Annotated in this window: 53 protein-coding genes; 11 read left to right on the top strand and 42 right to left on the bottom strand. The window is 72.9% G+C overall.

The annotated features are described in order from the left end of the window. Nucleotides 1–13: 13 nt before the first annotated feature. Nucleotides 14–2,671 carry an ATP-binding protein gene (locus tag QP089_RS44400; RefSeq protein ID WP_285920609.1) on the top strand — a complete coding sequence of 886 codons (2,658 nt, stop codon included), beginning with the start codon at nucleotides 14–16 and terminating at the stop codon, nucleotides 2,669–2,671. A gap of 178 nt (nucleotides 2,672–2,849) precedes the next feature. Here QP089_RS44400 and QP089_RS44395 read toward each other — a convergent pair whose 3' ends face one another. The 5 genes from QP089_RS44395 to QP089_RS44375 form a co-directional block, all read right to left on the bottom strand. Further along, entirely contained in the window at nucleotides 2,850–3,023 is a 174-nt protein-coding gene (locus QP089_RS44395; RefSeq protein WP_285920608.1) for a hydrophobic protein, read from the bottom strand. A gap of 142 nt (nucleotides 3,024–3,165) precedes the next feature. Continuing rightward, nucleotides 3,166–4,092, bottom strand: a complete 927-nt coding sequence (locus QP089_RS44390; RefSeq protein ID WP_285920607.1) for an ABC transporter substrate-binding protein — start codon at nucleotides 4,090–4,092, stop codon at nucleotides 3,166–3,168. Between the two features lie 25 nt (nucleotides 4,093–4,117). Next, entirely contained in the window at nucleotides 4,118–4,804 is a 687-nt protein-coding gene (locus QP089_RS44385; protein ID WP_285920606.1) for an ABC transporter permease, read from the bottom strand. Next, entirely contained in the window at nucleotides 4,801–5,451 is a 651-nt protein-coding gene (locus QP089_RS44380; RefSeq protein WP_285920605.1) for an ABC transporter permease, read from the bottom strand. The genes QP089_RS44385 and QP089_RS44380 overlap by 4 nt, the downstream gene beginning before the upstream one ends. Then, nucleotides 5,451–6,635 (bottom strand): ABC transporter ATP-binding protein, encoded by a 1,185-nt coding sequence (locus QP089_RS44375; RefSeq protein ID WP_285920604.1) that lies wholly within the window; start codon nucleotides 6,633–6,635, stop codon nucleotides 5,451–5,453. The genes QP089_RS44380 and QP089_RS44375 overlap by 1 nt, the downstream gene beginning before the upstream one ends. 159 nt (nucleotides 6,636–6,794) lie before the next feature. Between QP089_RS44375 and QP089_RS44370 the strand changes: the two genes are divergently transcribed. Continuing rightward, the gene (locus QP089_RS44370) at nucleotides 6,795–8,258 is read left to right on the top strand and encodes an aromatic amino acid ammonia-lyase (protein ID WP_285920603.1); all 1,464 of its coding nucleotides are present in this window, start codon (nucleotides 6,795–6,797) and stop codon (nucleotides 8,256–8,258) included. Here the strand turns inward: QP089_RS44370 and QP089_RS44365 are convergent. After that, complete coding sequence (locus tag QP089_RS44365; RefSeq protein WP_285920602.1) at nucleotides 8,255–9,226, bottom strand: LacI family DNA-binding transcriptional regulator; 972 nt, start codon at nucleotides 9,224–9,226, stop codon at nucleotides 8,255–8,257. The two genes, QP089_RS44370 and QP089_RS44365, sit on opposite strands and share 4 nt — an antisense overlap. A gap of 195 nt (nucleotides 9,227–9,421) precedes the next feature. On the opposite strand from QP089_RS44365, the gene QP089_RS44360 reads away from it, so the two are divergent. Beyond that, complete coding sequence (locus QP089_RS44360) at nucleotides 9,422–9,946, top strand: cysteine dioxygenase (protein WP_285920601.1); 525 nt, start codon at nucleotides 9,422–9,424, stop codon at nucleotides 9,944–9,946. A gap of 139 nt (nucleotides 9,947–10,085) precedes the next feature. Here the strand turns inward: QP089_RS44360 and QP089_RS44355 are convergent, their stop codons facing one another. Then, nucleotides 10,086–11,300, bottom strand: coding sequence for a hypothetical protein (locus QP089_RS44355; protein ID WP_285920600.1), 1,215 nt, complete (start codon nucleotides 11,298–11,300; stop codon nucleotides 10,086–10,088). 34 nt (nucleotides 11,301–11,334) lie between these two features. Then, nucleotides 11,335–12,447 (bottom strand): acyltransferase family protein, encoded by a 1,113-nt coding sequence (locus QP089_RS44350; protein WP_285920599.1) that lies wholly within the window; start codon nucleotides 12,445–12,447, stop codon nucleotides 11,335–11,337. A 159-nt stretch (nucleotides 12,448–12,606) separates the two neighbouring features. Between QP089_RS44350 and QP089_RS44345 the strand changes: the two genes are divergently transcribed. After that, nucleotides 12,607–13,395, top strand: coding sequence for an SGNH/GDSL hydrolase family protein (locus QP089_RS44345; protein WP_285920598.1), 789 nt, complete (start codon nucleotides 12,607–12,609; stop codon nucleotides 13,393–13,395). Between the two features lie 82 nt (nucleotides 13,396–13,477). Here the strand turns inward: QP089_RS44345 and egtD are convergent, their stop codons facing one another. The 4 genes from egtD to egtA are packed head-to-tail and all read right to left on the bottom strand — an operon-like array spanning nucleotide 13,478 to nucleotide 17,830. Then, the gene (gene egtD / locus QP089_RS44340; protein ID WP_285920597.1) at nucleotides 13,478–14,434 is read right to left on the bottom strand and encodes an L-histidine N(alpha)-methyltransferase; all 957 of its coding nucleotides are present in this window, start codon (nucleotides 14,432–14,434) and stop codon (nucleotides 13,478–13,480) included. Nucleotides 14,435–14,459: 25 nt separating this feature from the next. Then, nucleotides 14,460–15,194 carry an ergothioneine biosynthesis protein EgtC gene (gene egtC / locus QP089_RS44335; protein ID WP_285920596.1) on the bottom strand — a complete coding sequence of 245 codons (735 nt, stop codon included), beginning with the start codon at nucleotides 15,192–15,194 and terminating at the stop codon, nucleotides 14,460–14,462. Next, the gene (gene egtB, locus QP089_RS44330; RefSeq protein WP_285920595.1) at nucleotides 15,195–16,592 is read right to left on the bottom strand and encodes an ergothioneine biosynthesis protein EgtB; all 1,398 of its coding nucleotides are present in this window, start codon (nucleotides 16,590–16,592) and stop codon (nucleotides 15,195–15,197) included. Beyond that, nucleotides 16,580–17,830 carry an ergothioneine biosynthesis glutamate--cysteine ligase EgtA gene (gene egtA / locus QP089_RS44325; protein ID WP_285920594.1) on the bottom strand — a complete coding sequence of 417 codons (1,251 nt, stop codon included), beginning with the start codon at nucleotides 17,828–17,830 and terminating at the stop codon, nucleotides 16,580–16,582. Before egtA ends, egtB begins: the two co-directional genes overlap by 13 nt. A gap of 262 nt (nucleotides 17,831–18,092) precedes the next feature. On the opposite strand from egtA, the gene QP089_RS44320 reads away from it, so the two are divergent. Next, a complete protein-coding gene (locus QP089_RS44320; protein ID WP_285920593.1) occupies nucleotides 18,093–19,352 on the top strand; it encodes a hypothetical protein in 1,260 nt (419 codons plus the stop codon). 42 nt (nucleotides 19,353–19,394) lie between these two features. Here QP089_RS44320 and QP089_RS44315 read toward each other — a convergent pair whose 3' ends face one another. After that, nucleotides 19,395–20,114 carry a rhomboid-like protein gene (locus tag QP089_RS44315; RefSeq protein ID WP_285920592.1) on the bottom strand — a complete coding sequence of 240 codons (720 nt, stop codon included), beginning with the start codon at nucleotides 20,112–20,114 and terminating at the stop codon, nucleotides 19,395–19,397. A 238-nt stretch (nucleotides 20,115–20,352) separates the two neighbouring features. Continuing rightward, nucleotides 20,353–21,975: an MFS transporter gene (locus tag QP089_RS44310; RefSeq protein WP_285920591.1), complete on the bottom strand. Its 1,623-nt coding sequence runs from the start codon at nucleotides 21,973–21,975 to the stop codon at nucleotides 20,353–20,355. Between the two features lie 154 nt (nucleotides 21,976–22,129). On the opposite strand from QP089_RS44310, the gene QP089_RS44305 reads away from it, so the two are divergent. The 3 genes from QP089_RS44305 to QP089_RS44295 all read left to right on the top strand — a co-directional run bounded on the left by QP089_RS44305 (nucleotide 22,130) and on the right by QP089_RS44295 (nucleotide 24,734). After that, the gene (locus QP089_RS44305; RefSeq protein WP_285920590.1) at nucleotides 22,130–22,795 is read left to right on the top strand and encodes a TetR family transcriptional regulator; all 666 of its coding nucleotides are present in this window, start codon (nucleotides 22,130–22,132) and stop codon (nucleotides 22,793–22,795) included. Between the two features lie 85 nt (nucleotides 22,796–22,880). Further along, nucleotides 22,881–24,293, top strand: coding sequence for a glutamate decarboxylase (gad, locus tag QP089_RS44300; protein ID WP_285920589.1), 1,413 nt, complete (start codon nucleotides 22,881–22,883; stop codon nucleotides 24,291–24,293). Between the two features lie 75 nt (nucleotides 24,294–24,368). Beyond that, on the top strand, nucleotides 24,369–24,734 hold the full coding sequence (locus QP089_RS44295) for a helix-turn-helix domain-containing protein (RefSeq protein ID WP_285920588.1): 366 nt from the start codon (nucleotides 24,369–24,371) through the stop codon (nucleotides 24,732–24,734). Here QP089_RS44295 and QP089_RS44290 read toward each other — a convergent pair. The 7 genes from QP089_RS44290 to QP089_RS44260 form a co-directional block, all read right to left on the bottom strand. After that, nucleotides 24,723–25,340 (bottom strand): ClpP family protease, encoded by a 618-nt coding sequence (locus QP089_RS44290; RefSeq protein WP_285920587.1) that lies wholly within the window; start codon nucleotides 25,338–25,340, stop codon nucleotides 24,723–24,725. The genes QP089_RS44295 and QP089_RS44290 overlap by 12 nt on opposite strands. Continuing rightward, nucleotides 25,337–25,963, bottom strand: a complete 627-nt coding sequence (locus QP089_RS44285; RefSeq protein ID WP_285920586.1) for a ClpP family protease — start codon at nucleotides 25,961–25,963, stop codon at nucleotides 25,337–25,339. The genes QP089_RS44290 and QP089_RS44285 overlap by 4 nt, the downstream gene beginning before the upstream one ends. A 96-nt stretch (nucleotides 25,964–26,059) precedes the next feature. After that, the gene (locus QP089_RS44280) at nucleotides 26,060–26,347 is read right to left on the bottom strand and encodes a DUF3303 family protein (RefSeq protein WP_285920585.1); all 288 of its coding nucleotides are present in this window, start codon (nucleotides 26,345–26,347) and stop codon (nucleotides 26,060–26,062) included. Nucleotides 26,348–26,465: 118 nt separating this feature from the next. After that, nucleotides 26,466–27,632, bottom strand: coding sequence for a lipid-transfer protein (locus QP089_RS44275; RefSeq protein WP_285920583.1), 1,167 nt, complete (start codon nucleotides 27,630–27,632; stop codon nucleotides 26,466–26,468). Further along, on the bottom strand, nucleotides 27,629–28,924 hold the full coding sequence (locus QP089_RS44270; RefSeq protein ID WP_285920582.1) for an OB-fold domain-containing protein: 1,296 nt from the start codon (nucleotides 28,922–28,924) through the stop codon (nucleotides 27,629–27,631). The genes QP089_RS44275 and QP089_RS44270 overlap by 4 nt, the downstream gene beginning before the upstream one ends. A gap of 18 nt (nucleotides 28,925–28,942) precedes the next feature. Next, nucleotides 28,943–30,115 (bottom strand): acyl-CoA dehydrogenase family protein, encoded by a 1,173-nt coding sequence (locus QP089_RS44265; RefSeq protein ID WP_285920581.1) that lies wholly within the window; start codon nucleotides 30,113–30,115, stop codon nucleotides 28,943–28,945. Further along, nucleotides 30,116–31,222, bottom strand: a complete 1,107-nt coding sequence (locus tag QP089_RS44260) for an acyl-CoA dehydrogenase family protein (RefSeq protein WP_285920580.1) — start codon at nucleotides 31,220–31,222, stop codon at nucleotides 30,116–30,118. A 260-nt stretch (nucleotides 31,223–31,482) separates the two neighbouring features. Here QP089_RS44260 and QP089_RS44255 point away from each other — a divergent pair, with 260 nt between their 5' ends. Further along, a complete protein-coding gene (locus QP089_RS44255) occupies nucleotides 31,483–32,127 on the top strand; it encodes a TetR family transcriptional regulator (protein ID WP_446474141.1) in 645 nt (214 codons plus the stop codon). A gap of 156 nt (nucleotides 32,128–32,283) precedes the next feature. On the opposite strand, the gene QP089_RS44250 is transcribed toward QP089_RS44255, so the two are convergent. Together QP089_RS44250 and QP089_RS44245 are read right to left on the bottom strand one after the other, a co-directional pair. Continuing rightward, entirely contained in the window at nucleotides 32,284–33,261 is a 978-nt protein-coding gene (locus QP089_RS44250; protein WP_285920579.1) for a CU044_5270 family protein, read from the bottom strand. Next, nucleotides 33,258–33,857 carry an RNA polymerase sigma factor gene (locus tag QP089_RS44245; RefSeq protein ID WP_285920578.1) on the bottom strand — a complete coding sequence of 200 codons (600 nt, stop codon included), beginning with the start codon at nucleotides 33,855–33,857 and terminating at the stop codon, nucleotides 33,258–33,260. Before QP089_RS44245 ends, QP089_RS44250 begins: the two co-directional genes overlap by 4 nt. Before the next feature lie 156 nt (nucleotides 33,858–34,013). On the opposite strand from QP089_RS44245, the gene QP089_RS44240 reads away from it, so the two are divergent. Continuing rightward, nucleotides 34,014–34,247 carry a DUF397 domain-containing protein gene (locus QP089_RS44240; protein WP_285920577.1) on the top strand — a complete coding sequence of 78 codons (234 nt, stop codon included), beginning with the start codon at nucleotides 34,014–34,016 and terminating at the stop codon, nucleotides 34,245–34,247. Between the two features lie 524 nt (nucleotides 34,248–34,771). Here the strand turns inward: QP089_RS44240 and QP089_RS44235 are convergent. The 17 genes from QP089_RS44235 to uraD form a co-directional block, all read right to left on the bottom strand. Further along, nucleotides 34,772–35,647, bottom strand: a complete 876-nt coding sequence (locus tag QP089_RS44235; RefSeq protein ID WP_285920576.1) for a hypothetical protein — start codon at nucleotides 35,645–35,647, stop codon at nucleotides 34,772–34,774. 129 nt (nucleotides 35,648–35,776) lie between these two features. Beyond that, entirely contained in the window at nucleotides 35,777–36,757 is a 981-nt protein-coding gene (gene alc, locus QP089_RS44230; RefSeq protein WP_285920575.1) for an allantoicase, read from the bottom strand. Beyond that, nucleotides 36,754–38,085: an allantoinase AllB gene (allB, locus tag QP089_RS44225; protein WP_285920574.1), complete on the bottom strand. Its 1,332-nt coding sequence runs from the start codon at nucleotides 38,083–38,085 to the stop codon at nucleotides 36,754–36,756. Before allB ends, alc begins: the two co-directional genes overlap by 4 nt. Next, complete coding sequence (locus tag QP089_RS44220; protein ID WP_285920573.1) at nucleotides 38,058–39,197, bottom strand: glycerate kinase; 1,140 nt, start codon at nucleotides 39,195–39,197, stop codon at nucleotides 38,058–38,060. The genes allB and QP089_RS44220 overlap by 28 nt, the downstream gene beginning before the upstream one ends. A gap of 23 nt (nucleotides 39,198–39,220) precedes the next feature. Continuing rightward, complete coding sequence (gene gcl / locus QP089_RS44215; RefSeq protein WP_285920572.1) at nucleotides 39,221–40,936, bottom strand: glyoxylate carboligase; 1,716 nt, start codon at nucleotides 40,934–40,936, stop codon at nucleotides 39,221–39,223. Between the two features lie 19 nt (nucleotides 40,937–40,955). Further along, a complete protein-coding gene (locus QP089_RS44210; protein WP_285920571.1) occupies nucleotides 40,956–41,864 on the bottom strand; it encodes a 2-hydroxy-3-oxopropionate reductase in 909 nt (302 codons plus the stop codon). After that, nucleotides 41,861–42,664 (bottom strand): hydroxypyruvate isomerase family protein, encoded by an 804-nt coding sequence (locus QP089_RS44205; protein WP_285920570.1) that lies wholly within the window; start codon nucleotides 42,662–42,664, stop codon nucleotides 41,861–41,863. Before QP089_RS44205 ends, QP089_RS44210 begins: the two co-directional genes overlap by 4 nt. After that, entirely contained in the window at nucleotides 42,664–43,050 is a 387-nt protein-coding gene (locus tag QP089_RS44200) for an allophanate hydrolase-related protein (protein ID WP_353070688.1), read from the bottom strand. The genes QP089_RS44205 and QP089_RS44200 overlap by 1 nt, the downstream gene beginning before the upstream one ends. 14 nt (nucleotides 43,051–43,064) lie before the next feature. After that, nucleotides 43,065–44,147, bottom strand: a complete 1,083-nt coding sequence (locus QP089_RS44195) for an XdhC family protein (protein WP_285920567.1) — start codon at nucleotides 44,145–44,147, stop codon at nucleotides 43,065–43,067. A gap of 13 nt (nucleotides 44,148–44,160) precedes the next feature. Further along, entirely contained in the window at nucleotides 44,161–45,603 is a 1,443-nt protein-coding gene (locus QP089_RS44190) for an NCS2 family permease (RefSeq protein ID WP_285920566.1), read from the bottom strand. A 178-nt stretch (nucleotides 45,604–45,781) separates the two neighbouring features. Further along, entirely contained in the window at nucleotides 45,782–48,100 is a 2,319-nt protein-coding gene (gene pucD / locus QP089_RS44185) for a xanthine dehydrogenase subunit D (RefSeq protein WP_285920565.1), read from the bottom strand. Further along, nucleotides 48,101–49,453, bottom strand: coding sequence for an 8-oxoguanine deaminase (locus QP089_RS44180; protein ID WP_285920564.1), 1,353 nt, complete (start codon nucleotides 49,451–49,453; stop codon nucleotides 48,101–48,103). It abuts the gene before it with no gap. Then, nucleotides 49,450–49,935: a (2Fe-2S)-binding protein gene (locus tag QP089_RS44175; protein WP_285920563.1), complete on the bottom strand. Its 486-nt coding sequence runs from the start codon at nucleotides 49,933–49,935 to the stop codon at nucleotides 49,450–49,452. The genes QP089_RS44180 and QP089_RS44175 overlap by 4 nt, the downstream gene beginning before the upstream one ends. Further along, nucleotides 49,935–50,807 carry an FAD binding domain-containing protein gene (locus tag QP089_RS44170; RefSeq protein WP_285920562.1) on the bottom strand — a complete coding sequence of 291 codons (873 nt, stop codon included), beginning with the start codon at nucleotides 50,805–50,807 and terminating at the stop codon, nucleotides 49,935–49,937. Before QP089_RS44170 ends, QP089_RS44175 begins: the two co-directional genes overlap by 1 nt. Nucleotides 50,808–50,820: 13 nt before the next feature. Continuing rightward, the gene (gene pucL / locus QP089_RS44165; RefSeq protein ID WP_285920560.1) at nucleotides 50,821–51,687 is read right to left on the bottom strand and encodes a factor-independent urate hydroxylase; all 867 of its coding nucleotides are present in this window, start codon (nucleotides 51,685–51,687) and stop codon (nucleotides 50,821–50,823) included. Between the two features lie 4 nt (nucleotides 51,688–51,691). Next, nucleotides 51,692–52,006: a hydroxyisourate hydrolase gene (gene uraH, locus QP089_RS44160; protein ID WP_285920559.1), complete on the bottom strand. Its 315-nt coding sequence runs from the start codon at nucleotides 52,004–52,006 to the stop codon at nucleotides 51,692–51,694. Continuing rightward, entirely contained in the window at nucleotides 52,003–52,500 is a 498-nt protein-coding gene (uraD, locus tag QP089_RS44155; RefSeq protein WP_285920558.1) for a 2-oxo-4-hydroxy-4-carboxy-5-ureidoimidazoline decarboxylase, read from the bottom strand. Before uraD ends, uraH begins: the two co-directional genes overlap by 4 nt. A 174-nt stretch (nucleotides 52,501–52,674) precedes the next feature. On the opposite strand from uraD, the gene QP089_RS44150 reads away from it, so the two are divergent. Beyond that, nucleotides 52,675–54,195: a PucR family transcriptional regulator gene (locus QP089_RS44150; RefSeq protein ID WP_285920557.1), complete on the top strand. Its 1,521-nt coding sequence runs from the start codon at nucleotides 52,675–52,677 to the stop codon at nucleotides 54,193–54,195. Here QP089_RS44150 and QP089_RS44145 read toward each other — a convergent pair. Together QP089_RS44145 and QP089_RS44140 are read right to left on the bottom strand one after the other, a co-directional pair. Then, a complete protein-coding gene (locus tag QP089_RS44145; RefSeq protein WP_285920556.1) occupies nucleotides 54,192–55,259 on the bottom strand; it encodes a DUF4037 domain-containing protein in 1,068 nt (355 codons plus the stop codon). The two genes, QP089_RS44150 and QP089_RS44145, sit on opposite strands and share 4 nt — an antisense overlap. A 48-nt stretch (nucleotides 55,260–55,307) precedes the next feature. After that, nucleotides 55,308–56,225, bottom strand: coding sequence for an alpha/beta fold hydrolase (locus tag QP089_RS44140; RefSeq protein WP_285920555.1), 918 nt, complete (start codon nucleotides 56,223–56,225; stop codon nucleotides 55,308–55,310). Nucleotides 56,226–56,480 lie beyond the last annotated feature (255 nt).

Raw genomic sequence — 56,480 nt, 5'->3', positions numbered from 1 at the left:
AAAGGGGCCCAGGGTGGCGGAGCGGATCTCTGAGCGGGAGGCCGAGGTGCTGGCCGCGCTGGGGGCGCGGCTGTCCAACGCGCAGATCGCGAACCGGCTGCACATCTCCGTGCGCACGGTGGAGAGCCACGTGTCGTCGCTGCTGCGCAAGTACGGCATGGCCGACCGGTGGGCGCTGGCCGAGCTGGCCCGCGCCGGGGAGCGGGAGCCGGGCCGGGTGGCCGGGCTGCCGGTGTCCGGGACGACGTTCGTGGGACGCGCGGCCGAGCGCGCCGCCGTCCTGGCCGCGGTCGAGCAGGCCCGGCTGGTGACGCTGCTGGGCCCGGGCGGGGTGGGCAAGACCCGGCTGGCCGCGGTGGCGGCCGAGGAGGCCGTGGCGCTGTTCCCGTCCGGCGGGGCGTTCGTGGACCTGGTGCCGGTGCGCGACGGGTTCGTGGCCCGCGCGGTCGCGACCGCGCTCGGGGTGACCGAGGGCTCGCACCAGCCGCTGGAGGAGGCGATCGCGGCGCGGCTGGGCACCGGGCGGTCGCTGCTGGTCCTGGACAACTGCGAGCACGTGATCGACGAGGCCGCCGGGTTCGCCGAGCGGATCCTGGCCGCCTGCCCGGGCACCCGCGTCCTGGTGACAAGCCGGGAACGCCTCGGCGTGCCGGGCGAGCGCAGCGTGCCGATCGCGCCGCTGCCGCTGGGCTCGGACGCCGAGCGGCTTTTCCGCGACCGGGCGCTGGCCGCGGACCCGGAGTTCGTGGCCGAGCCCGCGGTGGTCGCGGAGCTGTGCGCGCGGCTGGACGGCATGCCGCTCGCGATCGAGCTGGCCGCGGCCCGGGGCGCGTCGCTGGGCCCCACGGGACTGCTCGCGGCGCTCGACGACGCGCTGCGGCTGCTGTCCGGCGTGCGCGGCGGCGACGAGCGGCACCGTTCGCTGCGCGCGGTCCTGTCGTGGAGCTACGACCTGCTCGACGAGGAGGAGCAGACGCTGTTCCGGCGGCTCGGGGTGTTCGTCGGGGCCTTCGACATGGACGCCGCGGCCGCCGTCGGCGGGGACCGCGCGGGCGTCGCCGACCTGCTCGGCCGGCTGGTCGACAAGAGCCTCGTCGTGCACGTGCGCGGGCGGGCCAGCCGGTGGCGCCTGCTGGAGACCGTCCGCGCGTTCGCGCTGGCGCAGATGTCGGCCGCGGGCGAGGAGGACAAGACCCGGGCGCACCACCTCCGCTGGGCCGCCGGCGCGGCGTCGGCCACGGAGGGCAGGCTCGGCGATCCCGCCTGGCGCGAGGACTTCGACGCCATGGCCGCGGACCTGCGCGTCGCGCTCGCCGGGGCCGGCGGCCCGGGCGAGGTGACGCACCGGCTGGCGAGCGCGCTGGCGCACCTGACCTACGCCCGCCGCCACCTGCTGGAGTCCTTCGCCCACCACCGGACCGCCGCCGCGCTCGCGCCGAACGCGGCCTCGGCGGCCCGCGACCTGCGCGCCGGAGCCGGGTGCGCGCACGTCAGCACCACGTCCAACCAGCACGTGTACGACCTGCTGCTGGAGGCGGCCGAACAGGCGGCACGGGCCGGCGACGCCCGCGGCCGGGCGATCGACCTGGCCCTCGCGGTCGAGACGGCCTGCCGGTACCCCGAGGCGTTCGAGACCGGCGTCCCGTACGAGCGCCTGCGCGGCCTCCTCGACGGGGCGGTCGCGGCCGCACCCGGCGACGATCCGGAGGTCGCGGCGCACCTGGCGCTGGCCCGCGCGTGGCTGGCCGGCCCGGACAAGGGCGCACCCGACCCCGACCTCGCCGCCGACGCCCTCGCAGCCAGCCGGGCGACGACGGACCCGGTCCTGATCAGCTCCGGCCTCTGCGCCGCCGGGACCGCGGCCCTGCACGCCGGACGGCTGCGCGAGGCCGACCGCATCACCCGCGAACGCCTGGCGCTGCTGCCGTCCATGGACCGCGACGACCCGTACTGCGCACCGGAGATCTGCAACACCTACGGCCGCGCCTGCGTCTACGCGATCATGACCGGCGACCTGCCCGGCGCGATGGCCGCCGCCCGCGCCGGCATCGGCGACGACCTGCTGCGCGACACCCACATCACGGCCAGCCGCCTCGTCCAGCCCCTCGCGCTGACCGGCCGTTTCCACGACGCGATCGACCACGCCGAACGGATGATCGACCAGTGGGAACGCGCCGGACGCCCCGCCCCGCTCTGGATGCTGCCGGCCGTGAGCATGACGGTGCTGGCCGGCGCCATGCTCGATGAGCCGGGGTCGGTGGCGCTGTGGCGGGAGCGTGCCACGGAGGTGGGCGGCGGCACGCTCGACACGGCACCGGTCGCGGCGTTCGTCGACGCCCGCATCGCCCTCCACGACGAGCGGTACGACGCCGCCGAACCCCTTGTACGCAGGGCGTTCGCGGTCGACGCCCCGCTGGACAAATACCTCGCGTACGCGCGGGCGGCGGGCGCGGAACTGGCCGTGGCGGCACGCCTGCCCGACGCGGCGGAACTGCTGGCGACGGCCGCCCCGCTCGCCGAGGAGAACGCCTGGGCCGCGGCCTGCCTCGCCCGTGCCCGCGGGCGCCTCCACGACGACCGCGCCGAACTCGCCCGCGCCCTCGCGGCGTTCGACCGCCTCGACGCACAGGCCGAACGCGACCACACCCAAGCCCTACTGGAGCGGCTCTAGGCCTCGTTGATCATGGCGAGGACGTCGGACGTGGGCCGGACGTCGCCAAAGGGCCGGACCAACGGTGGGCGCCTCCGCGCAGGCAGCGGGACGCGGCGACCGCCCGCGCGGCCGTCCGCCTGCTGGAGGACGGCCGCGCGCACGGAGCGGGCGTCGTGCGGTGCTAGGTGCGGCCGGGTTACCAGCGGTACCAGCGGCCACGGCGGCCGGACGGGCCGGTGCTGCGGGCGACGAAGCCCACCAGCCACACGATCAGGACGACGGCGGCGACGATCCAGAGCACCTTCAGGGTGAAGCCGATCCCGAACAGGAGCAGCGCGAGAAGCAGGACGAGAATCATGAGCCAGGGCATCGGGGGGCCTCCTTGTTTGTCGTGTCGGCGCTGAGTGTCCCCAATGAAGAGCCTTTGACTCTTGGCAATCATCACGTTTTCATAGCGGCTGACGTGCGGAAGCCCGCCGCGGCGGCGCGGCGGGCTTCCGTAGGGCGGGCCGTCAGGCGAGGCCGCTCTTCTTGAGCCAGTCGCCGGCGACCTTCTCCTGGTCGTCCTTGTCGATGGCGATGCGCTTCATCATGTCCAGGAGGTCCTGGGTGGTGAGCTTGGCGGAGACGGCGTTCAGCGCCGCGACCGCGGTCGGGTTCACCGCGGACTTGTTGACCAGCGGCGTGACGTTCTGCGCGCTGAATACGTGCTTCGGGTCCTCCAGGACGACGAGCTTCTTCTCCACGATCGTCGGGTCGGTGGTGAACAGGTCGGCGGCCTGCACCTTGTTCTGGGTGAGCAGCTTGACCAGGGTGGCCTGGGCGCCGGCGTCGAACGGCTGGAACTTCTTGAAGTCCAGGCCGTAGACCTTCTTCAGGCCGACGAGGCCCTGCTGGCGGGTCTTGAACTCCGACGGGCCCGCGATGGTCAGCTGGTTCGCGACCGGCTTGAGGTCGGCGATGCTCTTCAGCTTGTACTTCGACGCCGTCTGCGGGTTGACGGTGACGGAGTCCTTGTCCTCGGCCTGCGCGGAGTTCAGGACCTCCACCGACGGCGGCAGCTTGGCCTTGAGGGCGGCGTTGACCTCCTCGGTGGTGGCCGCGGTGCTGGTCTTGTCGACCGAGGTGGTGAGCAGGGCGCCGTTGTACTCCGGCATCACGCCGATGCCGCCCTTGACGACCTGGTCGTAGTAGATCTCGCGGGCGCCGATGTTGAACTTCCGGTTGACCTTGAGGCCCTTGGCCTCCAGCGCCTGCGCGTAGACCTCGCCGAGCAGGCCGCTCTCGGGGAAGTTGGCGCCGCCGACGGTGATGGTGCCCTTGGAGGCGCCGCCGCCGGACAGGGGGTTCTTGTCGTTGTCGTCGCCCCCGCCGCCGCAGGCCGACAGCGTCAGGGCGGCCGCGAGGCCGACGGCCGCGCCACGGATGATGTTCTTCATGGTCGTTTCCTTAGGTTGAAAAGGGTCAGGAGGACCGGGCGGTGCCGAGCAGGCCCGGCGAGACGACGAGGCGGCGCAGCGCCGCGAACACCACCTGGACGATCAGTGCGAGCAGCACCACCAGGACGGTCCCCCCGACGACCAGCTGGTAGTCGTTGCGGGCCAGCCCGTCGATGATGTAGCGGCCGAGGCCCCCGAAGCCGGGGTAGGCGACGATGGTCGCGGTCGCCACCACCTGGATCGCGGACGTGCGCAGCCCGAGCAGGATCAGCGGCAGCGCCATCGGCACCTCGGCCCTCCACAGCACGCCCCAGCCGGTCATGCCCATGCCGCTGGCGGCGTCCTTGGTGTCGGCGTCGACGCCGCGCAGGCCCTCGTAGGTGTTGACGAGGATCGGCGGGACGGCGAGGGCGACGAGCGCGATCAGCGCGGCCGTGATGCTGTAGTGGACGAGGACGACGTACACCACCAGGCCGAACGTGGGGATCGCGCGGGCCAGGTTGGCGATGCTGACGACGGCGAAGCCGCCGCGCCCGGTGTGCCCGATGAGCAGGCCGAGGGCCAGCCCGATCACGGCGGCGCAGGCGAGCGACACGCCGCTGTAGACCACGTGCTGGAGGAGCCGGTGCGGGATGCCGTCCTCGCCGTGCCACTGCGCGGACGCGGTCAGCCACGTCCAGCACAGGTGGATCTGGTTCCAGACGTCGTTCACGATGCCCTCCTGCGCGCCCGCGCCCAGGGGGTGAACAGCCGCTGGACGATGACCAGGATCGCGTCGGTGGCGAGCGCCAGCAGGACGATCAGCACGGACGCGGCGAGGATCTGGGTCTGGAACTGCAGCTGGGAGCCGCGGATGATGTCGTAGCCGAGCCCGCCCTGGCCGATCAGCTGGCCGATCGCGACGAGGCTGATCGACGACACCGCGGCGACCCGGACGCCGGCGATGACGACGGGCACCGCGATCGGCAGCTCGACCTGGACGAGCCGGCGCAGCGTGCCGAACCCCATCGCGGTGGCGGCCTGCCGGACCGGTTCGGAGACCGAGCCGAGCCCGTCCACCACGTTCGGGATCAGCACCGACAGGCTGTAGAGGGTCAGCGGGATCATGACCGTGGACGCGCTCAGCCCGGTGTACTGGATGAACAGCATGAACAGCGCCAGCGACGGGATCGCGTACAGCACGTTCGACACGGTCAGGACCGGCGCGTACAGCCACCGCCAGCGGCGGCAGGCGACCCCGGCGGGCAGCGAGATGAGCAGCCCGAACAGCACCGGCAGCAGCGCGAGCCGGATGTGGATGAGGGCGTGGTCGCCGAGCGAGTCGGTGTGCTCGCCGATCCAGCCCCAGTCGATGTCCATCAGTCGCCGACACCGTCCTTGGACGGGGCCTTCGCCGCCTCGGCGGGCTCGCCCGCGCCTGCGCCCTCGGGCGCGTCGGCGGGGAGGCCGTCGTCGGCGCGGCCGTCGAAGCCGTGGGTGGGGACGGCGAGCAGGTCGGCGCCGCCCGCGGTGCCGACCACCCTGCCCGCCTCGTCGACCCCGACCGCCAGGCCCGCCGGGGACAGGACGGCCGCGTCCAGGGCGACGCGGACCGAGTCGGCGCCGGCGCGGAAGGTGGCGCCGACCGGGGCGAGCCGCGCCTCCGCCAGCGGGCCGGTCTCGTCGGCGGGCCGGACCCAGCCGAGGGGCCTGCGGTCCGCGTCGACGACGAGCGCCCAGTCCAGCCCGGCGGCCTCCCGGGCGTCGGCGGACGCCGCGAAGACCGCGTCGTCGCGCAGCCGCAGCCCGCCCGTCTCGGCGAAGGACAGGGTGCGGATGCCCCGGTTCTGGCCGATGAACCCGGCGACGAAGTCGTCGGCGGGGTGGGCGAGGAGGTCCTCGGGGGCGTCGACCTGGACGAGCTTCCCGCCCGTCTGGAACACCGCGACGCGGTCGCCGAGCTTGATCGCCTCGTCGATGTCGTGGGTGACGAACACGATGGTCTTGTGCAGCTCGGCCTGCAGGCGCAGGAACTCGTCCTGCAGCTCGGCGCGGACGACCGGGTCGACGGCGCTGAACGGCTCGTCCATCAGCATGATCGGCGGGTCGGCGGCGAGCGCGCGGGCGACCCCGACGCGCTGCTGCTGGCCGCCCGACAGCTGGAACGGGTAGCGCCGGGCCATCGACGGGTCGAGGCCGACGCGCTCCATCAGCTCGTGCGCGGTGGCGCGGGCCTTCTTCTTGTTCCAGCGCAGCAGGTACGGGACCGTGGCGATGTTGTCCTCGATGGTGCGGTGCGGGAACAGCCCGGCGTGCTGGATGACGTAGCCGATGCCGCGCCGCAGCTCGGCGGGCCTGCGCTCGCGGACGTCGCCGCCGTCGATGAGCACGCGCCCGGCGGTGGGCTCGACCATCCGGTTGATGGTGCGCAGCGCGGTGGTCTTGCCGCCGCCCGAGGTGCCGACGAACACGGTGATCCGGCCCGTGGGGCACTCGAGGCTGACGTCGTCGAGCGCGACGGTGCCGTCCGGGTAGCGCTTGGTCACGCCCTCAAAGGTGATCAAACGATTCACGTCCTCGTTGGGCGTCGCAACGCCGATGATCGACTCCGGCCTTCTCCCCAACCGTAACCAATGTGTACCGTCCCGTCAGAGTCCCGCCTTGTCAGGAACATCAGTTCTTGAGGATAACTATCTGAAATCTGGGGAAAGTAGCGTAGGCCCGTGGAGAACAGCCGAATCGTTATCGACGGCGCCTCGCTCACCTGCGCTCAGGTCGTGCTCGCGGCCCGCGAAGATGTGATGGTCGCCATAGCTCCCGAGGGGGTGGAGCGCGCCCGCGCGGCCTGGCGGGTGGCCCGCGAGGTCGCCGCGGCGCAGCCGGTCTACGGGCGGACGACCGGGGTCGGCGCGAACCGCGTGGTGGACGTCGAGTGGGAGGACGCCGACGCGCACGGGCTGCGGCTGCTGCGCAGCCACGCGGCCGGGGCGGGGCCGCTGGTGGCGCCGGAGATCGTCCGGGCGATGCTGGCCGTCCGGCTGAACCAGATCGCGGCGGGCGGCTCGGGCGTCGAACCTGGAGCGCTCCAAGCGCTGGCGGACGTGCTCAACCTGGGGCTTCTCCCGCCCGTCCCGGTGTACGGGGCGATCGGCACCGGCGACCTGACCGCGCTGGCGTCGACCGCGCTGTGCCTGCTCGGCGAGCGGTCCTGGCTGGCCGGGCCGGACGGGACGCCCGAGCGCGGCCCGCGGTACCGGCTCCAGTCCGCCGACGCGCTGGCCTTCATCAGCTCCAACGCCGCCACCCTCGGGGAGGCGGCGGTCGCGGTGGCCGACCTGCGGGAGACGCTGCGCGCCTCGACGGTGGTGGCCGCCCTGTCGCACTTCGCCGTCCGGGCGTCGGAGGAGCCGTACGCCCCGCCCGTGCAGGACGCCTGCCCGCACCCCGGCCAGCGCGAGGCCGCCGAGGCGATGCGCACCCTGCTCGCCTTCGACCGGCCCGCCCCGATGCGGATCCAGGACCCGTACGGCTACCGGGCGTTCCCGCAGGTCCACGGCCCGGCGCTGGAGGCGGCCGGGTACGCCGAGCAGGTGGTCGCGCGGGAGATCAACGCGGCGGCCGAGAACCCGCTGGTGGACGTCGCCGGGCGGACGGTCTGGCACAACGGCAACTTCCACACCGCCTACGTCGGCCTCGCGCTCGACGCGGCCCGCGCCGCGCTGTTCCAGACGATGGCGCTGGCCGCCGCGCGGCTCGGCACGCTCGCCGAGCCGTCGTTCACCGGCCTGTACCCGTTCCAGGGCGCTACCGAGGCGTCGTCGGGGATCATGATCCTTGAGTACGTGGCGCACTCCTGCCTCGCCGACGTGCGCCGGCTCGCCACGCCCGCCGCGCTCGGCAGCGCGGTGCTGTCGCGCGGCGTCGAGGAGCACGCGGGCTTCTCCACCCAGTCGGCGCGCGCGACCACCGACGCGGTGGCCGCCTACCGGCTCGGCCTCGGCTGCGAGCTGGTCGCGGCCGTCCGGGCGCTGCGGATGCAGGGGCGGGCCCCGTCGGGCGGCCCGCTGCGGTCGGCGTTCGATCTGGCCGGGGCCGTCCTGGACCCGCGTGTCGAGGACCGGCCGCTGGACGCCGACATCGCCGTCGCCGCCGACCTCCTCCCCCGCCTCGCGTTCCTGTACCCCTAGGCGGGCGGGCCGCCGGTGGAGGTGCGGATGCGCAGCGACGGCTCGCGCACCACGCGGCGCTTGCGCGGCTTGCCGTCGATGACGTCGACGACGAGCCGGACGGCGGCGTGCACGATGCCGTCGATGTCCCAGTCGACGGACGTCAGCGGCGGCGTGAGCAGCGCCGACATCGGATGGTTGTCGTAGCCGCAGACCGCGATGTCGCCGGGCACCTCCAGGCCCAGCTCGCGGGTGGCGGCGTAGACGCCGTAGGCGATGGAGTCGGCGAAGCAGAACACCGCCGTCGGCCGGTCGGGGCCGCCGAGCACGCGCAGCGCGACCTCGGTCGCCTCGGCGAGCGACTGCGGCACCACCACCACGTCGACGCGCAGCCCGAGCCGCTCGGCCTCGGCGTTGACGTGCACGTCGGCCGGGCGGTCGGGGGTGCTCGCGCCGGTGGGGGTGAACACGGTGACGCGCTGGTGGCCGAGGCCGCGCAGGTGCTCCAGCGCCAGCGTGACGCCGCGCCGGTTGTCGAACACCACCTCGCCCTGCGACCGGCCGCCGTGCAGGGCGTCGCCGATCGACACCACCGGGACCGTCTCCGACAGCTCGGCCCAGAAGGGCGCGGCCGGGTCGAGCGGCTGGACGATCAGCCCGTCGACCCGCTGGTCGCGCAGCCGGCGGGCGAGGGCCAGCTCGCGCTCGGGGTCGCCGCCGGCGTCGACGATCAGCGCGTAGCGGTCGCGCGCCAGCAGCGCGCGGCCGATGCCGGTCGCCAGGGACTGCTGCCAGTAGTCCTCCAGCGACCCGCACAGCAGCCCGACCTGGTCGGTGCGGCCGCTGGCGAGGGCGCGGGCGATGGGATGGGCCTCGTAGCCGAGCTCCTCGGCCGCCGCGCGGACCCGCTCCTGCGTCTCCTCCGAGGTCTGGATGCCGCGCAGCGCGTAGGAGACGGCGGCGGGCGACAGCCCCGTCGCCCGGGCCACTTCACGGATGGTCGCGCGTTTGCGCCTCTCCGACATCCCTCCAACGTTAGACGGCCCCGCTGACAGGAGGGGGGACCCCACTTGACGAGTCGGTTGCTGAACCGCTTCACTGAAACGGTTAACTGATGCGGTTCAGTAGCCGTCGCCCCTGCTCACCGCGTCAGCCGTCCCGTCATGAAAAGGAAGGAGCGCACCGTGTCGCACGATGTCCTGTCCCGCGCCCCCGGTTTCGCGGACCTGCCCGCCCGCCCCCTCGACAAGCGCGAGCTGCGCGCGCTGGTGGACGACCTGGCCGGGCGCCCGGAGCTGTGGCGGCGGCACGTCGAGTTCCCGGACGGGCGCCGGCACTACGCCTCCCTCCACCGGGACGAGCACGTCGACGTCTGGCTGCTGTGCTGGACGCCCGGCAACGACACCGGGTGGCACGACCACGACGTGTCCTCGGGCGCGGTGCGGGTCGTCAGCGGCGCCATCGAGGAGAACAACCCCCGCATCGGCGGCGCGCACGTCCGCACGGTCGTCGCGGAGGGCCGGTCGTTCTGCTTCGGGCCCGACCACATCCACCGGCTGACCGGGGTGGCCGACGCCAGCGTGTCCATCCACGCCTACTCGCCGCCGCTGTCGCGGATGGGCCAGTACACCATCGACGAGTCGGGCGTCATGCGCCGCCTGTCGGTCGGCTACGCCGACGAGCTCCGCCCCCAGGACGCGCCGGCCTGATCCGGTGACCCGGGTGACCCGGAAAGCCCCGGCGGGCCCGATCGGGGGAGACGGGCCCGCCAGGGAAGGTGGCCGGCCGATGCCCGCTCACATCGGACGGCCACCCACAATTCACTCAGCGCACCGCGTTCCGGAAACGTCACACCCCCGGCGCGACGGTCTTCCGGGGCACCGCGCGGCGGTCGATCCACCGGTCGGTCAGCGCGCACACCGCGACGGCGACGGCGAAGCACAGCGCGGCGGCACGGAGCACGCCGGCCTCGTAGTAGGTGTCGGTCACCAGCAGGACGGCGGCGACCCCGGCCGCTCCCCCGGCGAGCAGTGCCAAGGCGATCTGGGCGGCCCACAGCAGCGTGCGGCGCGTCCCGGCACCGGAGAGCCCTTCCCGCAGCGCGTACACCGCGCCCGCCGCGCAGATCAGCAGGCCCGCCGCGGCGGCGATGAGCGGCGTCCCGAAGTTCACGCCGTACCGGACGGCCAGCGCCGGAACGAAGAAGAGCCCGAGCGCCCAGCGCAGCCCGGTGCCGATGGACATCAGCGCCAGCCCGGACTCACCGCCCTGGGACGTCCGGGCTGCCCGCCAGCGGGCCGCCACCAGGATCACCGCCGAGACCACCGCGCCCGGCAGGCGTCCACCGAAATGCCCGAGGTTGTAGAGGAGGGCGGTGTCGTAGACGGTCAGCACCAGCTGGCCCAGCGCCCACACCGAGATGGCGAACAGCAGCATCTGCGGGAACGACGAAACCGTGGGCGCGTCGGTGTCCTGCCGGGCGAGCCACTGGATGAGCAACGGCGTCACCAGGCCGGTGCACGCGCGGATGATGATGTCGTCCACCGTGTAGGGGGTGTGCAGGATCCACTCCACGGCGCAGAAGCAGAACGTGTAGGAGAGGGACGCGGCCCACACCGTCCATGACGTGGCGACGCGCCTGTACAGCCCGCGATCCAGCCACCGCAGCACGGTGACATAGGAGAGCAAGCCGAACGGCAGCTCAAGGAACGCCGGTACGCGGAGCATGCACGGCGCCAGCAGCCCGGGGTGCGGGAAGTGCGCGGCCAGGGAACGCATGGACGACCCGTCCGCCAGCGCGAACCACCCCTCGGGCACGTACCGCGCTATGAAGGACGCGTCCCCGCCATGCACGCGCAGTATGTACACGGTGAAGAGCACCTGGTTGAGGTAGACGAGCGCCACCACCAGCGCGAGGAACGCTTCCGGACGGGCCCAGACGCGTCCGGCGCCTCCGCCGACACCTCCGCCTCCGCCGACACCCCCGCTCCGCACCAAACGCGGCACGAACGCAAGGCTCACCGCGGTCGACAGCACCACCGCGGCGTCCACCCCTATGGCCATGACCGACCAACATAAGGGCGTGCAAGCCGGACGGTCAGCGCGAGACCAGTTCCGGCTCCGGCTCGGGGGCGCGCGGGGCGGGCACCTCTTCGGCGGGGACGGGCTTGCGGCCCCGTATCGGCTCCAGGGAGGCCAGCAACTGCGCGCGCATCCATGCCGCGCCGGGCCGTTCCACCCAGCGATGCACGGCGTAGGCGAGCGCCAGCGACGCCGCGATCACGACCGCGAGGGCGGCCCACCGGTTCAGCCCCGGATACACGGCGTCCAGCAGCGGGAGCGCGAGCTGCGAATGGACGAGGTACAGCGGGTACGTCAGCGCCCCGAGGACGGTCAGCCCGCGCCACCGCACCCACCCCAGCCGGCCCGTCGCGACGAGGATCATCACCAGGAAGATCGCGGTGACGGCGACCTCGACGACCCGGTCGTCCGCGCCCTTGAAGGCGGTCCCGGCGCGCCAGGCGCCCCAGTGCAGCGCCAGCAGGTAGGAGACCGCGACGTAGCCCCACAGCAGCAGCGTCGGCCCGAACCGATGGATCAGGAACAGCGCCATTCCGGCGATGAAGTAGGGGCTCCACGTCGGCACCAGCATGATCTGGAGCAGGTCGCTGCCGGCCTCGTCGGCGAAGACGCCGCCGAAGGTCCACGCCGCCATGAAGATCAGGCAGGAGCGGTAGGTGATCCCGACCCCGGCGAGCACCGCCGCCAGCACGTAGAAGTGCATCTCCACCCAGAGCGTCCAGTAGACGGCGTCGACGTTCTCCACGCCCAGCCCGCCCTGGAGCATCGTCAGGTTCGGCACCACCAGCCCCGGGACGCCGTGGCCCTGCCGGAACACCGCGTACACGACCGCGCCGAGCAGCACGCTCGCCCAGTACGCGGGCATCAGCCGCACCAGCCGGGAGACGCCGAACTCGCCGGGCGAGCGCCCCCACGCGCTCATCAGGATCACGAACCCGCTGATCACGAAGAACAGGTCGACGCCGAGGTAGCCGTACCGGGTGACCACGCCGAGCCCGGGGAACATCTCGCGCGCGTGCTCCGGCCACGGTCCCGCTCCGCCGAACCCGGTGAAGTGGTACAGGACGACCGCCGTCGCCGCCAGGAAGCGGAGCAGGTCGAGTTCGCGCAGCCGCGGGTGTCGGGTCACCGCGGAACCCTCTCGGGGACGGGTTGCGCGGCGCCGGACGCGGCGTGAGGACGGGGTGAACGGCGAGTGTAGGCGGGGGATTGCGCTCAGATGGGCCCGTGCGGAAGGAGGGGATCAGTAAGATACCGATGCATCTTCCCCAACATTTGGTGGTCCTCCATGACATCTCGCCGCGCCCGACGCGGCGCGGCGACCCTCCTGCTGTGCCTGGGCCTGCTCGGCCTGCCCCTGCTGGCGGGCTGCGGCGGCGTCAGCGGAGCCGGGCACCGGACGGCCCGGGCGGACGGCCCCGCCCCGCAGCGGGCCCCCGGGAAGGCGGGCCCGGGGAAGGCGGCCCGCCCGCCGGTGGTGTTCTTCCTCGGCGACAGCTACACGGTCGGCGACCGGGGCGTCCAGCCCGAGGAGACCTACGCGTCGGCGACCGGGCGGCTGATGGGCTGGCAGGTCGTCGTGGAGGGACGCGCCGGGACCGGCTTCGTCAAGACGGTCGGCGGGCAGGCGTTCCTGCAGCTGTTCGAGAGCCAGCTCGGCTGGCGGCCCGCGCCCGACCTGCTGGTCGTCTCGGGCGGCCACAACGACTGGCGGGTGCCGGCGCCGCGCGTCGCCGCGGCGGCGCGGGCGCTGCTGGAGCGGGCGAGGCAGCGCTGGCCAGGCACGCACATCGTGCTGATGGGCCCGCTGTGGGGCAACGACACGCCGCCGCCCAACGAGCTGGCCGTCCGCAACGCGCTGCGGAACCTGGCCACGCAGATGTCGCTCCCGTTCGTCGACCCGCTCGCGGAGCGGTGGATCACCGGGAACCGGCTGACCCACCAGGGCAACGCCCCGCAGTACATCAAGCGGGACGGGACGCACCCCGACGAGGCGGGCCACCGCTATGTGGCGACCCGCCTCGCCGCCGACCTCAGGCGCCTCGGCCTGGCCCGCCCCCTCCGCAAGGCCCCCTGACCACCGCCCGCGTCGTCGAGTTGCGGCGAGTCGTCGTTATGGCGGCGCGCATAACGACGACTCGCCGCAAATGAACGTGCGTTCAGGCTGCGGCGGGGCGGGCTAGGGAGAGGGAGAAGTCGCCGGCCTCGTCGGTCCAGAACTCGGCGAGTTCCAGCCCGGCGGCGCCCAGTTCGGTCTCGAGGCGCTCGCGGCGGAACTTGGAGGAGATCTCGGTGCGCATCTCCTCGCCTGCGGCGAACGACACCTCCAGGTCGAGGCCGCCGACGCGGACGTCCTGGTCGCGGGTGGACCGCAGCCGCATCTCGATCCACTCGTCGGTGTCGTCCCAGGCCGCGACGTGCTCGAACGCGTCCGGGACGAAGTCGGCGTCCAGCTCCCGGTTGATGACGTGCAGGACGTTCCTGTTGAACTCGGCGGTCACGCCGGCCGCGTCGTCGTAGGCGCGGACGAGCCGTCCGGTGTCCTTGACGAGGTCGGCGCCGAGCAGCAGGTAGTCGCCCTCGGACATGGTGGCGCGCAGGCCGCCGAGGAACCCGATGCGGGCGGCGGGCGGCATGTTGCCGATCGTCCCGCCGAGGAAGGCGATCAGCCGCCGCTCCCCCGCCGGCAGCAGGTGCAGGTGCTGCTCGTAGTCGGCGACGACCGTCCGGACGGTCAGGCCGGGATGGTCGGCGGCGATCCCGGCCGCGGCCTCCTCCAGGAAGTCGCCGCTGACGTCCACCGGGACGTAGGAGCGCAGCGTCCCGGCGAGGGCGTCGAGCAGCAGCCGGGTCTTCTCCCCCGACCCGGCGCCCAGCTCCAGCAGCGTGCGGGCGCCGGTGATCGCGGCGATCTCGGGGGCGCGGGCGACGAGGATCTCGCGCTCGCGGCGGGTCGGGTAGTACTCCTCCAGCTTGGTGATCTCCTCGAAGAGCGCGCTGCCGCGCTCGTCGTAGAACCACTTGGGCGGCAGGGTCTTCGGCGTGCCGGTGAGCCCCTCCCGGACGTCCTGGCGGAGCGTCTTGGCGAGGTCGTCGGCGGTCAGGAACCGGTCCACGTGGTCCTCCTACAGCGGGTCCATGTCAAAGGGAGTCGATACGGACGCCGGAACCGGGTCCGGCGGTGACGAGCGAGCGGTCCGGGACGGGCCGCCAGCCGGGGCGCCCGTCCAGCGGTTCGGAGACGACCCGGATCGCGTCCCCGTCCTCGCGGACGAACAGGGAGTCGCCCCAGGTGGTGGCGGCCAGGGCCGTCCCGTCGGAGGCGAGCAGGTTGTAGCGGCCGCCGGTGAGGCCGGTGACGGCCGCGACGACGGCGGCCAGGCCCTCGCCGAGGGACGCGCCGTCGCGCCAGTGCCGCACGGCGATGGCGAACAGCGGCGCCGAGTCGAGCGGGGCGCGGGCGTCCGGGACGCCCGCGAGGTCCCCGGCGAGCTCGCGCAGCTTGGCCTCGACGCCGGCGAACCCCTCGACCTTGCCGTTGTGGCTGAACAGCCAGGGGCCCTCGCGGAACGGCTGCGCGCACGACTCGTCCACCGGGAACCCGACGGTCGCCGAGCGGATCGCCGCGACGGCGCAGGACGCGCGGACGGTCCCGGCGATCTCGCGGAACGACTGGTCGGTCCAGAGCGGCTGGGCCCGGCGGAACCGGACGGCGGCGCCGCCGGAGTACCAGCCGGCGCCGTACCCGTCGGCGTTCAGCAGGTTCCCCTGCGTCATGCGCGGCGCGTACGCCTGGTGCTCAAGGGAGTGCTCGCCCTCGTAGATGAGCGAATGCAGGGTCCGCTCGGTGCCGAGGTATCCGAGATGGCGGCACACTCAGGCCTCACCCACATGCGCCTTGTGGGGGGAGGACCCCCCACGCCCTCCGGCAACCGCGGAACGCGCGCAGCGGAAGCCGGAGAAGATCTGCCGCCGGATCGGGTAGTCCCAGTTGCGGAAGGAGCCGCGGATGGCGAGCGGGTGCGTCGCCCACGAACCGCCGCGCAGCACCTTGTAGTCGGGGCCGAAGAACACTTCGGAGTACTCCTTGTAGGGGAACGAGCGGAAGCCCGGGTAGCCGTGGAAGTCCGACGACGTCCACTCCCACACGTCGCCGATGAGCTGCCTGACTCCATAGGCGGACGCGCCGGACGGATAGGAGCCGGCCTCGGCCGGGCGTAGCGTCCGCTGCCCGAGGTTGGCGCGGCCCTCCTCGTAGACGTCGCCCCAGGGGAACTTGCGGGAGTGCTGCGTGGCCGGGTCCCAGCGCGCGGCCTTCTCCCATTCGGCTTCGGTGGGGAGGCGCTTGCCCGCCCATCGCGCGTAGGCGTCGGCCTCGTACCAGCACACGTGCTGGACGGGCTCGCTAGGCGGAACCGGCTCTGTGCGCCCGAACCTGCGCCGCACCCACTGTCCTGCTTCCTTCGACCAGAACGCGGGGGCGCGCTTACCGGAGGTGGTGCGCCATTCCCATCCGGCGGGCGTCCACAAGCGCGGGTCGTCGTATCCGCCCGCTTCCATGAAGGCGGTGTAGGCGGCGTTGGTGACCGGCTCCACGTCGATGTAGTACGCGGGCAGATCCACCCTGTGGACGGGACGCTCGTTGTCGTACGCCCAGGGGTCGTCCGATGTGCCCATTTCAAAGGACCCCGCAGGGATGAGCACCTCGTCGGACCCGGACGCGGCGGCGGGCTTCTGCAAGGGTTCCGCCAGCGGGTCGAGCAGTGCGGGAGCGCCTTTGCGGAGCTGATGCGTCGCCAGCATCGTCTCGTCGTGCATGTGCTCGTGCTGGACGACCATCCCGTACACGAATCCGCCCGAGGTGAGCGGATCCGCCGTGTCGAACCGCACGGACGGCAGCGCGTCCAGCACCTTGGCGCGCACCGTGCCGATGTAGGCGCGCGCCTCCTCCGGCGACAGCAGCGGCAGCGAGGGCCGTTCGGCGCGGGGATGCTCGAACGCGTCGTACAGCGTGTCGATCTCCGGGCGCATCGGCTCCGCGCCCGTGGCGGCCCGCAGCAGCCACAGTTCCTCGTAGTTGCCGACGTGCGCCAGGTCCCAGACCAGCGGCGACATCAGCGGCGACACCTGCGAGGTGAGGCCGTCCCCGTCCAGGACGTCGGTGGTGAGGCCGAAGCTGCGGTCGCGCACCCTGCCGAGTTCACCGGCGATCAGGTCCTTCAGGGCGTCCTCGTCGTGCTCGGCGATCGAGCCCGGGGAGCTCAGCGGTGCCATGTCAGGTCCTCCTCGGACATCGTGGTGGGAGCGTCGCCGGCGGAACCGGCGCGCGCGGGACGGGCCGGGCCGTCGTCGGCGGGGGTGCGGCCCCGCTCGACGTAGCGGCGCGCGTACTCCTCCACCAGCGGGACGAGCCCGGCCGCGCCCAGCCGGGGCAGCGCGTCCAGCGCGGCGGTGAAGCAGGTGCGCGCGGCGGCGGCGAGCGGCGCGTCGGCGAGCCCGGCGCGGGCCGCCTCCGCCCACCGGCGCGCCACCGGCTCCGCCGCCTCCTCGGCGACGCGCGAGGCGGCCGGATCGTCCAGCAGCGCGGTCGCGACGGCGACGGGCACCGGCCAGTACCGGTCCGGCAGCGCGTCGATCATCCGCAGTTCCAGCCAGCCGCGCGGCCGGACCGGCGGGAACAGCGTGGACAGGTGGTAGTCCAGGTCCCGGGCGCCCGGCTCGCCCTTGGCCACCCACTCCCGGAACGACATGCCGGGGTCGGACACCCAGGCGCCGGACGCGGTCTTGACCAGCATGACCCGCGCGTCCAGCGCGTACCGCGTCCACGCCTCGGCGGGGTCGCCGTCCGCGCCGTCGCGCAGCACCGGCAGGGTGCGGCACGGGTCCAGCTCGGTCCAGATGGCCTGCCGGGACGAGCGCAGCCCGGTGCGGCGGCCGGCGTGCAGCGGCGAGTTGGCGAACGCGGCGACCAGCAGCGGCCCGAGCGCGTGCGTCAGCCGCCAGCGGCGGGCCGCGTCGGCGCGGTCGGCGCCGATGTCCAGGCAGACCTGCACGGACGCGGTCGAGCACATCATCGCCATGCCCGCGTCGGCGAACCCGCCCGCGCTGAAGTAGTCGCGCATGCACCCGTAGCGGGGGTGCTCGGCCTGGAAGCGGGGCCTGCGGACCGGGTCGACGCCGTGCCCGACCAGGTCCAGCCCGGCCGGGGCGAGCGCGTCCCGCACATGCGCGATGTCCCCGGCGAGCGCCGAATGCAGGGCGGAGAGCCCCGGGTACGGCGCGGAGCTCAGTTCGAGCTGCCCGCCCGGCTCGTAGGTGACGGTGCTCCCGCCGGGCGGCGGCCCGGCCTCGTCGACGAGCATCCGCACCCGCCGCGCGGGCACGTGCGCGGTCGCGTCGCGGCCGTCGACGACGAACCACTCGGTCTCCGCGCCGACCGTCCCGGGCGGGCCGGTCTTGAAGCAGACGCCGTATATGTGCTGGTAGACGTCGTCCTCAGTGAGTCCTGGCACGCGGCCTCCCGAAAAACTCGATCACGAGTTCGAATCCTTCCCTGCTGAACCGGATCAGGAATCCGCGAATTTTCGTGAACTTCCTTAAATCTGGGTGAACATGACCGTCTGCCACCGAACCGATTACTTTCCGTACTATTCGACACGATGTTCACTCCCCGGCTTCTCACCGGTTGACCCCAGGCGCTAGAGTCCCGCTACCGACCGGTATGCGCCGATACGGGCAGGCCGGTGCCAGCAGCGGACACGACCGGGAGGTCATATGCGCGGCGACCTGAGCTCGCTCTACGACGCGCACGCCGCCCGCCTGTACGCCTACTGCTGGTCGCTCGTCGGCGACCAGCTCGCGGCGGCGGCGGTCGGCGACACCTTCGCCGCGGCGGTCCACCAGCCGCCGCGCGGCGACAGCGTGCTCTGGCTGTACTCGCTGTCCCGGACGGCCTGCGCCGAGCGCGGCGCCTTCGCCGCCCCGGCCGGAGGCCTGCTGTTCGCCGACCCCGACCCGCTGGTGCGCGCCGCCGGCGGCCTGCGCGCCGACCACCGCGAGGTCCTGCTGCTGTGGGCCGGCGAGTGGCTGGAGACCCACGAGATCGCCCGCGTCCTCGGCCTCGCGCCCGACACCGTCGGCCAGTTGCTGAACGCCGCCCGGACCCGGCTGGAGCGCGCCGTCCTCGACACGCTGATGCGCGGCACGACCGAGCCGCAGCTCGAGCTCATCGCCGCGTTCGAGAAGGGCCGGCTGCCGCAACTGCTCGCCAAGCGCGCCCCGGCGCACGCGCCGGACTGGCTGCGGGCGCAGGTCCTCGCCGCGTGCGAGGAGGAGGCGACGCGGCCGCTGCCGAGCGTCGTCGCCCCGACCCCGCTCGTCGTCATCGGCGAGCCCGACCGCACGTCGCGCGCCAAGCGCGGCGTCTGGTCCAAGGGCCTCGGCGCCGTCGCGGGCGTCGCCGCGTCCGCCGCCGCCGTCATCGGGCTGCTGACGTCCTGGCCGACCGCGAAGGGCGGCAACGCCGCCTCGCTGGTCCCCACGGCGGGCAGCGGACGCACCGACCCCGCGTCCGCCAAGACGACCAAGGTCGGCGAGACGCCGCCGCCGGCCGGCCTCACCGGCTCCGAGCGGTCAACCGGGGGGAAGCCCGACCCGTCCAAGAACCCGGTGACCGGCGCGTTCGACGGCCAGCCGCAGCCCGCGCCGGGCAGCCCCGGCTACGGCACCGCGCCGGGCACTCCCGGCGCGACGTCCGCGCCGGCGACGTCCCCGGAGCACTCCACGCCCGCGCGCGGCTCCGACCCGGGCACCGGCAGCCCGGCGAAGCCGGAGAAGCCGGCGCCGTCCACGCCGCCCGACTCCGACACGCCGACCACTCCCCCGGACACCGGAAACCCCGACCCGACGACCCCGCCCGACGACGGTTCGACCGAGCCCACGACGCCGCCGTCCACGCCTCCGGCGACCGACGACCCCGGCACCCCGGCGCCGAGCCCCACGTCCAACCCCGCTCCGGACCCCGGCCAGGGCTGACGCGCGTCGCGTCCACCGGGCACGTGACGGGCGGCCGGGCCGTCAGGCCTCGGAAGGGGACGGGCTGGGCTTGAAGGAGTCGTGCACTTCCTGCACCGCCTGGACGGCCCTGCTCTCCGCCGCCTCGATGGCGTCGGCGACGGGCGTGGCGCCGGTGGCGCGCCGCCGCTCCAACAGCAGCAGGAGGCCGCCGACGACGGCGCCGCTGACCATCGCCACCAGGTGCCCGACGGCGGCGATCTCGAGTGAGGACAGGCCCGCGAACAGGAAGGGCAGGAGCGCGGCCCAGGCGCCGAACGCCAGCAGCCGGCGGACGCGGCCGTGCCCGTACAGGACCGCGGCGACGAGCGCCGCGCACAGCACGTAGGACGGGCCGACGTCGGAGATCGTGCGGACCGAGTCCGACAGCAGGCCGGCCTCCAGCCGCACGAACGCGATGCCCTGGCTGATCAGCGTGCCGAGCACGTGCGAGGCCGCGACCAGCACGACCGCCCGCACGTTGCCGAACCGCCGCACGACGGGGAACAGCCCGAGCGCCGCGACGACCAGCAGCGCGCCCTGCGAGCCCTCGGCGACGAACGCCGAGGCGACCATCGTGCCGACCGGGTCGACCGCGAGGTTCGCCAGGTTGGTGCTGGCCCAGGCGACGAGCGCGCGCCGGGCCCCCGGCGGCAGCAGCAGGACCTGCACCAGCCACATCGTGCCGAACAGGCCCAGGAACGTCAGCGGCATCGGGTACCGCTTGATAAACCCGCCCATCATCCCGGCAAGCCTAGGTGCTCCAGAAGTGTCGGAGGCCCGATACCCCCAAGACTCACAGGAAAACGGAAGCTTCTCCAAGGCCCCTCCCTGGTCCCGGGTACGGGCGTCCCGGACGGACGGTTCGGCGCCGGGCGGTCGTTCGGTGTCGGGCGGTCGGTTCGGTGTCGAGCGGTCGGTTCGGCGCGGGGCGCGGTGCGCCGTCCCTCGGCGGCGGGCCGGGACGGCGCACCGCGGGCCGTCAGACCGCGGCGGCGGCGTCCACCGGGGTGCCGCCCCGCCGGACGAACAGCGCGGCGAGGACCGCGACCAGGGCGACCGCGCCGGCGACCGTCAGCGAGGTCTGGAACCCGTCCATGAACGCCAGGTGGCTGCCGTCGGTGATGGCCTTCGCGGCGGGCTGCGGCGTGCCGGGCGGGACGGGCGCGACGCCCTGCGCGACCAGCCCGCCGGTCCCCGACAGCTGGTGCGCCGCCCCCGCGGGCACTCCCGACTCGGTGAGCCGGCCGAACAGCACGTCCCCGACCTTGGTGGACAGCAGCACGCCCAGCACGGAGGTGCCGAGGACGCCGCCGAGCTGCGAGGCGGTCTGCTGGAGGCCGCCCGCGACGCCCGCCAGGTGCGCCGGCGCGTTGCCGACGATCGCCTCGGTGCCGGCGACGATGACCATGCCGAACGCCAGGCCGACGAGCACGAACCACGGCCACAGCTGCACGTACGGGGCGTCCACCCCGATCCGGGACAGGCCGAACATGGCGGCCGCGGTGAACGCCATGCCGAGCACGAGCGGCACCCGCGGCCCGAACCGGTTGGTGAGCGCGCCCGCGATCGGCGAGGCGACGATGAAGATCCCGGTCATCGGCAGCATCCGCACGCCCGCGTCCACCGGGCTCATGCCGTGCACCTGCTGCAGGTAGAGGGTGATGAAGAAGATCGTCCCGAACATCCCGAAGAAGCCGAGGACGATCAGCCCGGTCGCGGCCGACAGCGACACCGAGCGGAACAGCGACAGCGGCAGCAGTGGCCGCTCGACGCGCAGCTCGTTCCACACGAACGCGGCGAACAGCACGACGGCCGCGGCGAACGACACCAGCGGGGTGGCGTGCCCGAACCCGTGCTCGCCGGCCTTGATCAGGCCCCAGACCAGCGCGAACAGCGCACCGGTCAGCAGCGCGACGCCGGGCACGTCGAACGACCCGGCGGCCTCCTCGTCCTTGGACTCGCGGATCACCCACAGGCCGACCAGCAGCGCGACCAGGCCGAGCGGGGCGTTGAGGAAGAACACCGACTCCCAGTTGACGTTCTCCACCAGCAGGCCGGCGACGATCGGGCCGCCCGCGATGGAGATGCCGACGGTGGAGCCCCAGATGCCGATGGCGGCGTTGAGCTTGTCGGCGGGGAAGGTGTTGCGCAGGATCGCCAGGCTCGCGGGCTGCAGCAGCGCCCCCGCGAAGCCCTGCACGACCCGCCAGAAGATCACCATGCCGAGCCCGCCGGACAGCCCGATCGCCAATGAGGCGACGCCGAAGCCGATGACCCCGGCGAGGAAGGTGCGCTTGCGGCCGAACCGGTCGGCGATCTTGCCGGCCGGGATCAGCGTGACGGCGAGGGCCAGCAGGTAGGCGTTGGTGACCCACTGCAGGCCGGACAGGGACGCGCCGAGGTCCTTGGCGATCGCCGGGTTGGCGATGGAGACGACGGTCGCGTCCAGGCCGACCATCATCACGCCGAGCGCGACGGCGACGAGGGTGAGCCAGGGATGGCCGTGGCCGCGGCGGGCGGGTCGGCCGCGCGCCTGGTCGCGCGGCCGGGACGGGCGGGACGCGCCGGGGTCGAGCACCTCGGCGCCTCGGATCTGGGACATGGTCGAGCCTCCGTAGCGACGTTGAGGCTCCAAACTGTCATGCTCTGACACTTGTCGTCAAATGCCTCGCGTCATTGAAGGACATGATTCAGATCACGACAACAGTCTTCCGCCGCCACTTGGCGTCGGGTCCGCGCGTGGTTACACTTCGCACATGACCGCGACCGCCCCCGAGGCCCGCCCGGACGCCGCGTCCGCGGGTCCCTGTTCCCAGCCCCCGGGCCGGCGCGAACGCAAGAAGCAGCGCACCCGTGAGGCGCTCGTCGACGCCGCGTTCACCCTCTTCGCCGAGAAGGGGTTCGACGCGACCACCGTCGAGGAGATCGCCGACGCCGTGGACGTCTCGTCCCGCACGTTCTTCCGCTACTTCGCCTCGAAAGAGGACGTCGCGCTCACCTTCCAGGAGGAGCAGACCCGCGCCGTCATGACGGCGCTGGCCGAACGGCCCCCGGACGAGCCGATCATGACCGCGCTGCGGCGCACCGTGGTGGAGATCGCCCGCGCCTGCGAGCGCGGCGAGCTCGGCTTCGACCCCGAGCGCTTCGAGTGCATGTTCAGCATGATGAGCGACAGCCCCACCTTGATGGCGGGCAGCCTGGAGCACGCGCAGAAGAAGCAGCAGCTGCTCACCCAGATCATCGCCGAGCGGATGGGCCTGGACCCGGCGACCGAGCTGCGCCCGCACGTGATCGCCGCCGCCGCCACCTGCGGCTTCCAGTCCGCCGCCGACGTCGCCCGCCGGCACCGCGGCGCCTTCGGCTCGCTGTCGGAGACGGTCGACCAGGCCTTCGCCATCCTCGAGGACGGCCTCAACTCCTAGCGCCGGTGCTCCCGCCCCCGCCCCGGTGTGGCTCCGGGGCGGGCGGGTACCGCCTCCCCGGGACGGCTCGGAGAGGACGGCGACCATGGCGCTCAAGCATCCCCGGCACGACGGCCGCGGCGACCGCGACCTGCAGGTCAACCCGATCTTCAGCCGGGAGCCCGTCGAGGTGCCCCGGTACGCGCTGCCGCGCGGCGAGATGGAGCCCGGCACCGCCTACCAGATCGTGCACGACGAGCTGATGCTCGACGGCAACGCCCGGCTGAACCTCGCCACGTTCGTCTCCACCTGGGCCGAGCCCGAGGCGCTGCGGCTGATGGCCGAGTGCGCCGAGAAGAACATGATCGACAAGGACGAGTACCCGCAGACCGCGGAGCTGGAGCTGCGCTGCGTGCACATGCTCGCCCGGCTGTGGAACGCGCCCGACCCGCGCCGCGCCGTCGGCTGCTCCACGACCGGGTCCAGCGAGGCGGCGATGCTCGGCGGCCTCGCCCTCAAACGCCGCTGGCAGAAGAAGGGCCTGACGGGCAGGCCCAACATCGTGATGGGGATCAACGTCCAGATCTGCTGGGAGAAGTTCGCCGACTACTTCGAGGTCGAGCCCCGCTACGTCCCGATGGAGGGCGACCGCTACCACCTCGGCGCCCGCGAGGCCGTCGAGCTGTGCGACGAGAACACCATCGGCGTCGTCGCCGTCCTCGGCTCCACCTTCGACGGCAGCTACGAGCCGGTCGCCGACGTCTGCGCCGCCCTCGACGACCTGCAGCAGCGCACCGGCGTGGACGTCCCCGTGCACGTGGACGGCGCGTCCGGCGCGATGGTCGCCCCGTTCCTGGATCCCGACCTGCACTGGGACTTCCGGCTGCCGCGCGTCGCGTCGATCAACACCTCCGGGCACAAGTACGGCCTGGTCATGCCGGGCGTCGGCTGGGCTCTCTGGCGCGACCAGGACGCGCTCCCCGACGATCTGGTCTTCCACGTCAACTACCTCGGCGGCGACATGCCGACCTTCGCGCTGAACTTCTCCCGCCCCGGCGCGCAGGTCGTCGCGCAGTACTACACCTTCCTGCGGCTCGGCTTCGAGGGCTACCGGCGCGTCCAGCAGAACTGCCGCGACGTCGCCACCCGCCTCGCCGCCGAGGTCGCCAAGCTCGGCCCGTTCGAGCCGCTCACCGACGGCTCCGACATCCCCGTCTTCGCGTTCCGCGTGCACGACGGCACCGGGTTCAACGTCTTCGACGTCTCCGCCGCCCTGCGCGAGCACGGCTGGCTCGTCCCCGCCTACACCTTCCCGAAGAACCGCGAGGACCTCGCCGTGCTGCGCGTCGTCGTCCGCAACGGCTTCAGCCACGACCTCGCCGACCTGCTGCTGGACGACCTGCGCCGCGTCCTGCCCCGGCTGTCCGCGCAGGCCTCCCCGCAGCGCACCCCCGAGGACGCCGGCGGCTTCGCCCACGGCGCCGAGACCAAGAACCCCCGCACCCCCGGCCGCGGCTGACCGCGTCGTCCCCGGCCGTTCTGCGGTGGGCGGAACGCGTGGTGTCCGGCCGCGGCGCCGGGTTACCGTGAGCGCATGGCCGAGATCACCCGCCCGCTCATGCCCGCCGACGAGACGCCGCAGGAGCCGGACGCGACGCGCCGGACGGCGGAGCCGCTGTGGCGCGACGCGCTCGGCCGGTGCCTGCGGCGCCTGCGCAACGAGCGCGGGGAGATACTGACGGAGACCGCGCGCCGAGCCGGGGTGTCCCCGCAGTACCTCTCCGAGATGGAGCGCGGCGTCAAGGAGCCGTCGAGCGAGATGATCGCCGCGGTCGCCGGCGCCCTGGACGTGACGCTCGCCGATCTCACGCTCGCGGTCGCGACGAGCCTGCTGGCCGCGCCGGCCGGCACCGCACCGGCCGGCCCGACCTGCCAGGCCGCCTACGCGCTAGCCGCGTAGCACCGCACGGGGCGCCGGCTGCCGCTCCTCGATCACGTGGTCGATGAGGCCGTAGTCCAAGGCGGCCTTCGCGGTGAACACGCGGTCGCGGTCGGTGTCGGCGCGCAGCGTCGCGGTGTCCTGCCCGGTGTGCCGGGAGAGGATCTCCTCGATGTCCGCGCGGACGCGGACGACCTCGTCCGCCTGGAGGATGAGGTCCGGAATCGCGCCGCGTCCCTGCCCGATCGGCTGGTGCAGGACGACGCGGGTGTGCGGCAGCGCGGCCCGCTTGCCGGGAGCGCCCGCGGCGAGCAGCACCGCGCCGACCGCGACGGCCTGCCCGACGCACGTCGTCGCCACCTGCGGCCGGATGAAGCGCAACGTGTCGTACACCGCGAGCATCGCGCTCGGGTCTCCTCCTTCGCAGTTGATGTACAGCTGGATGTCGCTGTCGGGGCTGTCGGCCTCCAGGTGGAGCAGCTGCGCGACGAGGGCGTTGGCGACCCCGGCGTCGATGGCGGTGCCGAGGTAGATGATCCGCTCGGTGAGCAGGTGCGAGTAGACGTCCATGATCCGTTCACCGCGCGAGTCGCGCGCGATGACGTTCGGGATCGTGTAGGTGCTCATCGGGCGCCTCCGGTCGGGGCGCTGAGCCCGACGGAGCGGTGCCGGACCGGCACGACCTCGTCGTATTCGCTGACGATCGCGTCGATGAACCCGTACTCCAGCGCCTCCTGCGCCGTGTACCAGCGGTCGTGCAGCGAGTCCTCGAAGACGCGCTCCAGCGGCTGGCCGGTGTCCTCGGCGATGAGCCCGAGCACCGTGTCGCGGGTGTGGCGCAGGTCGTTGGCCTGCAGCTCGATGTCCACGGCGGCGCCGGCGATGCCGGCGGACCCCTGGTGCATCAGCACCCGGGCGTGCGGCATCGCGCGGCGCTTGCCGCGGGTCCCCGACGACAGCAGGAACTGCCCGGCGCTGTAGGCGATCCCGAGCACCACGGTGGCCACGTCGCACGGGACGAGCCGCATGACGTCGCGGATCGCGAGCATCGACGGCACCGACCCGCCCGGGGAATGGATCCACAGCGCGATGTCGGCCGACGGGTCCTCCCCCGCCAGGGTGATCAGCTGGGTCGCCAGCAGTGTGCCGTTGTCGTCGTCGAGCGCGCCGTCCAGCACGAGGACGCGTTGCGCGTAGAGCTCGCGCCGGACGCGCTCGTTGAACAATGGGCTCTTCTGTTCCTCGCTCATGCCCTTCACTCTGCGCGGGCGCGGGCACCGGTCACAGCCGTATCCGCCCACGGCGGATCCGCCCAGAGCAGCGCGGCCGGGCCGGGCCGAGCGAGGTCAGAGCGCGGAGAGGCCCTTCTGGAGGTCGTCGAGGTTCATCACCGGGACGATCTCGATCTCCGCGCCGAGGCTCTGGAAGAGCGGTTCGGCGATGGACGGGATCTGCGAGGTGTCCTGCATGTCGAACACCAGGGTGCAGGTCCGCCGGCCCTCCAGGGCGGTGAAGTAGGCCGCCTCGGGCTTGAGCCGCTCGATCAGCGACTGCACGGTCTTCGGCAGCGTGCCGTTCTTGATGGCCTCGTTGCCGAGCCGGGTGTCCATCCGCGCCCGCAGCATGACTCTCATCGCACTCGTCCCCCGTGTGCCGCCGGACCGGCGCGGACGGTCGCGCGCGCCTCATGGGAGCCCGGCGGCGTTCGGGGTGAGTCTGTCCCGCCGCCGCGCGGGCAAACGCGGGGCGGCGTCAGCCGGCGGCGGTGAGGACGAGCCCGCTCGTGGGAACGCCCGTACCGGCGGTGACCAGCACGTTGTGCACGTCCGGGACCTGGTTCACCGCGGTGCCGCGCACCTGCCGCACGGCCTCCGCGATGCCGTTCATGCCGTGGATGTACGCCTCACCCAGCTGACCCCCGTGGGGGTTGACCGGAAGCCTGCCGCCGAGCTCAATGCCACCGTCCCTGATGTAGTCCTTCGCCTGGCCGCGTCCGCAGAAGCCGAGCTCCTCCAGCTGAACCAGGACGAACGGGGTGAAATGATCGTAGAGGATCGCGGTCTGGACGTCATCCGGGGCCAGCCCGGACTGCGCCCAGAGCGTGTCGCCGACGGTGCCCATGGCCGGGAGGGCCGACAGCTCGCCGGTGTAGTAGCCGAACATCATCATCTGGTCCGGGCCCGTCCCCTGGGCGGCCGCGGCGATGACGGCGGGCGGGTGGGCCAGGTCGCGGGCGCGCTCCACGGACGTGACGAGCACCGCGACGCCGCCGTCGGACTCCTGGCAGCAGTCCAGCAGGTGGAGCGGGTCGACGATCCACCGGGACGCCTGGTGCTCCTCCAGCGTGATCGGGCGCCCGTGGAACCAGGCGGCCGGGTTGGTGGCGGCGTGACGGCGCATCGCGACCGCGACGCGGCCGAAGTCCTCGCTGGTCGCGCCGTAGTCGTGCATGTAGCGGCGGGCCTGCATCGCCACCCACGCGGCGGGGGTCGCGAAGCCGAACGGCAGGTGCCAGGAGAACTCCAGGCCGGTCGCGTCGACGCGGGCCGACGGCGCGGCCTGGCCGAAGCGGTGGCCGGAGCGCTCGTTGAAGGCCCGGTAGCACAGCACCGCGTTCGCCTGCCCGGTCGCGACGGCCATCGCGGCGTGCGCGACGGTGCCGCAGGCGGCGCCGCCGCCGTAGTCGACGCGGGAGAAGAACCGCAGCGCGGGGATGCCGAGCTCGCGCTGGACGGCGATCTCGGAGTTGGCGTCGGCGGTGTAGGTGACCAGGCCGTCGACGTCGGACGGGGACAGCCCGGCGTCCTTGATCGCGGCCAGGCACGCCTCGGCGGCGAGTTGCAGCTCCGAGCGGCCCGACTCCTTGGAGAACTCGGTCGCGCCGATCCCGGCGATCGCCGCCTTCCCTGAGAGGCTCATCCGTTCCCCCTGAAGCGGACCGTGGCGGTCAGGTGGTCGCCGAGGCTCACCGCGCCGCGGACGCGCAGGGTGCGGTCGTCGGCGCGGTCGCCGGTCAGCGTGAGGACGTCACCGGCGTAGGCGGGGGCACCGAGACGGACCTCGATGCTCTCCAGCTCTCCGTCCGGAACCGTCTCCAGCGCGTACCGCTGGACGAGCCCGACGCTCGTCAGGATGTTGACGAAGATGTCCTTCGAGCCCTGGGCGCGGGCCACCGCGGGATCGTGGTGGACGGGCATGAAGTCGCGCGTCGCGATGGCCGTCGAGATGATGAACGTCGGCGTCAGCTCGATGCGCAACCCGTCCGCCCCCGCAGAGGCCTCGGCCACGGGTTCGGCCGCGGGCTCCTCGGGCGGCGGGGCGTCCGCCGGGATCCATTGCGGCAGGACGAGTTCGTCGTCCATCCGCTCGAAGACCAGCCGGACGGGCATGCCGACCTTCACGTCGTCGGGCGCGCAGCCGTTGACGTTCCCGACGATCCGCACGCCCTCCTCCAGCTCCACGACCGCGACGACGTACGGAGGCGTCCGGCCGGGGACGGGCGGGTGGTGGTGGACGACGTAGCTGTGCACCTCGCCGCGCCCGCTCGCCACCACGTGGTCACGGTTCGGCGAATGGCACTTCGGGCACATCGGACCGGGCGGATGCCGCAGCGCGCCGCAGTCCGCGCACCGCTGGATGCGCAGTTCGCCCGCGTTGACGCCGTCCCAGAAGAACGCGGTGTCGCGGCCGATCGCCGGTTGCAGCGGGTACTTGCCGCCCTTTGCCGGCGGCTGCTGTTTCTTGTTCGGCTTGAACTTCAGCACCCGGAACAGCATCTCGGCGACGCGCTCGTCGCTCTCGCCGTACCAGGACTGGTACCAGGTGACGAAGTAGCCCTCGCCCATAGCGGTCTTCTTCGGGCCGGTGACGCCGCCGAACCGCATCCGCGTCCGCAACCGCTCGCCGACCTTCACGTAGCGGTCGTAGGTCTGGTCGCAGTTGGTCGCGACGATGCCGGTGTAGCCGGCCTCGTCGAGCAGCCGCAGCGGGTCGTCCGCGACGCCCTTCTGGTCCGGCCGGCGGACCAGGCCCGGCATCGACCACACCTGGATCATCGCCGGCGGCGCGACGTCGTCCCAGGTCCCGGCGTCGCCGAGCGCCTGCGTCCAGTTGCGGATCATCGCGGCGTTCACCGGGTCGGGGCAGGGCAGGGCGGCCTGCTCGCCGGCGGCGGCCAGCCGTCCGGCGAGGGCCATCAGTTCGTCGTGCAACGGGTCTCCTCGTCCGGATCAGCGCGGCGCGCGCGGCAGGCCGAGCCCGATCATCGCGATCAGCTCGCGCTGGATCTCGTTGACGCCGCCGCCGAAGGTCAGCACCAGCGCGCCCTTGGCCATCCGGTCGGTCACCTTCATGAACTCGGCCGTGCCCGGGTGGCCCGGGTCGCCGTACCGGGCGAGCACGTCCCCGACGATCCGGCCGACCTCCTGCACCCGCTCCGAAGCGTAGATCTTCGTGGCGGACGCGTCGGCCGCGCCGAGCCAGCCGAGGTCCTGGTTCGCCGCGACCTGCCAGTTGAGGATCTCGTTGACGCGCAGGTAGGCGTGCACCTGCGCCAGCGCGCGCCGGACGGCGGGCTCCTCGATGAGCGGCCGGCCGTCGCGTCCGGGCGTGGCGCGGGCCCAGCGCTCGAACCGGTTGCGGGTGTGCCCGATGTTGCCCGCCGGGCCGAGCGTGACACGCTCGTGGTTCAGCTGGTTGACGATCAGGTCCCAGCCGTTGTTCTCCCCGCCGATCAGCATGTCGGCGGGGACGCGGACGTCCTGGAAGTACGTCGAGTTGGTGTGGTGCGCGCCGTCCATCGTGATGATCGGCGTCCAGGAGAACCCCGGGTCCTCGCAGTCCACGATGAGCATCGAGATGCCCTTGTGCTTCTTCGCGGACGGGTCGGTGCGCGCGGCGAGCCACACGTAGTCGGCGGTCTGCGCGCCGGAGGTGAAGATCTTCTGGCCGTTCACCACGTAGTGGTCGCCGTCGCGGACGGCGGTGGTGCGCAGCGCCGCGAGGTCGGTGCCGGCGCCCGGCTCGCTGTAGCCGATCGCGAAGTGGCACTCGCCCGCGAGGATCCGCGGGATGAAGAACTCCTTGTGCGCCTCCGAGCCGTACTGCAGGATCGTCGGCGCGACGGAGTTCAGCGTGATGAGCGGGTAGGTGACCTCGGCGCGCGCGATCTCGTTGGCGAAGATCGTCTGCTCGACGGGGCCGTAGCCGCGGCCGCCGTACTCCTTCGGCAGCGCGACGCCGAGCATCCCGTCGCGGCCGAGGCGCCGGCAGTGCTCCAGGTAGGCGGGGCCGAACGGGTCGGCGCCGATCGCGGCGCGCTGCTCGGCCGTCAGGCAGTTCTCGAAGTACTCGCGCAGCTCGGCGCGGAGCTTCTTCTGCTCGTCGGTCAGGTCGATGAACATTCACGCCTCCTGCGCGATGAGCGCGCCGAGTGAGTCGAGCCGGTCTTCCGGGCCGCCGAGCAGGTGCCCGGCGTGCTTGCCCCAGGCGAAGTAGCGGTGCAGCGGGTAGGTGATGTCCAGGCCGATGCCGCCGTGCAGGTGCTGGCAGGTGTAGAGCGCCTTCACGACGGGGTCGCAGGCGTTGTAGGCCGCGATCGTGAGCAGCTCCTCGGCGTCGGCGGCGCGCTCGGCGAGCCGCCACACCCCCGCCCAGACGGCCACGTCCAGCGCCCGCTTGGCGATGTAGACGTCGCTGATCTGCATCGTGACGGCCTGGAACTGCGCGAGCGCCCGCTCGAACTGCTCGCGCGTCTTCGTGTACTCCTTGGTGAGCTCCAGCGCGCCCTCGATGACGCCGGACGACAGCGCGACCGCGCCCGCAACGGCGGTCAGCCTGAAGGTGTTCCAGGCGGCGCCGTCGGCGGCCCCGCCGAGCAGCGCGCCGGCGTCCACGCGGACGCCGTCGAGCGCGACCCGCGACAGCGGCTCGGTCGTCTCCGCCGGCTGCGGCGTGATCGTCGCGGCGGACGGCTCGACGAGGAACACCCCGACGCCCGCGCCCTCGACCCGCGCCGGCACGAGGATGCGCTCCGCCTCCCGCGCGTAGGGGACGAACGTCTTCACGGCGTCCAGCACGTAGCCGTCGCCGTCGCGGCGGGCCGTCGCGGCGACCTCGCCGGCCAGCCCGACCTCCCGGTACGCACCGGTCAGCACGGTCTCCCCCGCGGCCAGCGGGGCGAGCAGCGCGCGCTGCTCGGCGGTGCCGTGCGCGCCGATCGGGACGGCCGCCAGCGCCAGCGACGCGTACGCCGGGATCGGTGCCGTCCGGGCGCCCACCTCGCGCAGGATCACCGCCAGCTCGATCTGCCCGAGCCCCGCGCCGCCGGCGTCCTCGGGCAGCACCGCGCCGAGCAGGCCGGCCTGCGCGAACGCCTTCCAGGTGGCCGCGTCATAGGGGGCGCCGCTCTTCTCGAACGCCTCCAGCCGCTCCTGCGCGGCCTCGCGCGCGAGCAGGTCCGCCGCGAGCCCCTTCAGCTCCTGCTGGGCCTCGTCGAGGTTGAAGTCCACTCATCCGCTCCCTTCCTGGCGGCGCGGCCGGCCGGACGGACGCCCACGGCGAAAAAGTAGAACAGATTCTAGTCTGTGTCCAGGGTTGTGATCATCGCCCGCGAAACGGGGATTCACCTAGCATGTAAGGGATCGGTGACCGCCCCGCGGACACCGGTCCACCGGCCGTCCTCGCACGATCAGATAACAGGTTCTCGCATGGGCTGTACCCTTGAGGCCGGAGCGGCGGCGCAACGGGCGCCCGCGCGAGGAGGATGACCGTGACCGCAGAGCCGACAGTGACCGGGGACGAGCCTTCCGGCGCTCCCGCGGCGGACCGGCGGGCGGGCCAGGCCGCGGGGCAGGGCGTGCGCTCGCGCAGCCAGCACCAGCGGCGCAAGCGTATCGTCCAGGCCGCCGCCGCGCTCGCCTCGCGCGGCGGCATCGAGGCGATGCAGATGCGCACCGTCGCCGAGCGCGCCGGCGTCGCGCTCGGCACCCTCTACCGCTACTTCCCGTCCAAGATGGACCTCGTCGTCGCGGTCGTCAGCGAGGAGATCGACCTCCTCGAGCGCAGCATCGAGCGCCGCCCGCCGCGCGGCGGCGCCCCCGCGCAGCGCACCGTCGAGGTGCTGATGCGCGCCACCCGCGGGCTGATGCGCGAACCCGAGCTCGCCGAGGCGCTGATCCGCTCGCTGCTGCTGTCGGACGTCAAGACCGACTTCAGCGACCGCATGACGAACCTGATGCTGCGCGCCGCCAACGGCCCGTCCGGCGACATCCCCGCCGACGACCGCCGCCGCGTCGTCGCCCGCGCGCTGTCCGCCGTCTGGACGATGGAGATGATCGAGATGCTCCGCGGCCAGGCCACCGCCGACGAGATCCAGGCCCGCCTGGAGATCTCCGCCGACCGCCTGCTCGACTAGCCCAGGGGGACGACCCCCTGGAACCCCCGTCAACGGTTGACAGACCATTTCCCGCTCCGCTGGCGCTCCGCGGGAAACAGCCTGTCAACCGGCGGGCGTGCCCGCTCCGCTCGCTAACGCTCGCTCCGCGTGCCCACCCGTGACCCGCGGCCGAGCTTACGGTTGCTGGCCGGGGGCGTCGACGATGGCGGTTTTGAGGCGGATCGTCATGTTGAGGACGTCACCCTTCTTCACCACGAGGTCGCCGTCGTCGCCGTGGCCGGTGTGGTTCTTGACGGCGACCGACTGCTCGCCGACGTACCGGTAGGTTTTCGGGTCGAGCATCAGCTCCTCGTGCAGCCAGCCCTCCTCCAGGCGGGCGAGGGCGAGCGCCGGACGGCCCTGGACGTGCGCCCGCGCCAGTGCCACGCCCGGGATCTGCTTGATCGCGCGGAACACCGCCGCCTCCGTCTTCGGCGGGAGCAGGTTGTCGCGCAGGACGGCGCCGAGCATCGAGTACGCGGTCTCGTACCGGCCCTCTGCCGTGTCGCCGAGCCCGCCCATCTGCTGGTAGAGCCAGGCCAGCAGGGCGTCCGGGGCGGTCGGCATCGCCGCGAGGGAGGCGTAGTCGGACGGCGGCGTCGTCGGCATCGTGTCCGCGAACACGATCTTCCCGTGCTCCAGGGCCGCCACCTTCTTGCCGTCCGCGCGCTTCCAGTCGCGCGTCACCAGCGTCTTGCCCTTGGAGACGGGACCGTTCGGGGTGTCACCCCTGCGCACCCGCGATTCGACGTACACCCACTGGTCGGGCCTCGGCGGGGTGAACGGGCGCCGCTCGGCCGCCTGGGCGGCGCGTTCGAGCGCTTCGGACGCGTTGGCCACCGGGCCCGCCGGGATGCCGGGCAGTACCGGACGGGGCCGTCCGTGCTCGTCCGTGCCGCCCGACTGGACGACGGTCACACCCACCGCGACAGCGGCGGCCAGGGCACCGACCGCGACCAGCCGAAGGGCCGGGCGCGGCAGCCGGAGCCGGAACCGCCGCGCCGGACGGGGAGCGGCGCGCTCCAGCAGCGCGGCGCGGGCCGAGGTGCGGGCCTCACCGGACGGCGGCGCGGGCTCGGCCCAGGCGTCGCGCAGGATGTCCAGGTCGTTCATCGGTTCGGGTCCTCTCGGAGCGGGTCGGTGCCGCCGAGCGCGGCGCGGATCTTCTTGCGGGCCCGGTGCAGCCTCGAGCGCGCCGTCCCGGCCGGGATGCCGAGCGCCTCCGCGGTCTCCTGCACGCCGAGCTGCGCCCACGCGACCAGCAGCAGGACGTCCCGGTCGCCGGACGCCAGCGAGCCCAGCGCCGCCGCCAGCGCACCGCGCGCCGCCTGCGCGTCGAGCCGTCCGGCGACCCTCTCCGCGTGCCCCTCGGCGACATCGGACGCGCCGGCGCGGGCGAGCGCCCGGTACTGGCGGACCTCCGCGCGGCGGTGCCGGGAGATGAGGTTGGAGGCGATCCCGTACAGCCAGGGACGCGCGTCGCCGCGCGCGACGTCGTAGCTCCCGCGCCGGTCGAAGGCGATGAGGAACGTCTCGGCGGCCACGTCGTCGGCGAGGCCCGCGCCGAGCCGCCGCGCCGCGAACCCGTGGATGGCGCCGTAGTGCCGGTCGAACACGCCGGCGAAGCACTCCGGCTCGTCCCGGGAACGCGCGATGATCTCGCCGTCCCCCTCGGTGCGCGGGTCCCGCGCCGAGGTCACCGCGGCCATGTCCAGTTCTCTCGGTTCATGTCATGCCTTCCGGGTGGATGGTCACTCCTGCTTCGCCGATCGCGCCCGCGGCGTTCGCGGCGCCGCTTTCCGGTGTGCGGCGGGTCACCGCCCATTACTCTTGGACGCGACCGGAGCGACGAAGAAGGTGTGCCAGTGACCGAGCAGGAACCGATCCTCAGCGACGGGGTCATCATCGAGTTCATCGACGGCAAGGACGTTCCCGTCAAGCACAAGGACTTCGGCGACCGCGCCGTCGTGATGCGCGACGCCAAGAAGCCCGACGGCCCCATCCTCTACTTCACCGAGGCCGAGTGGGACGCCTTCATCGCGGGCGTCAAGGACGGCGAGTTCGACGACCTCCTAGAAGAAGAACCCGCCGAAAACTGACCCCTACACGGTGACGCCCGGCTGAACGCACCCCCGGAGGCCACCCGAACACCGCGGCGGACACGTCCGGCGCGGCCGTCCCCAACACGTGGCAAGACCGCCGACGCCGAGGCTCGCGCTTGATGGCCTGCCGAGCCTCCAGGCTCAGTCCACGGCCTGCCCGCGCGATGACGACGAACCGCGCACTAGCGTCTGGCACCACTTCGGCACGCCACCCACCCCGGCCGACTCATCTCGGAGGCCGTCCCGGCTCGCCTGATCAGGGACGCCCGGCACAGGTCGTGGACGCGCAGCGGCAGCTGTTCCGGATCGGCATTGAACGCCCGGCGAGCGCCGCGTCAACGCGCAGATCCTGAACGCCCGTCGCGACGACGAGCTCATCGACGGCGCCAAGTCAGGGACCCGGACGGACGGGGTGCGCCCGGCCGGGTCTGGCCGCACCGCGCGACCGGCTTGACGCTCTGCTGGGGGCTTGTGCTCGGTGGTTCCGCCTAGAACGACGCCACGGCGCGGGGGCAGTGCGGCTACTCGAAGAGTTCCTCGGCCGAGGTTACGGTGCCGGCTCGGATCAGCCAGTCGTCCAACTGGCTTTCCTCCTGGCAGCCCAGGACTCGCTCGCGCACCTCGTCGGACACCGTCAGGCCCCGCGCCGCGAGGATCTTCAGGACCGACTTCGCCTCTCCCTTGGCCTCGCCTTCGGCGTAGTGGCGGAGGAAGGGCTCGCTCTTGAACTTGTACTCGGCAGTACCGGTGGTCACGAGGTCCTCCAGGATGTTCTGGGCGGCTTTGGGGAGCACAGCCAGCACCATGTCAGTGTACAGCTGAGCGGTTTTCTGGTCCGTGCCGTCGATCGTGGCGAGGGCGGCGTGGGTGATCTCGAGCGTCCGCGCGTCCGGCGGCGTGACGTTGGCGAGGGCGGCCAGGACGGTCAGCTCGGGCTTTTCGGCGGCCTCGGCGGTGGTGGTGACGAGCGGGCCGGTGCCCGGGCCGACGACGAGGGGTGCGAGGTCGAACCCGGGGTGGCCGATGGAGATCGGCTTGCGCGCCCAGTCGGCGACCGACTTCCGGGGGCAGATGACGACCAGGTAGCACGGGCAGTCGGCCCTCGCGTGGAGCGTGGTGAGGTAGACGGGCCAGCTGTGGCGCTTCCTCGGGTCAACGGCGCGCTGGGTCTCGGCGACGACGGCGAGCGTCGGTTCGGTGGCGCCTCCTTCGCAGATCTCGACGACGTTGTCGGCGGTGTACGCGGTGGGCGCCAGGTGCGTGCACGCCTCGGACGCTGATCTGACCGTGACGTCGTCCGACACCTCGATGCCGAACGCGAGCTTCAGCAACTGCGGTATGACCTCCGGGTTCTCGCGGATGATCTCGATCGGGGTTTCGTGTTGAGCGCTGATCACGACACGGAAAGCTACTTTGCGATCACCATTGCATGTCGTGACTATCGAATGACTCGGCGTGTTAACTGCGTCACATTGTGTTGCCAAATTGGCAGTTATAAGGACAGTTCTGGGCGTTGCAAGGACGAATCAGGCATTTATTTGCAAAGACGTCCAGCGGGTTTTGAGGGTTTGTTCGGCGGTGGGGGTCAGGGGGCCCCATAGGCGGAGGCGGGCTATGCCGCCGTCGGGGTAGATGTTCACGCGGACGTGGTCGATCTCGGGGGTTTCGAGGCGGAAGCGGTGGCGGGCGTCGGGTTGGAGGCGGGTGCGCGGGAGGAGGGGGGTGCCGTCGGCGGTGGTGAGAGAGACCTCGGCGGGGGCGTTGAATTTCAGGTTGGTTGTGTCTATCTCGGCCATGTGGATGGTGCCGGGGGCGGCGAGGCGGATGAGGGCCCATTCGTTGCCGGGTTCGCGGCGGCGGGCCGTTTCCCAGCCTTCGGCCTGGTTGCGGGCGAGGCCGGGGAACAGCATGTTGTCGGGCGACGAATAGAACATGTTCGAGCATTCGACGACGCGGGCGCCGTTCTCCAGCGCGGCCAGGTCGACGGTGAGGCCGGTGAGAAATGCCGGGTTCGGGACGACGTCGCCGTGCACGTGCAGGCGGGCGATGCCGCCGTCCGGGAACATGTTCAGCCGGACGTGGGTGAAGAGGCGTTCGACGTGCACGGGAAAAGCGTGCGCGGCGTCGCCCTTCAGCGGGCTTTTCGGGACGATCTCCACCCAGTCGGCGCCGGAGAGGTCGGTGGGGTGGCCGTCCACCGCGCAGGCCTCGACGGAGGCGTGGGGCGGGTAGTTGCCCTTGAACCAGGCGGTGTCGATGACGACGCCGCGGATCACGCCGGGCAGGCCGAGCCGGACGAGCGCCCAGTCGTGGCCGGGTTCGCGGCGGCGGCGGGTCTCCCAGCCGTCGTACTCCTGGCCTTTCGGGCCGAACGTCTCGGGGCGGAAGGCCGGCGCCCACGGGTTGATCAGGTTCTCCTTCTCCTCGAAGGACTCGTCGCTGGCGGCCATGACCGAGCCGCCGAGGGTGCGGACGGCGAGGTCGGGAAGGGCCGTGAAGCCGCTCAAGGGGTCTCCTTTCGGGTCAGCATGCGTCCGGACGGGGTGCCGTTGACGGGGGTGCCGCGCAGCCAGGTCGTCCGGACGGTCCCGGTGAGCGTGCGGCCTTCGTAGGGGGTGACGGGGTGGCGGTGGCGGAGCCGGGCCGGGTCGACGGTGAAGGGCAAGTCGGGGTCGAACGCGACGAGGTCGGCGTCGCCGCCGACGGTGATGCGGCCCTTGCCGGGGACGGCGGCGAGCGCGGCGGGCGCCTCGGCCATCCAGCGGACGACCGCCGAGAGGTCGTGCCCGCGCGCGCGGGCGGCCGTCCAGACGGCGGGCAGGCCGAGTTGGAGGGAGGAGATCCCGCCCCAGGCGGTGGCGAAGTCGCCCTGCTTGAGGTCGGGCGTGGACGGCGAGTGGTCGCTGACCACGCAGGAGATGACGCCGGAGGCGAGTCCCTCCCAGAGCGCGTCGCGGTTCAAGGGGTCGCGGATCGGCGGGCAGCACTTGTAGGCCGGCCCGCTGGCTTCGGCCGCGGTGAGGGTCAGGTAGTGGGGGCAGGTCTCGGCGGTGATCGGAAGGCCGTCCGACTGCGCCTTGGCGAGCGGGTCGAGGCAGTCCGCAGCGGACAGGTGCAGGATGTGGGCGCGCACACCGGTCTCCTCGGCGAGCCGGATGACCTGCTCCACGGCGCGGCGTTCGGCGGAGGGCGGACGCGACGCCAAAAACGCCGCATATCCCCCATCGGCCGGGGTGGTGAGCGCGGACGGGTCCTCGGCGTGGACGATGACGAGCCCGCCGAAAGCGGCGATCTCGTGGAACGCCGCGCGCATCTGGTCGGCGTCCAGCGGCGGGAACTCGGGCACGCCGGAGTCGGACGCGAAGCACTTGAACCCGAACACGCCCGCGTCGTGCAGCGGCCGCAGCGACGGCAGGTTCCCGGGCACCGCGCCGCCCCAGAACCCGACGTCCACGTGCAGTTTCCCGGACGCGGCGGCGCGCTTGACCGCGAGCGCTCCGGCCGACACGGTGGGCGGCAGCGAGTTCAGCGGCATGTCGATCAGGGTGGTGACGCCTCCGGCCGCCGCGGCGGCGGTCGCGGTCGCGAAGCCCTCCCATTCGGTGCGGCCCGGTTCGTTGATGTGGACGTGGGTGTCGACCAGTCCGGGCAGCAGCGCCGTGGAGCCGAGGTCGAGGTCGGACGCGGCGGGCAGCTCCGCCGAATACGCACCGATCTCCGCGATGCGCCCGTCCGCGACGGCGACGGCGGCGGGGCGCTCGCCGTCCGGCAGGACGGCCCGCCGGGACCGGATCACCAGGTCGTACGTCACGCGGCTCCTCCCAGCGCGGGCCATTCGCGGCCGATGCGTTCGGCCAGCCGTTCGAGGAGCGGGCCGGCCTCGGCCATGCACCGCTCCGGGTCGGGTTCGAGGTCGGTGAGGGCGTGCGCCTGCTGGAGGCGGGCCTTGCGGAGCTGCTCGCCGGTGAGCGCGCACCGTCCGGCGACGGCGATCGCCGGGACGCCGTGCCGGGCGGCGGCGCGCGCGACGCCGATCGGCGCCTTGCCGCGCAGCGACTGCCGGTCCAGCGACCCTTCACCGGTGATCACCAGCCGGGCGCCGGCGACGCGGGCGGGGAAGCCGAGCAGGTCGAGCAGGTAGGCGATGCCGGGACGGACGGTGGCGCCAAGGAACGCCATCGCGCCGAACCCCGTGCCGCCCGCCGCGCCCGCGCCCGGACGGGCCGCCGCGTACGCGCCGAGGTCGCGGCGGGCGGCCTCGTCCAGCCGGGCGAGGCCGCGTTCCAGGGACCGGACGTCCGCCGCGGACGCGCCCTTCTGCGGCGCGAACACCGCGGCGGCGCCGTCCGGACCGAGGAGGCGGTTGTCGACGTCGCTCGCCACGACGACCGTCACGCCGCGCAGCCGGGACGGCAGGCCGCCCGGGTCGATCGAGGCGAGCGAGCGCAGCGCCCCGCCGCCGGGCGGCAGCGGGGCGCCGGACGCGTCGAGGAACCGGGCGCCGAGCGCGGCGGCCATCCCGGTCCCGCCGTCGGTGCAGGCGCTGCCGCCGAGCCCGAGGACGATCCGGGTCGCGCCGCCGTCGATCGCCGCGCCGATCAGCTCGCCGGTCCCCCGGCTGGACGCCTCCAGCGGCGCCGGGGTCCCGCCGGGCAGCCGCCGCAGCCCGGACGCCTCGGCCAGCTCGACCACCGCCGTCCGGTCGCGGACGGCGTAGGACGCGGCGACCGGCCGCCCGGTCGGCCCGGACACCTCCGCGCGGACCTCGGTGAACCCGCAGGCCACGGCCGCCTCGACGGTGCCGTCCCCGCCGTCGGCGACGGGCAGCAGCGCGAGGGGCACGTCCGGGCGCGCCCGCGCGAGCCCGGCCGCGACGTGCCCGGCGACCTCGGCGGCGGTCAGCGAGCCCTTGAACTTGTCGGGCGCGATCAGCACGTGTCCCCGCACGCATGCCTCCTCTCCAGAACGGGTTACGGGACGGGTTCGTACTCGCGGACGTCGTCGATCCGCACGCCGTTGGCGGTGTCGGCCTCCCGTTCGATCATGATCTCGACGAGGACGGGCCGGGAGGTGCGGGCGGCCTCCTTGCGCGCCCACTCCAGCGCGGGCCGGACGTCACCGGGCTCCAGCACCCGGCGGCCGGCGCACCCGTACGCCTCCATGATCTTGACGTTGTCGGTGCCGTGCTCGTCGTAGCGGATGTCGACCTCGTAGTTCATGGCGTAGCCGCCGTGGTCCTCCGCCAGCCGGATCAGCCCGAGGTACTCGTTGTTCAGCATGATCAGCACGAACGGGACGTCGTACTGCGCGGCCACCGCCAGCTCCTCCACGAGGAACTGGAACGAGTAGTCGCCGACGATCCCGACGACCTCGGCCTCCGGTTCGGTGCGGGCGAGGGCCGTCTTCACGCCGATCGCCGCCGGGATCTCCCAGCCGAGCGGCCCGGCCTGCCCGCACACCTGGTAGTGCCGGGGCTTGGCCGCCTTCTGGTGCTGGCCGCCCCAGATCTGGTACAGCCCGATCGCGGTGACGAAGTAGGTGTCCGGCCCGTAGAACTCGTTGATCTCCTTGTAGACGCGGGGCGCCTTGATCGGGACGTCGTCGAAGTCCTCGCGCCGGGTCAGCGTGGCCTTCAGCTCCCGGATCCGCGCGACCCACTCCCCCGCCGGACGGACCGCGCCGCGCTCGCGCGCCAGGTCGGTGATCGCGCGCAGGAACAGCCGGGTGTCGGACACGATCCCGAGGTCGGGCCCGAACACCTTCCCGATCTGGGTGGGCTCGATGTCGACGTGGATGAACGTCCGCCCCTCGCGGTAGACGTCGAGCTGTCCGGTGTGGCGGTCGCCGAACCGGGCGCCCAGCGCCAGGACCAGGTCCGATTCGAGGAACGAGGCGTTGCCGTACCGCTGCGACGTCTGCACACCGGTCATACCGGCATAGAGCGGATGGTCCTCGTCCATCGCGCCCTTGCCCATCAGCGTGGCCTGGACGGGGACCTGCAGCAGCTCGGCCAGCTCCACCAGCTCGGCGTGCGCGTCGGCGAGGATCACGCCGCCGCCCGCCAGGATCAGCGGGCGTTCCGCCGCGAGCAGCAGGTCGAGGGCCTTCTCGACGCGCGGCCGGTGCGGTTCGGCCTTCGCGACCGGCAGCGGCGCGTCGATCGAGGCGTCCCACTCGATCAGCTGCTTCTGCACGTCGATCGGCAGGTCGATCAGGACGGGCCCGGGGCGGCCGCTGCGCGCGATCCGGAACGCCTCCCGGAAGATCCACGGCGCCTGCGCGGCCTCCTTCACCTGCACCGCCCACTTGGTGACGGGCTCGGCGATCGACACGATGTCGACGGCCTGGAACGCCTCCTGGTGCAGCTTGTCCGACGCGGCCTGCCCGGTGATGCACAGGATCGGGACGGAGTCGGCGTGCGCGGTGTACAGGCCGGTGATCATGTTGGTGCCGGCCGGCCCGGAGGTGCCGATCGCGACGCCGACGCCACCGGTCGTGCGCGACCAGCCGTCGGCCATGTGCGTGGCGCCCTCCTCGTGCCGGACGATCAGGTGCGCGATCCCGCCGTCCTCCTCCATCGCCTTGTAGAGCGGCAGGATCGCGGCGCCGGGGCAGCCGTAGGCGACGTCCACGCCCTCGGACTTCAGGACCTCGACCACCGCCCGCATGACGGGAATCTTCGGCATGTCTGGTGTTCCCTTCGGGTCAGGCGGCGGTGGTGCCGGAAGCCGTGTCGGTTGCTCTGCCGGAGAGGTCCTCGACGACCTTCAGCAGCGCGGAGTGGTCGAGGGAGCCGTAGCCGCGGGCGCGGGCGGCGGCGATGAGCTGGGCGACCATGCCCGTCATCGGCAGCGACACCTCGGCGGAGCGGGCGGCCGCGGTGGCGATGCCCATGTCCTTGTGGTGCAGGTCGATGCGGAAGCCGGGAGCGAACTCGCGGTCCAGCATGGATTCGCGCTTGAGGTCGAGGATGCGGCTGGCGGCGAGCCCGCCGGCGATCACGTCGATCCCGGCGCGGGCGTCCACCCCCGCCGCCTCCATCAGCACGATCGCCTCGGCGACCAGCGCGTACGTGCCGCCGACGATCAGCTGGTTGGCGGCCTTGACGTACTGGCCCGCGCCGCTGCCGCCGACCCGCGCGGCGGTCTTCCCGAGCGCCTCGAAGACCGGTGCGGCGGCGGCGACGTCCGCCTCGTCCCCGCCGACCATGATCGACAGGACGGCGTCCTCCGCGCCCTTCTCGCCGCCGCTGACCGGCGCGTCCAGCACCCGCAGCCCGCGCTCCCGCCCCGCCTCGGCGACCCTGATCGACGTCTCGGGGCGGATCGTGGAGAAGTCGATGCACAGCGTGCCGGGCGCGGCGTTCTCCAGGACGCCGTCCGGGCCGAAGTACACGGCCTCGACGTGCTCGTCCTGCGGCAGCATCGTGACGACGACCTCCGCGCCCGCGACCGCGCCCGGCACCCCGGACGCCGCCGACCCGCCCGCGGCGACCAGCGCCTCCACGCCCTTCGGCGCGACGTCGTAGCCGGTCACGTCGTGGCCCGCGCGGACCAGGTGGGCCGCCATCGGCGCGCCCATGATGCCCAGCCCGATGAATCCGATCTTGCTCATGTGCGGTGGTTCTCCATCCATGCGAAGTCCGGCTGCGGGTCCACGTACTCCAGTGCGATGCGGCCGCGGTAGCCGATCTCGTCGAGGAGCGCGAGCAGCGCGCCGAAGTCGATGCCGCCGGTGCCGGGACGGCCGCGGCCGGGCGCGTCGGCGATCTGCACGTGGCCGATGTCGGCGGCGTGCTGCCGGGCGGCCTTCTCCAGGTCGTCGCCGTTGCTGACCAGGTGGAACGTGTCGAACAGGAGCTTGACGTTCTCCGCCCCGGCCGCGCGGGCGCGCTCCACGACCGCCATCGCGTCGGCGGCGGTCTCCAGCGGGTAGGCGCCGTTCAGGCCGCGCGCGAGCGGCTCGATCAGCAGCGTCCCGCCGAACGCGCCGACCTTGCGGGCGGCGAAGGCGAGATTCTGGTCGGCCACGCGGTCCTGCTCGGACGCGGCGACGCCGTCGAGGCGCTGCCCGTAGAGCGCGTTGAACGCCCGGACGCCCGTCCGCTCGGCGATGCGCGCGGTGACGTCCACGCTCCCGCGGAACTCGGTGGCGCGCGCCGGGTCCGACAGCACGCCCCGCTCACCCGCCGGCATGTCGCCCGCGTACAGGTTCAGGCCGATGAGCTGGACGCCCGCGTCCTCGATGGCCTGGCAGAACGCGTCCTCCTCCGACGCGGACGGCACGGGCACGCCCGGCCACGGCCACCAGAACTCGACCGCGTCGAACCCGGCGTCCTTCGCGGCGGCGGGCCGCTCCAGCAGCGGCAGGTCGGTGAACAGGATCGAGCAGTTGACGGCCCACATGCGGCTCATCACGCCGCCTCCTTCGAACTCTGGTAGCTCTGCCAGCTGCCATGTTCGGTGATGTCGGTCAGCCCGACATAGGAGGTGTACGGCCGGCGCAGCAGCATGGCGAGCGCCGACGACCCGTCGTCCAGCTCGATCACGCCGAGCTCCAGCTCGGGCGGCTCGGCGGGCAGCAGCCGGTCGCGCAGCACGTCCAGGGTCACCTCGTACACCTCGCCGGCGACGCGGGTGCCGCCGTGCGCGACGGGCGACAGGGCCGGGCAGCGGTCCCCGACCGAGTAGAAGCGATAGCGGGGCGCGGTGCCGGTGGACGCGACGAGCGGCGCCCCGTCCAGCAGGTGATGCAGCGGTCCCCCGCGCATCGCGCCTCCGTTGAGGAATATGGGTGGCACGTCCTCTCCTCCGTTCACTGGGCCGCCGCGACGGCGGCCCGGTCGTGGTGGATCGGCCCGTTGATCTGCCCGAGGGGCAGCGCGGTGCCGTCGCGGCGCGCGGCGGTGAACTCCGCCGCGATCGCCAGCGCGGTCTCCTCCGGGGTGCGGGCCCCGAGGTCGAGCCCGATCGGGGAGCGCAGCCGCGCCAGCTCCCGGTCGGACAGCCCGGCCGCGCGCAGCCGGGCGAGCCTGTCGTGATGGGTGCGCCGCGACCCCATCGCCCCGACGTAGGCGACGGGCAGCCGCAGCGCGACCTTCAGCAGCGGGACGTCGAACTTGGCGTCGTGGGTCAGCACGCACACGACCGTCCGGCCGTCGAGCGCGCCGCGTTCCGCCTCGGCGGCGAGGCGGCGGTGCGGCCAGTCGACGATCACCTCGTCGGCGCCGGGGAAGCGGGCCGGGGTGGCGAAGACGGGCCGCGCGTCGCAGACCGTCACGCGGTAGCCGAGGACGCTGCCCTGCCGCGCGAGCGCCGCCGCGTGGTCGATCGCGCCGAAGACGAGCAGCCGCGGTGGCGGTGCGTAGCTGTGGACGAACGCCTCCACGGCGTCCCGGCACCGCACCGAGATGATCCCGGTCTTGCCCGCGTCGAGCATGGCGCGGGCCTCAGCGACCACGGCCCGGTCGATGTCGGCGCGTCCGGTGGTGCCGGTGTGGTGGGTCGGATGGACGGCCAGGACGCCCGATCCGTCCATCAGGTGGGCGAACGCCACCTGGTCGTCACGCGTGAGCGCCGACGCGGGGAACGGCCCCGGCCCGACGAGTACCTCGACCGTCCCGCCGCAGGTCAGGCCGACGGCGAACGCGTCGTCGTCGCTGTAGCCGAACGTCTCGCGGACGGTCTCGCCGGTGTCGAGGGCCATACGGCACAGCTCGTACACCGCGCTCTCGACGCAGCCGCCGGACACGCTCCCGACGGCCTCACCGTCGGCGGACACGGCCATCGCCGCGCCCGGCGCGCGCGGCGCGCTGCCCCGCACCGACACCACGACGGCGACGGCGTACCGGACCCCGGCGTCGTTCCAGGCGGCGAGCCGGTCGGCGATCTCACGCATGAACGGACCTCACTTAAATACCTAGGGCTTCCTGGATCGGGTGCAGGGCGAAGTAGGCGACGAAGATCAACGACAGCGGGTACAGCAGCCAGTGGATCTCCGCGAACTTGCCCCGCGCGACCTTGAGCAGGGTGTAGGCGAGCACGCCGGCGGCGACGCCGACCGTGATCGAGTACGTGAACGGCATGAGCACGACGGTGAGGAAGGCCGGGATCGCGATCTCCATGTCGGCCCAGTCGATCTTGCGGGAGTGCGCCATCATCAGCGCGCCGACCAGGACGAGGGCGGGCGCGGCGGCGCCGACCGGGACGACCCCGGCGAGCGGCGTCAGGAAGATCAGCGCGGTGAGCAGCAGGCCGGTGACCACGCTGGCGAGGCCGGTGCGGGCGCCCTCGGCGACGCCGGCCGCCGACTCCACGACCGCGGTGTTCGCCGAGCCGTTGACGCCGCCGCCGATGATCGCCCCGAACCCGTCCACGGTGAGGATGCGGCTGAGCCCGGGCAGTTTCCCGTTCTCGTCGGTCATCCCGGCCTCCTCGCAGACGCCGAGGATCGTCCCCATCGCGTCGAAGAACCCGGACAGCACCAGCGTGAACAGCACGACGGTCGCGGTGACGACCCCGGCCCGGCCGAACCCGCCGAACAGGTCGACCTTGAACATCAGCCCGAAGTCGGGGGTCGCGACGATCGAGTGCGGCAGCTTCGGCTCGACCGCGCCCCACGTCTTCGGGTCCACCTTCGCGACCTTGTCGACGATGACGGCGAACACGGTCGCGGCGACGATGCCGATCAGGATCGCGCCCGGAACCCTGCGGATGAACAGCACGAGCGTCAGCACGAGGCCGGCGCAGAACACCAGCACCGGCCAGCCGACGAGCTGCCCGAACACGCCGAGCTGGACGGGCGTGGACGCGGTGCCGTGGTGGCCGACGAACCCGGCGTCCACCAGGCCGATCAGCGCGATGAACGCGCCGATGCCAACGCCGATCGCCTGCTTGAGCGCCAGCGGGATCGCGTCCATGATCAGCTGCCGGATCCCGGTGACCGCGAACAGCACGATCACCACGCCCTCCAGCACGACCAGGCCCATCGCCTGCGGCCAGGTCATGTGCGGCGCGGCCTGGAACACCACGATCGGGGTGACGCCGAGCCCGGCCGCCATCGCCAGCGGCGCGTTGCCGACCAGGCCCATCAGCAGCGTGCTCAGCCCGGCCGACAGCGCGACCATCGTGGTGAGCTGCGCGGGGTCCAGGGTGGCGCCGGTGGCGTCCTTCGCGTCACCGATGATCAGCGGGATGAGGATGACCAGGTAGGCCATCGCGACGAAGGTGGTGAGCCCGCCGCGCACCTCGCGGGCGACGGTGGTGCCCCGCCCGCGCAGGTCGAAGAACCGGTCGAGCGCGGAACGGTCGGGGGCGGACGGCTTCTCCGGAAGCCTCTCCTGGGTCTCGGTCACGGTTCGTGCCCTCTCTCCGGGGTCCGGGGTCGCCGCCCCCGGGCAAGCACGGGGGCGTGATCGACTACCGGCGCGGCCCTGCGGGCCGTCCGTGCTGGTCGATCAAGGTGCGGTTGTGGGGTGGATGCCTGCGCCGTCCCCCGAGAACGGAGCGCGGGCCGCCCCTGTTGATCAATCGCTAGCCGGAGGTCGCCTCGGTGACGATGTGCTCCGGTCGAACCGGCACTCGGGTGAGCGCTCTGCCCGTGGCGTCGCGGACGGCGGCGACGATCGCGGGCGTGGAGGAGAGCGTGGGTGGCTCTCCGGCGCCGCGGAGCCCGTATGGGGCGTCCGGGTCGGGGTTCTCGAGGATGTCGAGCCGCATCGGCGGCATGTCGAGGACGGTCGGGATGAGGTAGTCGGTGAAGGACGGGTTGCGGACGAGGCCGCCGGACACGACGATCTCCTCCATCACGGCGAGGCCGAGGCCCTGCGCGGAGCCGCCGTGGATCTGGCCCTCCAGCGACAGCCGGTTGAGGATCTTCCCCACGTCCTGGACGGCGGCCAGCTCGACCACCTTGACCAGGCCGAGGTCGACGTCGACGTCCACGACGGCGCGGTGCACGCACAGGGCGAGCTGGGTGTGGGTGACGCCCTGGCCGGTGACGGGGTCCATGCCGGTGGTGGGCCGGTGGTGGAACTCCCGGGTCTCCTCGATGGCGTCGTCGCCGAGGACGTCCTCGATGCTGCCGAGCACCCCGGCCGCCCGCGAGACGATCTTCCCGCCGATCGCGGAGAGGTCGTCGTGGCCGTACCGGCGGGCGGCGCGCGCGAGCAGCTCGGCGCGGACGGCCTCGCAGGCGGTCTTGACGGCGCCGCCGGACATGTACGACTGGCGGGACGCGCTGGACGAGCCGGCGTCGCCGACCCGGTTGTCCGCCGGGGCGATGGTGACCTTCTGGACGCCCAGCTCCGTCCGCGCGACCTGCGCCTGGACGGTGACGAGCCCCTGCCCGACCTCGGCGGCTGCGGTGTGCACGAGCGCGGTCGGCTCGCCGCCGATGACCTCCAGCCGGACGCGGGCGGTGGACAGGTCGTCGAAGCCCTCGGAGAAGCAGATGTTCTTGATCCCGACGCCGTAGCCGACGCCGCGCACCACGCCCTCGCCGTGGGTGGTCTGGGACGCGCCGCCCGGCAGGTTCCGGATGTCGGACGCGTCGCAGGCGGGCGGCATCGGCATGGCCTCCAGCCGGGTCAGCATCTCCGCCAGCGGCGCCGGCGACTCGATGACCTGGCCGGTCGCGAGCTTCGAGCCCTGCGAGACGGCGTTGCGGCGGCGGATCTCGACCGGGCTCAGCCCGCAGGCCGTGCCGAGTTTGTCCATCATCGACTCGTAGGCGAAGCACGCCTGCACCGCGCCGAACCCGCGCATCGCGCCGCACGGCGGGTTGTTCGTGTAGACCCCGTACGCGTCGATCTTGATGTTGGGGATCTCGTACGGGCCGACGCCGAGCGACGCGGCGTTCCCGGTGACGTTCCGGGTGGACGAGGTGTACGCGCCGCCGTCCAGGATGATCTCGACGTCGGCGTAGACGAGCTTCCCGTCCGCCGTGGCGCCGTACTCGTACCGCATGGACGCGGGGTGCCGGTGGACGTGCCCGAAGAACGACTCGTACCGGTTGTACGACATCTTCACCGGTTTGCCGGTGTGCAGGGCGAGCATCGCGGCGTGGATCTGCACCGAGAGGTCCTCGCGGCCGCCGAACGCGCCGCCGACGCCGGCGAGGGTCATGTGCACCTGCGACTCGTCCAGGCCGAGGCAGGGCGCGATCTGCGACAGGTCGTTGTGCATCCACTGCGTGGAGACGTACAGGTCGACGCCGCCGTCCTCGGCGGGGATCGCCAGGCCGGCCTCCGGCCCGAGGAACGCCTGGTCCTGGATGCCGACCTCGAACTCCTCGGTCACGACGACCTCGGCCAGTGCGCGCGCGGCTTCCACGTCCCCGACGCGGACCGGCTGGTGCCGGGTGATGCCGCCGAGCGGCTGCACCTTCAGCCGCTCGGGGTCGGCGATCACAGCGCGCGGGTCGGTGATCGGCTCCAGCACCTCGTAGTCGACGGCGATGCGCTCCATCGCGCGGCGCGCGATCTCCGGGTGGTCGGCGGCGACGACCGCGATCGGCTCGCCCTGGTGCCGGACCTCCCCGATCGCGAGGACGGGCTGGTCCTCGGTGTGGTCCTCGCCGTACACCTTCTTGCCGGGGACGTCCTCGTGGGTGAGGACGGCGTGCACGCCCGGCGTCGCCAGCGCGGGGCCGATGTCGATCGACCGGATGCGGGCGCGGGGGTGCGGGCTGCGCAGCGTCGCGCCCCACAGCATCCCGTCCATCCACAGGTCGGACGCGTAGGCGAACTCGCCGGCGACCTTAAGGGTGCCGTCGGGGCGCAGCGGGCTGTCGCCGATGCCGCCGATGCCCGGCGCGACCACATGACCAGGGCTTTTCACAGGGGCCGCCATCTACAGGACCTCCTCCGCGAGTCGCATGAGGCGCCGGTGCGCGTCGGCGCCGCGCCGCCCGACCACGTCCTGCGGGACGGAGACGAGCGTGTCGCCGGCGACGATCGTCCGGCCGCCGACGAGCAGCCGCTCCAGCGGCGGGGTGCCGCCGAACGCGAACGCGACCACCGGGTCGTCGGCGGCGGCGTGGAAGCCGTCGACCCGCCACAGCGCGACGTCGGCGAGCTTGCCGGGTTCGAGCGTGCCGATCTCGTCCTCGCGGCCGAGGCAGCGGGCGCCGCCGAGCGTCGCCATCTCCAGCGCCTGCCGGGCGGTCAGCGCGGTCGGTCCGTACCGGGCGCGCTGCATGTAGACCGCCTGCCGGATCTCCCCGGCGAGCGGCACGAACTCCGCCGACGCCGACCCGTCCACGCCGATCCCGACCGTCGCGCCGGCCTCCAGCAGGTGCGAGACGCGGGCGATGCCCGCGCCGAGCCGGGCGTTGGAGCTCGGGCAGTGCGCGGTGCCGGTGCCCGTCTCGGCGAGCCGCTTGATGTCGGTGTCGTGCAGGTGGACGCAGTGCGCGAGCCACACGTCCGGGCCGAGCCAGCCGATCGAGTCCAGGTACTCGGTCGGGGTCATCCCGAACTGCTCGTTGGTGTGCTCCTCCTCGTCGAGCGTCTCGGCGAGGTGGGTGTGCAGCCGGACGCCCTTCTCGCGCGCCAGCTCCGCCGACCGGACGAGCAGGTCGCGGGTGACGGAGAACGGGGAGCACGGCGCGACCGAGATGCGCAGCATCGAGCCGAACGAGGCGTCGTGGTAGCGGTCGATCGCCGTCGCGGTCTCGGTGAGGATCGTGTCGAGGTCCTCGACGACCTCGTCCGGCGGGAGCCCGCCCTGCGACTCGCCGCGGTCCATCGAGCCGCGGCACGGCTGGAACCGGACGCCCAGCTCGGCGGCCGCCTCGATCTCGGCGGCGAACAGGTCGCCGCGCCCGCGCGGGAACAGGTAGTGGTGGTCGGACGAGGTGGTGCAGCCGGACTTGGCGAGCCACCCGAGTCCCGCGCTCGCCGCGCCCGCGACGACCTCGGCGTCCATCTTCGACCACGGCTTGTAGAGGGTGGTGAGCCACTCGAACAGCGTGCTGTCGGTGGCGAGGCCCTGGCTCGCCCACTGGTACAGGTGGTGGTGCGCGTTGACCAGGCCGGGGGTGGCGAGGCAGCCGGTCCCGTCGATCCGGTCGGCGCCCGCGATCTCCGGCGCGGGACCGGCGCCGACGGCGGTGATCCGGTCGCCCTCGATCACGAGGTGGCCGCCGGGGTGCTCGTCCCCGGACACGGTCACGACGTGCGCGTTCTCGATGATGGTCGTCACTTCAGTGCAGCCTTTCGCCGGGCCGCCAGCCGCACCGCGTCCAGGATCTTCTCGTAGCCGGTGCAGCGGCACAGGTTGCCGGCCAGCGCCTCGCGGATCTCGGCGTCGGACGGCGCGGGGTTGCGTTCGATCAGGTCGTGGGACTGGACGATCAGGCCGGGCGTGCAGAACCCGCACTGGACGGCGCCCGCCTCCACGAACGCCTGCTGGACGGGGTCGAGCCGCTCGTCACCGGGCTGCCCTTCGGCCAGGCCCTCGACGGTGCGGACCTCGCGTCCCTCGACCTGGCCCGCCGCTACGAGGCACGCGCAGGCCGGAACGCCGTCCAGGTAGACCGTGCAGGAGCCGCATTCGCCCTGCTCGCAGGCGTTCTTCGAGCCGGGGAGGCCCATCCGCTCCCGCAGCAGGTAGAGCAGGCTCTCGCCCTCCCACACATCGTCGACGGTCTCCTTCGAGCCGTTGACGGTGACGTTGACGCGCATCAGGAAGCCTCCCTTCGTACGGCGCGGTGCTCGTTCCATGCCCAGGCCAGCGTGCGTCGCGCCATCACCGCCAGCGCGTGCTTGCGGTAGTCGGCGGTGCCGCGCACGTCGTCGATCGGCGCGGCGGCCTCGCGGACCAGCTCGCCGAAGCGCTGTGCCGCCGACTCGGCGAGCGGGCCGCGGTTGTCCCAGTCGAGTTCGTTCGAGATGAACTCTTCGGCGGCGGTCGCGCGGCGGGGTGTCGGGGCGGCGGAGCCGACGCCCGTGCCGACGCGGCGCTCCTCCGGGTGCAGCGCGACCGCGAACGAGCAGACCGCGATCACCATCGCGTTCCGCGTGCCGATCTTGGAGAAGTACTGCGGGCCGGGCGCGGGAGCGGTCCAGATCGCGCGGATCAGCTCGTCCGGCTCCAGCGCGTTGCGCTTCACGCCCAGGTAGAACTCGGTCGCCGGGATCATCCGGACGCCGCGCTCCGCCGACTCCACCTCGATCACCGCGTCCCCCGCCAGCAGCGGCGGGTGGCTGTCGCCGGCGGGCGACGCGGCGCCGAGGTTGCCGCCGACCGAGCCGCGGTTGCGGATCTGCGGGGAGCCGACCGTCCGGGACGCCTGCGCGAGGCCCGGCAGCCGGTCCCCCAGCTCGCCGATCACCCGCACGTACGGGACGCCGGCGCCGATGCGCAGGCGGCCATCCGCCTCGTCCCACTCGGTCAGCTCGCGGACCCGGTTCAGGTCCAGCAGCGCCGCCGGCCGGTGCACGTCGAAGTTGATCTCCACCATGACGTCGGTGCCGCCCTGGATCGGCAGCGCCGCCGGCGTCGCGCGCTTTGCGGCCAGGGCGTCGGCCCAGGTCGCCGGGCGAAGGAACTCCATGTCGCCGCCTCCCTCAGTTCCAGGCGGACGGGGCGTCCGGGGCGTCGTCGGTGAGCACGGTGCCCTCGATCAGCCCGTACGGGCGGTCCGCCGCGAAGTAGACCTCGTGGTCGTTGTCCATTCCGAACGGCTCCAGATCGACCAGGAAGTGATGCTTGTTCGGCATCGACATCCGCACCTCGCACAGTTCCGGACGTTCCTCCAGCATCCGGCGGCCCATCGCGTAGAGCGTCTGCTGGAGCGACAGGCTGTGCGTCGTGGCGAACGCGTCGAGAAGCGCTTTGCGAGCGGCTGCGTAAGACTCGTCCCATTTCGAGTCGGTGCCGCGGTGCCGCCATTGCGCCGTTACGGCCGTCGCCAGGATCCGCTCGTTGGTCGGTTCCAGCGTCGTGAACTCGTCCTCGATGAAGCCGTGGAACTCGCTGCCGGTCGAGTTCAGGACGGTCAGGTCCTGGAGGCCGGAGACCACCGACTCGGCACCGTCGGAGCCGTCGCTGTGGACCACCGCCGTCCGCACTTCCGTGCCGCCTTTGACGAACGAGTGCGGGCCGGTGATGCGGTCCCACGCGTACTCCTCGAGCTGCACGCGGGCGTGGTGAATGGTCGGCTGCGAATCCACGAAATGGCGGGCCAGCAGCAGCCCGAACTCCTCCAGCTCCCCGATCCCGTACTTCTTCGCGAACGCGAACACGGTGTTCTTCTGCGTGTCGGTCGCCAGCACGGCGGCGTTGTCACCGGTCAGATGCACCTCGTCCATGTCGCCGGACAGGAACACCCCGACGTTCAGGTCCCGGATGCGGTGCGTCCCGCCGTCCCGGGTGACGCGGACGACGCGGACCTCCGCCTTCCCGTAGCGGTTGGGGCCGAGAACGATGGCCATCGGGTTAGCTCCCTCGGTAGGTCGAGTAGGCGAACGGGCTCAGCAGCAACGGGACGTGGTAGTGCCGCCCGGCGTCGTCGATCGTGAACGCGACGGTGACCTCCGGGAAGAAGTCGGACAGGCCGGCGGTGTCGAACGTCAGCCGGTGCGCTCCGGTGCCCGGCTCGGCGTCCCACTCCCCGATCCGGCCGTCGGCGTCGGTGCGGGCCTCGGCGATCGCCGTCCACGACCCGTCCGGCTCCCGCCGGTCGAGCCGCACCGCCACGCCCGCCGCCGGCAGGCCCTTCGCCGCGTCCAGCACGTGCGTCGACAGGCTCATCGCTTCCCCTCCCGTGGCTCCGCGGCGAGCTTCGCCAGCCGCAGGTCGACGATCTTCGCCAGCTCGGTGCGGACGACCGCCCGCTCGGCCTCGGCGTCGTTGCCCAGGCGGTCCCGCAGCGCGGCGAGCATCTCGGCGGCACTGAGGCCGGTCGCGCAGATGAGGAAGACGTGCCCGAACCGGTCCTCGTAGGCCCGGTTGCCCTCGACCAGCGCCGTCCGCAGCTCCGCGGCCGCCGCGTCCATCCCGGACTGCTCGCCCCGCGACCACGCCGCCTCCCGGCCCGCGTCCTTGATCCGGTCGCCGATGCGGGGATGCGCGGACAGCGCCTCCTCCACGTCCGCCCAGTCCAAGCCCGCGAGCGCCTTCGCAGACGCGGCCCGCAGCCCGGCGAGATCCGCGTAGGGCCGTCCGGCCGCGACCTCGGCCGCCCAGCGGCGGGACGCGCAGCACGCCAGCAGCCCGCCCTCCGTGACGTCGAGCCGTTCCCTCACCGGCACCTCCCTGTCTCCGTCATTGCCGCCAGTAGATACGGCAACCGGACCTCGGGTGAAGGGGCAGGACGTCCGAACTGTGACCCGCCTCACCCCGGTGTTTTCGTGCGTTGCTCCAATCGCGGCCGCGGGCCGTTGACAGCCGGGCCGGTGAACGATGGGTTAACTGGTCTAATGAAGCTGCGTGCGCTGCTCGCGATGCCGGAGCTGCGGCTGGAGGTGATCACCGGCGAGGACGAGCTGGACCGGGTGATCACCTGGGTCGTCACCACCGACCTGCTGGATCCCGGCCGGTACCTCGGCGGCGGGGAGCTGGTGCTGACCGGGCTGGTGTGGCGGTCCGAGCCGGCCGACTCCGAGGTGTTCGTCCGGGCGCTCGCCCGCGCCGGGGTGTCGGCGCTGGCGGCGTGGGACCTCGCCACCGGCACCATCCCCGGCGATCTCGTCGACGCGTGCCGGCGGCACCGGGTCCCGCTGTTCAAGGTGCCGGAGGACGTGGCGTTCGCGACCGTCACCGAGGAGGTCGTCCGGCACCTGTCCGGCGCCCGCGCCGCCGACCTGACCGCCGTGCTGGACCGGCACCGCCGGCTCGTCGCCGGGATGAGCGAGGGCGCGGGCCTCGGCGCCGTCCTCGACCTGGTCGGGCGCGACCTCGGGATGTGCTGCTGGGTGCTGACCGCCACCGGACGCGTCGTCGCCGGGCCGCCGGACGCCCCGGACGGCGCCGCGCTGGCGCGCGCGTTCCTGACCGCGCCGCGGCTGCCGCACCACCTGCCCGGGGCCGGCGTGTCGATCTTCCCGGTCGCCGAGGACACCACCTCGCGCGTCGCCGACTGGTTCGTCGCCTGCGAGGGCGACCACGCCGACTGGCCCGCCGAACGCCGCGCCCTCACCACCGAGCTCGCCGCGATCGCCGCGCTCGAACGGGCCCGGCTGGACGACCGGCTCAGCGTCGAGGGGCGGCTCGCCCAGGAGCTGGTCCGGCTGGTGGTGTCGGCGGCGGCCGCGGACGAGATCGTCCCGCGGCTGGAGCTGGCCGGGCTCGACCCGCACGCCCCCTACGTCGCGGTCGCGGCGGCCGGGCGCGGGACGCTGCGTCCCGGCGAGCTGCGGACCGTCCTCGGCGAGGTCATGCCGGTCCTGCGTCCCGTCGTGGGGCTGCTGGACGACGAGGCCATCGCGCTCCTGCCCGTCGCCGCGGAGGGCGGGCCCGACATCGCCGCCGCGATCCGGCAGGCGCTGGCCGCGCTCGCGCCGGGCCTCGCGGGCGCCGGGATCGCGGTCGGCGTCAGCGACGTCGTCGGCGCCGGCGAGCTGCGGGGCGCCGTCGACGAGGCCCGGTACGCGCGGCGGCTGGCGTCCGGGCGCAGCGACCCGGTCTGCGTCGTCCGGCACGACGAGCTGGCCACGCACGTGCTGCTGCTGGCGACCGTGCCCGACGACGTCCGGCAGATGTTCAAGGTGCGGCTGCTCGATCCGCTGCGCACGTACGACGAGGTCCACGGGGCCGACCTGATCCGGACGCTGGAGACGTTCCTGCAGAACTCCGGGTCGTGGACGCGGTGCGCCGAGCAGCTCCACCTGCACGTCAACTCCGTCCGGTACCGCATCCAGCGCATCCAGGACCTGACCGGCCGCGACCTGACCCGGCTGGAGGACCGCGTGGACTTCTTCCTCGCGCTCCGGCTGTCCTAGAGGCCGCGCGCCATCCAGGTGCGGTAGGCGACCTGGAGCGCGGCGCGGCGGTCGGCGTGGCCGAGGACGTCCACGCTGTCGACCCACTGCTCGACGGACCCGATGCCCGGCCGCAGCTCGGCGACCTCCGGGTCTTCGATGTCCGCGACGAGCCCGTCGGCGACGGCGGCGTCGATCATCCAATAGGGGCGGTCCCAGAACGGGGTGATCGCCTTCTCCGGTGCCGGCAGTCCGCGTTCGCGCTGGACGCGCAGGAGGATTTCGGCCGCTTCTGCCAGCGCCGCCTCCCTTTCCCGCTTGCCGTCCGCGGCGACGGCCGTGTCGAGCGGGCCCGCGAGGTCTCTTGCGACTGGCAGTTCCCTGAAGGCGGTACCGCGCCACTTTGCGTACGGCGCCCACGCGCCGGACAGCGTGAACGCCAGCCGCATCAGATCCTCGGCGACCCGCGCGGCGAGGATCCGGGAACCGGTCTCGTCGCCGCGCGCCGCCGTCCGGCCGACGACCGGCAGCCACTGGGACGCGCGCCGCCACCACGCCGCGAGGACGTACCGCTCGACGTCCGGCGGGTAGCGGCGGAGCGTCGCGCGGATCTGTGCCAGGGTCGAGGTCCCGTCCTCGAACACCGGCCCGGCGGTCACCTCCAGGACGCACTGGCCGACCAGGCACAGCCAGTCGAGGACCGACAGCCCGCCGGTCGGATCGACGCCCAGCCGCGACCGGCAGAACGCACCCACGGCCGAGACCTCCACCTTGTGGGACACGGTCTCGTCCCAGGTGACGGGGAACCGCACGGGGCGGCCGCGGTACCGGTCGGGCAGCTCCCGTTCGAGCATCGCGGTCACGTCCGGCGCCGCGTCCGCCTGCGGGTCGTCCAGCAGGAGCGTCAACCTGCAACCCCAGTCGTGGTCACGGCTCGTCGCGTCGTCGAACCCGAGCACGTCCGATCCCGAGCCGAGCCGCGCCGCCGCATACTTGAGGCCCGGGAAGTGCGCGTCCAGGAGCGGCCGGACGAGATCGCCGTAGTACGCGCGGGCCAGCTCCGCGCCGCCCAGATGACCGTCCACAGGGCCACCCCAACAGACTCGGCGGCGCTCCGGCCAACCGTTTTCAGGTCAGGACGTATGGCGGAGCAGCGCGGAGACCAGCACATCCCACGTCCGGCGAGGGATCTCATAACCGGTGCCCGGCAGGACGAGCAGCTCGGCGCGCGGGATCTCGGCGGCGAGCGCGCGCCCGTTGCCCAGCGGGAAGAACGGATCGTCCTCACCGTGGACCACCAGCGTCGGCGCCGCGATGGCCCCGAGCCGCTCACGCCAGCGCGGTCCGCAGTCGAGCGCGCCGAAGAGCCCCGCCATCTGGTCCGCGCGGTGAGCCGCGCCGGGATCGTCCGCGACTTCGGTGCGATCATGGATGCGCTCGACGTTCGCCCGCGCCTCCGCCTCGTCGAACCCGGCCCCGGCCATGCGGCGGGCGTTCTCCACCATGAACCCCACCACCGAGGCACGGTCGGTCCAGTCCACCGCGGGCGGATTCATGGCACGCGCCATCACCTCCGGCGCATGCTCCGGCAGATCCGGATCGCTCGGCCCGGGCGCGGTCGGCCGCGTGGCGATCAACGTCAACGTGGCGACGCGCCCGGGATGGTCGAGCGCGAGCAACTGCGCGACCCACCCACCAGGCCCGAACCCGACGACATGCGCCTTCGCCAGACCGTAGGCGTCCAGGATCCCGACCGCGTCGGAAACGAGCCCGCGCAACGTCCCGCCGCCGCTGTTTGGCTTTTCCGGCGAATCGGTCTCCGAGTCTGTGCCCGGGCTGACGGGCAGGCCGGGCGAGCCGGTGTCGGCGGACCGTCCGGTGCCGCGCAGGTCATAACGGATGACGAACCGCCGCAACGCCGCCAAGCGCCCGCAGAGGTCGTCCGGCCAGGTGAGCATCGTGTTGCCGACGAGAAGGACGGGCGCGTCGTCCTTCTCGCCGAAGGTCTCCACGCACAGCGCCGCTCCGTCGACCTCGATGAAGGACTCCATACCTGTTCAGACCGCGCTGAGGACGGAAACTCATCGCACCAGCGTGTGCCTGCCTGGTCGGCACACCCTAAGAACGTTCAGGAAGCCTGCGACCGTTTTGGCGAGGGCGTTCCTTGAGGGGCGTTCCTTCAGGGGTGTTCGGCTGAGCGGCAAGAAGGGTGTTCGGGCGGTGGGGTGGCGCTGGCGTACGGGGCCGCCCCTCCAAAGTCAAGGGCGCCTTCGGCGTCGCTTCGCGATGGACTTCGTCCACCCTTG

The organism is Actinomadura opuntiae (assembly GCF_030283205.1).
Lineage (GTDB): Bacteria > Actinomycetota > Actinomycetes > Streptosporangiales > Streptosporangiaceae > Spirillospora.
Note: the sequence above shows the minus strand (reverse complement) of the source record. Positions and strands in the feature narration are given on the sequence as shown.

What these genes read in the sequence shown, in the direction of transcription:
- QP089_RS44175 (WP_285920563.1), bottom strand. Translation starts at nt 49,935, where the DNA reads ATGCGCGTCAACGTCACCGTCAACGGCTCGAAGGAGACCGTCGACGAT.
- gcl (WP_285920572.1), bottom strand. Translation starts at nt 40,936, where the DNA reads ATGCCGAAGATTCCCGTCATGCGGGCGGTGGTCGAGGTCCTGAAGTCC.
- gad (WP_285920589.1), top strand. Translation starts at nt 22,881, where the DNA reads ATGGCGCTCAAGCATCCCCGGCACGACGGCCGCGGCGACCGCGACCTG.
- QP089_RS44320 (WP_285920593.1), top strand. Translation starts at nt 18,093, where the DNA reads ATGCGCGGCGACCTGAGCTCGCTCTACGACGCGCACGCCGCCCGCCTG.
- QP089_RS44395 (WP_285920608.1), bottom strand. Translation starts at nt 3,023, where the DNA reads ATGCCCTGGCTCATGATTCTCGTCCTGCTTCTCGCGCTGCTCCTGTTC.
- QP089_RS44275 (WP_285920583.1), bottom strand. Translation starts at nt 27,632, where the DNA reads ATGAGCCTCTCAGGGAAGGCGGCGATCGCCGGGATCGGCGCGACCGAG.
- QP089_RS44285 (WP_285920586.1), bottom strand. Translation starts at nt 25,963, where the DNA reads ATGAGCGAGGAACAGAAGAGCCCATTGTTCAACGAGCGCGTCCGGCGC.
- QP089_RS44170 (WP_285920562.1), bottom strand. Translation starts at nt 50,807, where the DNA reads ATGGAGTTCCTTCGCCCGGCGACCTGGGCCGACGCCCTGGCCGCAAAG.
- QP089_RS44345 (WP_285920598.1), top strand. Translation starts at nt 12,607, where the DNA reads ATGACATCTCGCCGCGCCCGACGCGGCGCGGCGACCCTCCTGCTGTGC.
- QP089_RS44150 (WP_285920557.1), top strand. Translation starts at nt 52,675, where the DNA reads ATGAAGCTGCGTGCGCTGCTCGCGATGCCGGAGCTGCGGCTGGAGGTG.
- QP089_RS44210 (WP_285920571.1), bottom strand. Translation starts at nt 41,864, where the DNA reads ATGAGCAAGATCGGATTCATCGGGCTGGGCATCATGGGCGCGCCGATG.
- QP089_RS44250 (WP_285920579.1), bottom strand. Translation starts at nt 33,261, where the DNA reads ATGAACGACCTGGACATCCTGCGCGACGCCTGGGCCGAGCCCGCGCCG.
- QP089_RS44245 (WP_285920578.1), bottom strand. Translation starts at nt 33,857, where the DNA reads ATGGCCGCGGTGACCTCGGCGCGGGACCCGCGCACCGAGGGGGACGGC.
- QP089_RS44195 (WP_285920567.1), bottom strand. Translation starts at nt 44,147, where the DNA reads ATGCGTGAGATCGCCGACCGGCTCGCCGCCTGGAACGACGCCGGGGTC.
- egtB (WP_285920595.1), bottom strand. Translation starts at nt 16,592, where the DNA reads ATGGCACCGCTGAGCTCCCCGGGCTCGATCGCCGAGCACGACGAGGAC.
- QP089_RS44315 (WP_285920592.1), bottom strand. Translation starts at nt 20,114, where the DNA reads ATGATGGGCGGGTTTATCAAGCGGTACCCGATGCCGCTGACGTTCCTG.
- QP089_RS44295 (WP_285920588.1), top strand. Translation starts at nt 24,369, where the DNA reads ATGGCCGAGATCACCCGCCCGCTCATGCCCGCCGACGAGACGCCGCAG.
- pucL (WP_285920560.1), bottom strand. Translation starts at nt 51,687, where the DNA reads ATGGCCATCGTTCTCGGCCCCAACCGCTACGGGAAGGCGGAGGTCCGC.
- pucD (WP_285920565.1), bottom strand. Translation starts at nt 48,100, where the DNA reads ATGGCGGCCCCTGTGAAAAGCCCTGGTCATGTGGTCGCGCCGGGCATC.
- QP089_RS44310 (WP_285920591.1), bottom strand. Translation starts at nt 21,975, where the DNA reads ATGTCCCAGATCCGAGGCGCCGAGGTGCTCGACCCCGGCGCGTCCCGC.
- QP089_RS44205 (WP_285920570.1), bottom strand. Translation starts at nt 42,664, where the DNA reads ATGAGCCGCATGTGGGCCGTCAACTGCTCGATCCTGTTCACCGACCTG.
- QP089_RS44265 (WP_285920581.1), bottom strand. Translation starts at nt 30,115, where the DNA reads ATGTTCATCGACCTGACCGACGAGCAGAAGAAGCTCCGCGCCGAGCTG.
- QP089_RS44290 (WP_285920587.1), bottom strand. Translation starts at nt 25,340, where the DNA reads ATGAGCACCTACACGATCCCGAACGTCATCGCGCGCGACTCGCGCGGT.
- allB (WP_285920574.1), bottom strand. Translation starts at nt 38,085, where the DNA reads ATGGCCCGCGCTGGGAGGAGCCGCGTGACGTACGACCTGGTGATCCGG.
- QP089_RS44305 (WP_285920590.1), top strand. Translation starts at nt 22,130, where the DNA reads ATGACCGCGACCGCCCCCGAGGCCCGCCCGGACGCCGCGTCCGCGGGT.
- QP089_RS44390 (WP_285920607.1), bottom strand. Translation starts at nt 4,092, where the DNA reads ATGAAGAACATCATCCGTGGCGCGGCCGTCGGCCTCGCGGCCGCCCTG.
- QP089_RS44380 (WP_285920605.1), bottom strand. Translation starts at nt 5,451, where the DNA reads ATGGACATCGACTGGGGCTGGATCGGCGAGCACACCGACTCGCTCGGC.
- QP089_RS44280 (WP_285920585.1), bottom strand. Translation starts at nt 26,347, where the DNA reads ATGAGAGTCATGCTGCGGGCGCGGATGGACACCCGGCTCGGCAACGAG.
- QP089_RS44140 (WP_285920555.1), bottom strand. Translation starts at nt 56,225, where the DNA reads ATGGAGTCCTTCATCGAGGTCGACGGAGCGGCGCTGTGCGTGGAGACC.
- uraH (WP_285920559.1), bottom strand. Translation starts at nt 52,006, where the DNA reads ATGAGCCTGTCGACGCACGTGCTGGACGCGGCGAAGGGCCTGCCGGCG.
- QP089_RS44355 (WP_285920600.1), bottom strand. Translation starts at nt 11,300, where the DNA reads ATGGCCATAGGGGTGGACGCCGCGGTGGTGCTGTCGACCGCGGTGAGC.